Annotated in this window: 54 protein-coding genes (1 of these 54 running past the window's edge); 41 read left to right on the forward strand and 13 right to left on the reverse strand. The window is 39.2% G+C overall.

The features are described from left to right. The 4 genes in view from T391_RS08165 to T391_RS0105565 are tightly spaced (at most 43 nt apart) and all read left to right on the forward strand, a layout consistent with a single transcriptional unit that may run on beyond the window. Positions 1 to 1,076: the final stretch of an AAA domain-containing protein gene (locus tag T391_RS08165; protein WP_051420636.1), read on the forward strand. The gene continues 1,324 nt to the left of window position 1, outside the view; 1,076 of the gene's 2,400 nt are visible here — the last part of the coding sequence; the start codon falls outside the window, past its left edge; its stop codon occupies positions 1,074 to 1,076. Positions 1,077 to 1,119: 43 nt separating this feature from the next. Then, on the forward strand, positions 1,120 to 2,721 hold the full coding sequence (locus T391_RS0105555) for an ABC-F family ATP-binding cassette domain-containing protein (RefSeq protein WP_027327491.1): 1,602 nt from the start codon (positions 1,120 to 1,122) through the stop codon (positions 2,719 to 2,721). A gap of 11 nt (positions 2,722 to 2,732) precedes the next feature. Next, entirely contained in the window at positions 2,733 to 4,043 is a 1,311-nt protein-coding gene (locus tag T391_RS0105560; protein WP_420806129.1) for an aminotransferase class V-fold PLP-dependent enzyme, read from the forward strand. Further along, positions 4,036 to 5,178, forward strand: a complete 1,143-nt coding sequence (locus tag T391_RS0105565) for a type IX secretion system membrane protein PorP/SprF (protein WP_027327493.1) — start codon at positions 4,036 to 4,038, stop codon at positions 5,176 to 5,178. The genes T391_RS0105560 and T391_RS0105565 overlap by 8 nt, the downstream gene beginning before the upstream one ends. Here T391_RS0105565 and T391_RS0105570 read toward each other — a convergent pair. After that, positions 5,168 to 6,049 (reverse strand): aspartate carbamoyltransferase catalytic subunit, encoded by an 882-nt coding sequence (locus T391_RS0105570; protein ID WP_027327494.1) that lies wholly within the window; start codon positions 6,047 to 6,049, stop codon positions 5,168 to 5,170. The genes T391_RS0105565 and T391_RS0105570 overlap by 11 nt on opposite strands. Positions 6,050 to 6,242: 193 nt before the next feature. Between T391_RS0105570 and T391_RS0105575 the strand changes: the two genes are divergently transcribed. Genes T391_RS0105575 through T391_RS0105585 form a run of 3 tightly spaced genes read left to right on the forward strand, consistent with a single transcriptional unit; the run spans position 6,243 to position 8,153 of the window. Next, a complete protein-coding gene (locus T391_RS0105575) occupies positions 6,243 to 6,626 on the forward strand; it encodes a hypothetical protein (RefSeq protein WP_156923066.1) in 384 nt (127 codons plus the stop codon). After that, entirely contained in the window at positions 6,623 to 7,330 is a 708-nt protein-coding gene (gene tlyA / locus T391_RS0105580) for a 23S rRNA (cytidine-2'-O)-methyltransferase TlyA (protein ID WP_027327496.1), read from the forward strand. Before T391_RS0105575 ends, tlyA begins: the two co-directional genes overlap by 4 nt. Then, a complete protein-coding gene (locus T391_RS0105585) occupies positions 7,299 to 8,153 on the forward strand; it encodes a bifunctional riboflavin kinase/FAD synthetase (RefSeq protein ID WP_027327497.1) in 855 nt (284 codons plus the stop codon). Before tlyA ends, T391_RS0105585 begins: the two co-directional genes overlap by 32 nt. On the opposite strand, the gene T391_RS0105590 is transcribed toward T391_RS0105585, so the two are convergent. Together T391_RS0105590 and tsaD are read right to left on the reverse strand one after the other, a co-directional pair. Then, entirely contained in the window at positions 8,150 to 9,322 is a 1,173-nt protein-coding gene (locus T391_RS0105590; RefSeq protein WP_027327498.1) for a pyridoxal phosphate-dependent aminotransferase, read from the reverse strand. The genes T391_RS0105585 and T391_RS0105590 overlap by 4 nt on opposite strands. Before the next feature lie 137 nt (positions 9,323 to 9,459). Next, positions 9,460 to 10,476, reverse strand: coding sequence for a tRNA (adenosine(37)-N6)-threonylcarbamoyltransferase complex transferase subunit TsaD (gene tsaD, locus T391_RS0105595; RefSeq protein ID WP_027327499.1), 1,017 nt, complete (start codon positions 10,474 to 10,476; stop codon positions 9,460 to 9,462). An 81-nt stretch (positions 10,477 to 10,557) separates the two neighbouring features. Between tsaD and T391_RS0105600 the strand changes: the two genes are divergently transcribed. From T391_RS0105600 to T391_RS0105630, 7 genes are all read left to right on the forward strand, one after another. Next, positions 10,558 to 11,565, forward strand: coding sequence for an agmatine deiminase family protein (locus T391_RS0105600; RefSeq protein WP_027327500.1), 1,008 nt, complete (start codon positions 10,558 to 10,560; stop codon positions 11,563 to 11,565). Further along, positions 11,541 to 12,167 (forward strand): dephospho-CoA kinase, encoded by a 627-nt coding sequence (coaE, locus tag T391_RS0105605; protein ID WP_084340136.1) that lies wholly within the window; start codon positions 11,541 to 11,543, stop codon positions 12,165 to 12,167. Before T391_RS0105600 ends, coaE begins: the two co-directional genes overlap by 25 nt. A 100-nt stretch (positions 12,168 to 12,267) precedes the next feature. Next, positions 12,268 to 13,590, forward strand: coding sequence for an NCS2 family permease (locus tag T391_RS0105610; RefSeq protein ID WP_027327502.1), 1,323 nt, complete (start codon positions 12,268 to 12,270; stop codon positions 13,588 to 13,590). A gap of 4 nt (positions 13,591 to 13,594) precedes the next feature. Continuing rightward, positions 13,595 to 13,861 carry a flagellar biosynthesis protein FliQ gene (gene fliQ / locus T391_RS0105615; protein ID WP_027327503.1) on the forward strand — a complete coding sequence of 89 codons (267 nt, stop codon included), beginning with the start codon at positions 13,595 to 13,597 and terminating at the stop codon, positions 13,859 to 13,861. 6 nt (positions 13,862 to 13,867) lie between these two features. After that, positions 13,868 to 14,644 (forward strand): UDP-N-acetylmuramate dehydrogenase, encoded by a 777-nt coding sequence (locus T391_RS0105620; RefSeq protein ID WP_027327504.1) that lies wholly within the window; start codon positions 13,868 to 13,870, stop codon positions 14,642 to 14,644. 101 nt (positions 14,645 to 14,745) lie between these two features. After that, positions 14,746 to 16,170, forward strand: a complete 1,425-nt coding sequence (locus T391_RS0105625; RefSeq protein WP_027327505.1) for a catalase — start codon at positions 14,746 to 14,748, stop codon at positions 16,168 to 16,170. A gap of 1 nt (position 16,171) precedes the next feature. Further along, positions 16,172 to 16,681: an ankyrin repeat domain-containing protein gene (locus tag T391_RS0105630; protein WP_027327506.1), complete on the forward strand. Its 510-nt coding sequence runs from the start codon at positions 16,172 to 16,174 to the stop codon at positions 16,679 to 16,681. On the opposite strand, the gene T391_RS0105635 is transcribed toward T391_RS0105630, so the two are convergent. Genes T391_RS0105635 through ispG form a run of 3 tightly spaced genes read right to left on the reverse strand, consistent with a single transcriptional unit; the run spans position 16,653 to position 19,986 of the window. Beyond that, positions 16,653 to 17,669 carry a glycosyltransferase family 9 protein gene (locus T391_RS0105635; protein WP_034583980.1) on the reverse strand — a complete coding sequence of 339 codons (1,017 nt, stop codon included), beginning with the start codon at positions 17,667 to 17,669 and terminating at the stop codon, positions 16,653 to 16,655. The genes T391_RS0105630 and T391_RS0105635 overlap by 29 nt on opposite strands. A gap of 3 nt (positions 17,670 to 17,672) precedes the next feature. Then, the gene (locus T391_RS0105640; RefSeq protein WP_034583982.1) at positions 17,673 to 18,920 is read right to left on the reverse strand and encodes a glutamate-5-semialdehyde dehydrogenase; all 1,248 of its coding nucleotides are present in this window, start codon (positions 18,918 to 18,920) and stop codon (positions 17,673 to 17,675) included. Beyond that, positions 18,913 to 19,986 (reverse strand): flavodoxin-dependent (E)-4-hydroxy-3-methylbut-2-enyl-diphosphate synthase, encoded by a 1,074-nt coding sequence (ispG, locus tag T391_RS0105645; RefSeq protein ID WP_027327509.1) that lies wholly within the window; start codon positions 19,984 to 19,986, stop codon positions 18,913 to 18,915. Before ispG ends, T391_RS0105640 begins: the two co-directional genes overlap by 8 nt. Positions 19,987 to 20,099: 113 nt before the next feature. Between ispG and lpxB the strand changes: the two genes are divergently transcribed. From lpxB to T391_RS0105750, 21 genes are all read left to right on the forward strand, one after another. After that, on the forward strand, positions 20,100 to 21,137 hold the full coding sequence (lpxB, locus tag T391_RS0105650; RefSeq protein ID WP_027327510.1) for a lipid-A-disaccharide synthase: 1,038 nt from the start codon (positions 20,100 to 20,102) through the stop codon (positions 21,135 to 21,137). Positions 21,138 to 21,186: 49 nt separating this feature from the next. Further along, the gene (gene greA / locus T391_RS0105655; RefSeq protein WP_027327511.1) at positions 21,187 to 21,678 is read left to right on the forward strand and encodes a transcription elongation factor GreA; all 492 of its coding nucleotides are present in this window, start codon (positions 21,187 to 21,189) and stop codon (positions 21,676 to 21,678) included. Between the two features lies 1 nt (position 21,679). Continuing rightward, entirely contained in the window at positions 21,680 to 22,123 is a 444-nt protein-coding gene (gene dut, locus T391_RS0105660) for a dUTP diphosphatase (protein ID WP_027327512.1), read from the forward strand. 5 nt (positions 22,124 to 22,128) lie between these two features. Then, positions 22,129 to 22,710 (forward strand): hypothetical protein, encoded by a 582-nt coding sequence (locus T391_RS0105665; protein ID WP_027327513.1) that lies wholly within the window; start codon positions 22,129 to 22,131, stop codon positions 22,708 to 22,710. Continuing rightward, entirely contained in the window at positions 22,694 to 23,695 is a 1,002-nt protein-coding gene (locus T391_RS0105670; protein ID WP_027327514.1) for a hypothetical protein, read from the forward strand. Before T391_RS0105665 ends, T391_RS0105670 begins: the two co-directional genes overlap by 17 nt. Before the next feature lie 3 nt (positions 23,696 to 23,698). Further along, positions 23,699 to 24,334, forward strand: coding sequence for a type III pantothenate kinase (locus tag T391_RS0105675; RefSeq protein ID WP_027327515.1), 636 nt, complete (start codon positions 23,699 to 23,701; stop codon positions 24,332 to 24,334). After that, positions 24,331 to 24,642, forward strand: a complete 312-nt coding sequence (locus T391_RS0105680; RefSeq protein ID WP_027327516.1) for a hypothetical protein — start codon at positions 24,331 to 24,333, stop codon at positions 24,640 to 24,642. Before T391_RS0105675 ends, T391_RS0105680 begins: the two co-directional genes overlap by 4 nt. Next, a complete protein-coding gene (locus T391_RS0105685) occupies positions 24,642 to 25,289 on the forward strand; it encodes a sulfite exporter TauE/SafE family protein (RefSeq protein ID WP_027327517.1) in 648 nt (215 codons plus the stop codon). Before T391_RS0105680 ends, T391_RS0105685 begins: the two co-directional genes overlap by 1 nt. Positions 25,290 to 25,320: 31 nt before the next feature. After that, positions 25,321 to 25,851, forward strand: a complete 531-nt coding sequence (locus T391_RS0105690) for a D-glycero-alpha-D-manno-heptose-1,7-bisphosphate 7-phosphatase (protein WP_034584197.1) — start codon at positions 25,321 to 25,323, stop codon at positions 25,849 to 25,851. Next, positions 25,848 to 26,855, forward strand: coding sequence for an ADP-glyceromanno-heptose 6-epimerase (rfaD, locus tag T391_RS0105695; protein WP_027327519.1), 1,008 nt, complete (start codon positions 25,848 to 25,850; stop codon positions 26,853 to 26,855). Before T391_RS0105690 ends, rfaD begins: the two co-directional genes overlap by 4 nt. Positions 26,856 to 26,887: 32 nt before the next feature. Continuing rightward, the gene (rfaE1, locus tag T391_RS0105700) at positions 26,888 to 28,252 is read left to right on the forward strand and encodes a D-glycero-beta-D-manno-heptose-7-phosphate kinase (RefSeq protein ID WP_034584200.1); all 1,365 of its coding nucleotides are present in this window, start codon (positions 26,888 to 26,890) and stop codon (positions 28,250 to 28,252) included. Next, on the forward strand, positions 28,237 to 28,806 hold the full coding sequence (gene gmhA / locus T391_RS0105705; protein WP_027327521.1) for a D-sedoheptulose 7-phosphate isomerase: 570 nt from the start codon (positions 28,237 to 28,239) through the stop codon (positions 28,804 to 28,806). Before rfaE1 ends, gmhA begins: the two co-directional genes overlap by 16 nt. Beyond that, positions 28,803 to 29,999: an HD domain-containing protein gene (locus T391_RS0105710; protein ID WP_027327522.1), complete on the forward strand. Its 1,197-nt coding sequence runs from the start codon at positions 28,803 to 28,805 to the stop codon at positions 29,997 to 29,999. The genes gmhA and T391_RS0105710 overlap by 4 nt, the downstream gene beginning before the upstream one ends. Before the next feature lie 40 nt (positions 30,000 to 30,039). Continuing rightward, positions 30,040 to 31,032, forward strand: a complete 993-nt coding sequence (locus T391_RS0105715) for a lipid A deacylase LpxR family protein (protein WP_027327523.1) — start codon at positions 30,040 to 30,042, stop codon at positions 31,030 to 31,032. A 1-nt stretch (position 31,033) separates the two neighbouring features. Then, entirely contained in the window at positions 31,034 to 32,005 is a 972-nt protein-coding gene (locus T391_RS0105720; RefSeq protein WP_034583985.1) for a lipid A deacylase LpxR family protein, read from the forward strand. A gap of 33 nt (positions 32,006 to 32,038) precedes the next feature. Next, positions 32,039 to 32,251, forward strand: coding sequence for an alkylphosphonate utilization protein (locus tag T391_RS0105725; protein WP_027327525.1), 213 nt, complete (start codon positions 32,039 to 32,041; stop codon positions 32,249 to 32,251). Between the two features lie 36 nt (positions 32,252 to 32,287). Then, entirely contained in the window at positions 32,288 to 32,950 is a 663-nt protein-coding gene (locus T391_RS0105730; protein WP_027327526.1) for a uroporphyrinogen-III synthase, read from the forward strand. 95 nt (positions 32,951 to 33,045) lie between these two features. Further along, positions 33,046 to 33,888, forward strand: coding sequence for a peptidylprolyl isomerase (locus T391_RS0105735; RefSeq protein ID WP_034583987.1), 843 nt, complete (start codon positions 33,046 to 33,048; stop codon positions 33,886 to 33,888). 20 nt (positions 33,889 to 33,908) lie between these two features. Continuing rightward, positions 33,909 to 34,832, forward strand: a complete 924-nt coding sequence (locus tag T391_RS0105740) for a class II fructose-bisphosphate aldolase (RefSeq protein WP_027327528.1) — start codon at positions 33,909 to 33,911, stop codon at positions 34,830 to 34,832. A gap of 9 nt (positions 34,833 to 34,841) precedes the next feature. Continuing rightward, on the forward strand, positions 34,842 to 35,405 hold the full coding sequence (gene efp, locus T391_RS0105745; RefSeq protein ID WP_027327529.1) for an elongation factor P: 564 nt from the start codon (positions 34,842 to 34,844) through the stop codon (positions 35,403 to 35,405). 32 nt (positions 35,406 to 35,437) lie between these two features. Next, complete coding sequence (locus tag T391_RS0105750; protein ID WP_027327530.1) at positions 35,438 to 35,992, forward strand: DJ-1 family glyoxalase III; 555 nt, start codon at positions 35,438 to 35,440, stop codon at positions 35,990 to 35,992. A 1-nt stretch (position 35,993) separates the two neighbouring features. Here the strand turns inward: T391_RS0105750 and folE are convergent, their stop codons facing one another. Together folE and truD are read right to left on the reverse strand one after the other, a co-directional pair. Then, the gene (gene folE / locus T391_RS0105755) at positions 35,994 to 36,539 is read right to left on the reverse strand and encodes a GTP cyclohydrolase I FolE (protein ID WP_034583989.1); all 546 of its coding nucleotides are present in this window, start codon (positions 36,537 to 36,539) and stop codon (positions 35,994 to 35,996) included. After that, on the reverse strand, positions 36,532 to 37,653 hold the full coding sequence (gene truD, locus T391_RS0105760; protein WP_027327532.1) for a tRNA pseudouridine(13) synthase TruD: 1,122 nt from the start codon (positions 37,651 to 37,653) through the stop codon (positions 36,532 to 36,534). The genes folE and truD overlap by 8 nt, the downstream gene beginning before the upstream one ends. 98 nt (positions 37,654 to 37,751) lie before the next feature. Between truD and T391_RS0105765 the strand changes: the two genes are divergently transcribed. Then, a complete protein-coding gene (locus tag T391_RS0105765; protein WP_027327533.1) occupies positions 37,752 to 38,378 on the forward strand; it encodes a superoxide dismutase in 627 nt (208 codons plus the stop codon). 49 nt (positions 38,379 to 38,427) lie between these two features. Here T391_RS0105765 and T391_RS0105770 read toward each other — a convergent pair whose 3' ends face one another. The 5 genes from T391_RS0105770 to rplI are packed head-to-tail and all read right to left on the reverse strand — an operon-like array spanning position 38,428 to position 42,681. Beyond that, positions 38,428 to 39,441 (reverse strand): L,D-transpeptidase Cds6 family protein, encoded by a 1,014-nt coding sequence (locus tag T391_RS0105770; RefSeq protein ID WP_027327534.1) that lies wholly within the window; start codon positions 39,439 to 39,441, stop codon positions 38,428 to 38,430. Positions 39,442 to 39,465: 24 nt separating this feature from the next. Further along, positions 39,466 to 40,365, reverse strand: coding sequence for a GTPase Era (era, locus tag T391_RS0105775; RefSeq protein ID WP_027327535.1), 900 nt, complete (start codon positions 40,363 to 40,365; stop codon positions 39,466 to 39,468). Then, positions 40,362 to 41,690, reverse strand: a complete 1,329-nt coding sequence (hslU, locus tag T391_RS0105780) for an HslU--HslV peptidase ATPase subunit (RefSeq protein ID WP_027327536.1) — start codon at positions 41,688 to 41,690, stop codon at positions 40,362 to 40,364. The genes era and hslU overlap by 4 nt, the downstream gene beginning before the upstream one ends. Next, the gene (gene hslV, locus T391_RS0105785) at positions 41,690 to 42,235 is read right to left on the reverse strand and encodes an ATP-dependent protease subunit HslV (RefSeq protein WP_027327537.1); all 546 of its coding nucleotides are present in this window, start codon (positions 42,233 to 42,235) and stop codon (positions 41,690 to 41,692) included. Before hslV ends, hslU begins: the two co-directional genes overlap by 1 nt. Then, a complete protein-coding gene (gene rplI / locus T391_RS0105790) occupies positions 42,235 to 42,681 on the reverse strand; it encodes a 50S ribosomal protein L9 (RefSeq protein WP_027327538.1) in 447 nt (148 codons plus the stop codon). The genes hslV and rplI overlap by 1 nt, the downstream gene beginning before the upstream one ends. A 170-nt stretch (positions 42,682 to 42,851) precedes the next feature. On the opposite strand from rplI, the gene T391_RS0105795 reads away from it, so the two are divergent. The 5 genes from T391_RS0105795 to T391_RS08635 form a co-directional block, all read left to right on the forward strand. Beyond that, positions 42,852 to 46,595 (forward strand): DUF7149 domain-containing protein, encoded by a 3,744-nt coding sequence (locus T391_RS0105795; protein ID WP_027327539.1) that lies wholly within the window; start codon positions 42,852 to 42,854, stop codon positions 46,593 to 46,595. A 2-nt stretch (positions 46,596 to 46,597) separates the two neighbouring features. Beyond that, positions 46,598 to 48,370: an ATP-dependent nuclease gene (locus tag T391_RS0105800; protein WP_027327540.1), complete on the forward strand. Its 1,773-nt coding sequence runs from the start codon at positions 46,598 to 46,600 to the stop codon at positions 48,368 to 48,370. 34 nt (positions 48,371 to 48,404) lie between these two features. Next, the gene (locus T391_RS0105805; protein WP_027327541.1) at positions 48,405 to 49,046 is read left to right on the forward strand and encodes a hypothetical protein; all 642 of its coding nucleotides are present in this window, start codon (positions 48,405 to 48,407) and stop codon (positions 49,044 to 49,046) included. 150 nt (positions 49,047 to 49,196) lie between these two features. Beyond that, on the forward strand, positions 49,197 to 49,511 hold the full coding sequence (locus T391_RS0105815) for a hypothetical protein (RefSeq protein ID WP_034583992.1): 315 nt from the start codon (positions 49,197 to 49,199) through the stop codon (positions 49,509 to 49,511). 122 nt (positions 49,512 to 49,633) lie between these two features. Then, positions 49,634 to 50,096: hypothetical protein (locus tag T391_RS08635; protein ID WP_034583994.1), on the forward strand; the 463-nt coding region annotated here is incomplete at its 3' end.

Below are 50,096 nucleotides of genomic sequence, written 5' to 3' on the forward strand. Positions count from 1 at the left end.
ATCGTTATGAGACACATAGTTTTCTTTCTTGTATTGCTGAAGTATTTCCTCAGATTCCAAAAACTCTATTAAGAGAACATTATCGCTGTCATCCCAAGATTATTGAATTTTGTAATCAAAAATTTTATAATGGAAATCTTGTGATACTAACCGAAGAGAAAGAAGAAGATATACCTCTAGTTCTTTATAAAACAGTCAAAGGAAATCACCAAAGAGATTATATCAATCAAAGACAAATTGATGTGATTGAGCAAGAGATTATTAACCAATATAATTTAAATATAAAAAATAATTCAGTAGGAATTATTGCTCCATATCGAGCTCAGGTTGGTGAATTAAGAAAAGTATTTGGTACCCATGGTTTAAAAATTGATACAGTAGATAGTTTTCAGGGGCAAGAAAGCCAAATTATTATTCTCTCAACAGTCAACAACAAGAACTCAGAGTTTATTGATAACCCTAATCGATTAAATGTGGCAATTTCTCGTGCTGTTGAAAAACTTATCGTTGTGATTAATGATGATGAAAGCTTGATAAGAGATGGTAATATAGGGGATTTAGTGCGCTATATTCAATATCATAATTTTGAGATTCGGGAAAGTAAAATTTTTTCTATTTTTGATTTTTTGTATCAATGCTATACACAAGAAAGATTAGAATTTCTTGCTAGGTACAAGAAGGTTTCTAGATTTGATAGTGAGAATTTAATTTTTTATCTCTTAAAAAAGATTTTAAAGTTATTTCCTTCTTTTGACTTTGCGATGCATGTTCCCCTTAAAATGATCATAAAAGATACTAATTTGCTTAATAAAGATGAAAAAAAATTTATTTTTCACCCAAATACACATGTAGATTTTTTGATTTTTAGCAAAATTGATAAAATGCCCAAACTTATTATCGAAGTTGATGGAAGTGCTTTTCACAAAGAAGAAAGTAGGCAGTTTTTACGCGATAGGATAAAAGATGGAATTCTAAAAAAATATCATCTTGATTTTTTGCGACTAAAGACGGATGGGAGTCAAGAGGAAGCAAAGATTATAGAAGTTTTGAATTTTATCAATGGAAGTTTGAGATAATCTATAATTTTATTTTTTAAGTTATTTTTCCAAGGATTTAGCAATGTTACAAACCATCAATCTTACAATGCGTTATGCGACAAAGAAATTATTTGAAAATGTCAATATCAAACTAGATAGCGGGAAGCGTTATGGGCTTATTGGTGCAAATGGTGCAGGGAAATCCACTCTTCTTAAAATTCTAAGTGGAGAGTATGAGGCAAGTAGTGGGGAGATCGTGATCAATCCCAATGCACGCCTTGGAGTATTGGGACAGAATCAGTATGCCTTTGAAGAGCTTAGTCTCAAAGATGCTGTGCTCATTGGCAACAAACGCCTCTATGATGCGATCAAAGAAAAAGAAAAGCTCTATATGGAAGCTGATTTGAGTGATGAGAAAGTCAATGAGAGATTAGGAGAACTTGAAATTATTTGTGCTGAAGAAGATCCGATGTATGAATATGATGTGGTGATTGAAAAGATTTTGCAAGATCTTGGATTCCCTTCATCGCAGCATGATGAACTGATGAGCACAATCACTGGAGGAGATAAGTTTAAGATTTTGCTCGCCCAAGTGCTCTTCCCCAAGCCTGATATCCTCTTCCTTGATGAGCCGACAAACAACCTCGATCTCCACTCTATTTCTTGGCTAGAAGAAAATCTCAAGCGCCATGAAGGGACAATGGTGGTTATCTCTCACGATCGCCATTTTCTCAATGCAGTTTGTACGCATATCTTAGATGTAGATTTTGGGACTGTGAGGGAGTTTAGTGGGAATTATGATGATTGGTATATTGCCTCAACACTCATTGCAAAGCAACAAGAAGCTGAACGCAACAAAAAACTCAAAGAAAAAGAAGAACTTGAAAGCTTTATCGCTCGATTCTCTGCAAATGCAAGTAAGGCCAAGCAAGCCACATCTAGACAAAAACAACTTGAAAAACTCGATATCCAAGCCTTGGCTGTGAGCTCAAGACGCGATCCAAGCATCGTCTTTAAGCCCAAACGAACGATTGGAAATGAAGCACTAGAGTGTGAGGGGGTCAGTCATGCTTATGGAGATAAACAGGTGCTCAAAGATGTGAATCTCAAGATTCTCCCAGGAGATAAGATTGCTTTGATTGGAGCCAATGGCGTGGGCAAAAGCACGCTGTGTAAGATTCTGATAGAAGAGATGAGTCCAGATAGTGGGAGTGTGAAGTGGGGTGCGACAACTGAGAGGGGATATTTTCCTCAAAATGTAAGTGAGGAGATCAAAGGAGAAGAAACACTCTATGAGTGGCTAAGAAGTTTTGATAAAAAGGCAGATAGTAATGAGATTAGATCCAATCTTGGACGGATGCTTTTTAGTGGGGAGGAGCAAGAAAAGAGTATCAATGCCCTAAGTGGAGGAGAAAAACATCGTATGGTGCTAAGCAAACTTATGCTTGAGGGGGGGAATTTTTTGATTCTTGATGAGCCTACAAACCATCTTGATCTTGAGAGCATTATCGCATTAGGTGAGGCACTCTATCGCTTCAATGGCAATGTGATTTGTGTCAGTCACGATAGAGAACTCATTGATGCCTATGCCAATCGAATCATAGAGCTAAGGTTTGGAGAAAATGGGGCAGAAATCATTGATTTTAGGGGGAGTTATGAGGAATATTTGGAGAGAGGAAAATAAGAGGAGAGATTTTGAAAAAGCTTAATTTGTTTGCACCCCTTTTAGATGAAAGCAAGGATTCTATCTTGCAGTGCCAACAAGCTATGATCTTGGATAAAAAAGCTAAATATTTTGATTTTACTGCATCGGGTTTGGCGATGTCTTTGATCCAAAAGCGCTTGCAAAAATTTTTACCCTTCTATGCAAATACACATTCCAATAGCGCAGCACATTCTATTTTGACTACCAAAGTCTATGAGGAAGCCAAGCAAAAGATTAGAGAATGTTTGGGACTTGGAGAAGAATTTGCATTGATTGCTGTGGGGAGTGGCTCAACAGGAGCGATTAAAATGTTTCAAGAGATTATGGGGATCTATATTCCACCTAGGACAAAGATGCTTCTAGCTCCCTATCTCAAGCACCTCTCCCTTCCTTCTGTATTTGTTGGATCTTATGAGCATCATTCCAATGAAATTAGCTATCGCGAGGGATTGTGTCAGATTGAGAGAATCCCTCTCAATAATGAAGGATTGATTGATCTTGAGATCCTCAGACAAAAGATTCAAAATGCTCAAAATCCGATAATTGGATCTTTTAATATCGCATCCAATGTAACAGGAATCATCTCTCCCTACCAAGAAATCTCAAAGATCATTAGAGGTCGGGGAGGGATTGTGGCTTTTGATATGGCGGCAAGCTCTCCTTATATGAATATCTCAAGCTCTCTTTTTGATGCATGTTTTCTTTCATCACATAAGCTTTTGGGAGGCGTTGGGGGAAGCGGACTGCTTGGAATCAGAAAAAATCTTATTGATGTGAATTTGCCTCCAACTTTTGCTGGAGGAGGAACGATCAAAAATTCTAGTAAGCGCAAGCATGAGTTTTTGGATGATATTGAAGAGCGTCAAGAGTCGGGGACACCAGGGATTTTGCAACTTCTAACTTCAGCTCTTGCTTATCAGCTTCGCAATGAGGTGGGATTGGATTTGATTCATGCCCGTGAAAAAATTCTCACTCAAGCATTTATCTCAGAGCTCAAAAATATCCCAGCATCTATTATTTATGGCAATCTTGAAGCAGAGCGATTGGGGGTGGTGTCATTTAATATTGGCGGGATTTCCCCTTATGATTTGGCTTTGGAGTTAAGCAATCAATATGGGATTCAAACAAGAGCTGGATGCTCATGTGCTGGACCCTATGGTTGTGATTTGTTTGGATATGATGATGAACTCCAGCAAAAACCTCTTTGGTTGAGGGCCAGTATCCATTGGAGTCATAGTATTGATGATATTGAATATTTTATGGAATCTTTGATAAAGGCGATCAAAAAACTCCGTGGTTAAAAAACTTTTCTTTATTCATTTGGTTTGTATGAGTTTATTTGGGATGGGCTTTGCCCCTATGGGCAATGTATCGACTTCACTTGGTGGAGCGGGAGTGGCCCTTAGAAATTCAGCTTGGGGTTTGTATTACAATCCAGCTCTTCTCTCCAGTGATCCTAGAAGTAAGTTTTCTTTCAGTGTTGGGCTATGGATGTCTATGAGCGATCTCAATCCTTTGCTAGAAGGAGTCCAAAATGCAACACCTGAAAATATCTCTTCAATCTTTGCCTCACTCAAAAATCCAAGAGCTACTCTAGCAACACAAATGGGAGTAGTTGCACAAATTGGAGGATTCTCGCGCATCACAACCACTGCTATTGCAGATGAATATGGGAGATTGATTAGTCAAATGACAGAGAAGCAAATGAGTGCTTTTGCCATTGGTGCTTTTGCCATCTCTCAGACAAAAGTAGCTTTCAAAGATGTGGGATATTCCAACTATGATGCGATTAGTTTTGGTATCGCTTTGATGGAGGTTCCCATCGGTTATGCCTATAAGCTTGAGACTTCATTTGGAGATTTTAACTTTGGTGCTGCCTTGAAGTATATGCGTGCAGCATTTGATGATTCATCCTATAGGGGTCATGTTCAAAATGAGATTCAAATCAAGCTCCCCAATTTTCTCAAAGCACCGATTGCACAAAATTTTGGGATTGACTTGGGATTTTTGTATTCGATTGCTGATGTTCATATTGGTTTGAGTGCCAAAAACATCAATTTCCCCACATTTAGATCTTTGGGCAAGAGCATTAAACTTCCTATGAGTTTGCGAGCTGGGGTTTCATATGAGTTTTTGAAACATTATGCCATCACTATGGATATGGATTTGCTTCCCCAAAGTTTTTCAGATACGCTTCCTGAAAGTCAGATGATTGCTTTTGGGGTGATGGGGGATTATACTTTTGTTGATTTTCGCTTGGGTGTCGGGCTTGATCTTGCTGATTTTAATGAGACAAGAATCACAGCAGGATTCAATCTCTATGGCATTGTTGATATTGTGGGTGAGATGGGATTCAACTTTGCCAAAAGTGGGGCTTCCAAGATTGCCTTGCCGACCAATTTTGGCTTCAAAGTCGGGAGTACTTTTACTTTTTAGCCTGATTGATCAAAAAATCTATCACAGCCATACGCACAAAAACCCCATTTTGAACTTGTTCTAGCACCTTGCTTCTTGGATCATCCAAAACATAATCAGAGATATCAATATTGCGATGCACCGGTCCTGGATGCAAAATGATGAGATCTTTTTGGGCAATTCTCTCTTTTGTGATGCAGAAATCTTGCGCATAATCTTGAAGACTTCCATAAGTTTGGATGGAGTGTCGCTCTGTTTGAGTGCGTAAGCTCATCAAGGCATCACAGCTTTCTATGGCCTCCATGATAGAATGTGTGCTAGGCAATGATGTGGGGGGCAGGAAATGTGGAGGAGCGACTAGAAGAATCTGAGCTCCAAATCTTGGTAGCAAAGCGATATTGCTATTGGCAACTCTTGAGTTTTTGATATCACCAATGATGGCAATCCTCTTGCCTTCCAAAGATCCAAAATGCTCAAGAAGTGTCATCAAATCAAGGAGTGCTTGGGTGGGGTGAGAGTGTGCTCCATCCCCTCCATTGATGATGGGGCATGAAACTTTTGGCGTGAGAAAATATCCCGCACCAGCTTTACTGTGTCGAATAACGATTGCATGCGGATTCATTGCATTGAGATTGGCCGCTGTGTCTCTGAGTGTTTCACCTTTGGAAGTTGAGCTCTTGGCAACATCTAGGCGGATAACATCTCCTCCAAGATTTTTGATCGCCATCTCAAAGCTACTGAGCGTGCGCGTAGAGTTTTCAAAAAAAGTAGTGATGATTTTTTTGTCTTTGAGTGTTTTTGAGATATTGCCTTGTTTGTATTCATGAGCTTTTTTGAGGATATTGAGAATTTCTTCATCGCTTAAATCATTGACATGGATAAGGTGACGCATAGGATGATCTCCTTGATTTTTGTTTGTAGATTCTAACAAAGTTGAAGAATGTAGCTGTGTTAAAATATTGATTTTTTGAAGGTGTGAAGAGATGCGGATTTTTGGGGTTTTGTTGGTAATTTTTTTGATGGGATGTAGCAATCTAAATCACCCTAGATTCTCAAAAAATTTTTATGATGAGAAAAGGATGCAATTGACACGCAAGGCAGATTTGATAGAGAATCAAAAAACTGCCTTAGTTGCATTTTCGACATATTTGAGTGATTTAGAGAGTGATCGATACCCAAACAATGAAGTATTTTTGATCGAGATTGCATTTGAAAATGAAAAAATCAAGCCCAAAGATATCAGCTTCACTCTTCTTGATAAAGCCCCTATTAAAGTGCAAAAACTTTCCAAAAAAGATGAAAAAGCAATGCGTCTTTATCGTCATAGCCCTTGGAATGAATGCTTTATAGTTTATTTTGATTCTGTGTTGCCAATTGACATCACTAATGTTGCATTGAAGATGCATATCAAGGGATATGAGCAAGAATTGGTCTTTGATTATAGTTATGTTGTGGAAAATGTGCTGTGAGACTTGATCAATATCTCTTTGATTCTCACAAGGCTCAAAGTCGTCAGAAGGCTCAAGAATTGATCGCTTTGGGCTGTGTTTATGTCGATGGAAAGCAGATTTTCAAAAATTCTTTTAGGATAGATGAAGATTGTGTGGTGGAAATCACCACAGAGCGGAAACAGTGGGTGGCACGATCTGGTGAGAAGCTTTGGGGATTTTTATTGATGCAAGATATTAAAGTGGATGGGAAAGAAGTTTTAGACATCGGATCAAGCACTGGAGGATTTAGTGAGGTGCTTTTGGAGAGAGGTGCTCAAAAGATAGTTTGCGTGGATGTAGGGAGCGATCAGCTTCATCCCAAACTTAGGAATCATCCAAAAATCACTGTGTTTGAAAACCAAGACATTCGCACCTTTGATCATCATCCTTTTGAGTTGATTGTCTGTGATGTGAGTTTTATCTCTTTGGATTTGATTCTAAAAAAGATTTATGAACTAGCATTGGGAGAGTGTATTTTGCTCTTTAAGCCCCAGTTTGAGCTTGGACGACTGGCCAAGAGAAATAAAAAGGGTGTGATTTTGAATCAAAAAGAAGTATTGGAGCGAATAGAGGAGTTTGTAGGGTTTGCACAAAAACTTGGATTTGAACTTAAAGCGATTCAAAAAAGTCATTTGAGAGGAAAATGTGGCAATGAAGAATACTTCATCTATCTCTCCAAATAATTCCATCACAAGTTTGTGCATCGGAAAATTTGATGGGGTTCATATCGCACATCAAGCACTTTTATTGCAAAGTGATGTGAATGGAGGAGTGCTTATCGTGGGGATGGATCATACCCCTTCTCTTACGCCAAAGCAAGAGGATTTTATCAATTTGCCTGTGTTTAGGATTAGACTTGAGGAAGTCAGAGAGATGGGTGCTGGAGAGTTTGCTGCATTTCTCTGCTCAAGATTCCCAAAGCTTAAAAAAATCATCGTGGGGTATGACTTTAGGTTTGGCAAAAATCGCTCTTGTGTCCCACAAGATTTGGGAGAATTTTTTGAGGTTTGCGTGATGGATGAAATCTGTCTTGATGGGATTTCTGTCCATCGTCAAGCGATTTTATCTGATTTGGTACATGGAAATCTTGAGCGAGCCAATCAAATGCTTGGACGATGCTATGAAATTAAGGGGCATATCATCAAAGGACAGGGGAGAGGAAGAGAGGAATGTGTGCCCACACTCAATCTTGAAGTTGATCAATATGCCCTACCCAAAAGTGGTGTATATGCCACGATGAGCAAAAGGAGGGGGGTGTGGTATCAGAGTGTGAGTTTTTTGGGACATCGATTGAGTAGCGATAGGAGTTTTGCGATTGAAACACATGTGCTAGATGTGGATTTGGATGGAGATGAGGTAGGAGAGTGTGTGAGTGTGGCGTTTGTGGCTTTCATACGAAGCAATCAACGCTTTGAAAATCTTGCTTTGCTTCAAACCCAGATCGCCAAAGATATTCAAAAGGCCAGAGAGCTTTTGATCCCTAGCTCTATTTGTCTGCAATCCTAAGCATTGGATTGCAAAAACAAATCAATTTTTTCTAATCCTTTGATGAGCATCTCAATAGAAGTGGCAAAGCTCATTCTGACATACCCATCCATCCCGAAGGCTACCCCAGGGACAAGTGCGACACCTTGCTCTTCTAGTAAGGCTTGTGAAAACTTCATACTATCACCTCCAAAGCGTGCGGCTTGCTGGATATTGACAAACAGATAGAATGCACCCTTTGGGCAATTAAGCGATAGAGAGGGGATAGAGGAGCATAGCTTATGAGCTATATCTCTGCGTGCTCTAAATTCATCACGCATAGCCTTGATTTCAGCATCCAATTTAAAAGCTCGGATAGAGGCAAATTGTGTGAAAGAGTTGATATTGCTTGTGCTATTGCTTTGGAGATTATCGATACAGGAAAGAAGTGTGGAATCTTTGCTTGCAAGATAGCCCATTCTCCACCCTGTCATCGCACTTGATTTGCTTAGACCATTGATGGTGATTGTGCGCTCCAAAAGATCACTAGAGAGCGAAGCAAGAGAGACAAAACCATCTTCATAGACAAGTTTTTCATAGATCTCATCACTAATCACCCAGATATCACTTCCCTTGAGCACTTCTCCCAAAGCTTCTAGTTCTGCTTGTGTATAAAGTGAGCCTGTAGGATTGCTAGGAGAGTTGAGGATAAGAAGCTTAGTGCGAGGGGTGATGGAATCTCTTAGGCTTTGGGGGGTGATTTTGAAATCTTGTTCTTGAGTAGTGGGGATGAAAATAGGCGTAGCTTGGCAAAATTTAACAATCTCAGGATAGCTCACCCAGTATGGAGAAGGGATGAGCACTTCATCTTGAGGATTGAGAATCGCACACATAGCATTGAAAAGCGAATGCTTGGCACCATTGCTAATGATGATTTCATTGGGTGAATAATTGAGGGCATTTTCTCTCAATAATTTTTGAGCAATAGCCTCTCTAAGGGGCAAAATCCCGCTGACTGCTGTGTATTTGCTTTTGCCCTCTTGGATGGCTTTGATAGCATCTTCTTTGATGATTTGAGGTGTGTCAAAGTCAGGTTCTCCAGTGGAGAGATTGATGATTTCTCTGCCTTGTGCGGAGAGTTTCTGAGCTAGGGCACTGATAGCTAGGGTATTGGATGGAGATAGAGCGAGTGCTCGTTTGGAGTATTGCATGCAAATCCTTGTGGTGAATTTTTTGGAATTCTACTCCAAAGTTTGAGCTAGAAATGGAGGAATCCTTGAGGAGTCTAAGAGAGTTTGGCAAGAGGCTTGCTTGCTAGAATCTATAGAAGAAATAGAAGAGAAAATCTTTATGATTTAAATTGTGTATTGCGCGGTGAAACCTCAAGCGAGAATAGATCGCTAAAGTTTTGTTTCTTGTATTCTTCCACACCCACTCTCCCAATCATAGCAGCATTATCAGAGCAAAATTCAAGTGGAGCAAGCAAAAGATTACTATTGTATGTGGCACAAAGATCTTGAATTTTTTCTCTGAGATAGAGGTTGGCACTAGCTCCACCAACGATGGCAAAATGGGGGATTGCTTGTTGATTCTCTTTTTTGGTTTGAAAATAAAGCTTGCATTTTTGGACGATATGAGCGCATGCGCTTTGCTGAAAGGCTTTGGCTAGGGCATTTGGATTGAGATTTGAGCCTTGTCTTTCAATCTCCAATCTAAAAGCATTTTTGAGGCCAGAGAAGCTAAATGCGAGTTCTTTGCTGTGTTGGAGTGGGATTGGAAGTGTGTAGAGATCTTCTTGGCATTCTTGAGCAAGGGATTGGATGATGGGACCTCCTGGATAACCAAGTCCTAGCATTTTGGAAGCTTTATCAAAACTTTCTCCAAAGCTATCATCTTTACTTTGAGCGATGATTCTGACCTCATTTTCACTTGCTTCTAAAATCATTGTATGCCCACCAGAGACAAGCAAAACACTTAGAGGAAAAATGCACTGTTGTTGATTGATAAAGAGTGAATAGATATGACCTTTGAGGTGGTTGATGCTAATAAGAGGGATTTTGAGGCTAAGGGCGAGAGCTTTGGCCATCATCAAACCTTCAATGAGTGTCACACTTAAGCCAGGTTCTGTGGTAATGGCTATAGCTTTGATTTTGGAGAAATTACCATGAAGGAAGGTTTTGAGATTTTTAAGAATCAAGGGAAGTTTTTGGGCATGAAGCCTTGAGGCGAGCTCTGGGACAACTCCTCCATGAAGACTATGCTCTGCTTCTTGAGAAATCTTTTGGTGAAACAAAAGTTTGCACTCTTGAATTGAGGTTAGAGCAAGAGAGCTATCATCACAACTGCTTTCAATGCTTAAAATCATGGATGTCCTTATCAAAATAGAGGATGAAATTTGTAAAATTCTATCAAAGAGTTTTATCCAAAGGAGTGAATGGTGAGACGAATGAGGGCTGAGTGGGAGAAGCATAGAGCAATTTTGATGGCTTTTCCTCATGGAGAGAGTGATTGGGTGAGTTATTTGAGTGAAGCAAGGGAAAATTTCATCCAGATTATAAGGGGGGTTTTGGATTTTGAAGATGTTGTGCTTTGTATTGATCCAAGAGATCATGAAGGAAAAAAAATCATTGAAGAGATTTTTGCTCAAGAGATCTCATCACATCATCTAAGAATCTATTCCATCCACACAAATGATACTTGGGCTAGAGATTTTGGTGCGATCAATCTGGAGGAAGAGGGTCAGAATGTATTGCTTGATTTTATGTTTAATGGGTGGGGATTGAAGTTTGCAAGTCATTGGGATAATCAGGTCAATCATACACTCAAAACTCATGGAGAGTTTGCTCAAGATGAGCTGAGATGTGGAGGAATGATTTTGGAGGGAGGAAGTATTGAGAGTGATGGGAGAGGGGTGATTTTGACAAATACGCAATGCCTCCTTGAAGCCAATCGCAATCCATGGCTCTCTCAAGAAGAGATTGAAGAGAAGCTCAAAGAAATTCTAGGAGCCAAAAAAGTATTGTGGCTTCATCATGGGTATTTGGCTGGAGATGATACAGATAGCCATATTGATACCTTGGCTAGATTTATTTCTCCCACACAGATTGCTTATGTTGGATGTGATGATGAAGATGATGAACATTATTTAGAGCTTAAGAAAATGGAGCAAGAATTGTTGGATTTGAGGGATCTTAGCGGGAATGCTTATGAGCTTATCAAGCTTCCTTTTGTGCGTCCAATTTGGGATGATGGAGAGCGTTTGCCAGCAACTTATGCAAATTTTTTATTTGTCAATGGAGGGCTTTTAGTGCCTACTTATGGGGATATCAATGATGAGTATGCCCTAAAGATACTCCAAGATGCTTTGCCCCATCTAAAGGTTGTGGGGATTCCATGCTTGACTTTGATTAGACAGCATGGAAGCTTGCATTGTGTGAGTATGCAGCTTTATTGAGATCTGTGATGGATTTTTCTCAATTTCAATATGCCTGTGCGATCAGTGGTGGGATAGGGAGTGGCAAGAGTAGTGCATGTAGGATCTTAGAATCAATGGGTTATGAAATCATCGATGCAGATAAAATCGCACACAAAGCTTTGGAGGAGCAAACATCTCAAATTATTTCTATTTTTGGAGAAGAGGTCTTGGAAGGGGAGCGGATCTCAAGGGCAAAGCTAGGCAAAATTGTCTTCAAAGATTCCATCTTGCGTCAAAAGCTCAATGAACTATTGAGCGCAAGAATCCAAGAGAAATTATATGAAGAATGCCTTAGACTTGAGAAGAGGGAGAGATGGTTTTTTGTCGAGATTGCACTTTTGTTTGAACAAAGAGAGATTTACAATTTCCTTCATAGCATTCTGATTGCCTGCTCTATGGATGTGCAGATTGAGCGTATTTGTCAAAGAAATCATCTAGGATGCGAGGAAGCCAAAGAGAGAATCTTGGCTCAAATGCCTCTTGAGCAAAAGCTCAAAATGGCTGATAGAGTGATATGGAATGAGGGGGGATTGGATGCTTTGAGAGATCAACTTAAGCTTTTTCTGAGTGAGATAGTTTAGAAAGCTTGAGATGTATGGGATCTTTAGAGTAAAATTTGGCGCAATACTTCTTTTATCTTTGGTTTATTGTATATTTTCCTCATTATTTTAAGGAGTCTCCTTGAATCTCTTAGAACGTTATTTTGGAATTAGTCGTAGTGGCAGTAGTGTGAAAACAGAAGCTATCGCAGGATTTACTACCTTTGTCTCAATGCTTTATATTGTGCCTGTGAGCTCATCGATTCTTTCTGATGCTGGGATGCCAAAAGATGCCTTGATTACAGCGGTGACACTAGCGACGGTATTGGCCACGCTTCTGAGCGGACTTTGGGCTAGAGTTCCTGTTGCTATGAGTGTGGGTATGGGGCTTAATGCTTATTTTTCTTATGGAATGGTGAAGGGGATGGGACTTTCTTGGGAGCAGGCTCTTGGGGTTGTTTTCCTCTCAGGTGCAGTATTTTTGCTTGTGTCATTGACCAAGATTCGAACATGGCTTATCAATAGTATTCCAAATGGTTTGCGTTTTGCTCTAGCTGGGGGACTTGGTGCTTTTATTTGCACGATTGGACTTAAATCCCTTGGTGTGATCACAATCTCTCCTATTGGTTTGCCCGAGCTTGGGAATCTCTCCTCAGTTGAGGTATGGATCGGACTTTTTGGGGTCTTTGTGATTTTGTGGATGAGTGCTAAAAACATTCATGCTTCTTTTGTGCTTGGGATTTTGTTTTGCTCCTTGATTGCATGGGGTCTTGGGATCGCTTCGCTCCCACATGAGATTTTCTCCAAACCTGCCTCCATCGCACCGATTGCCTTTAAATTTGACATCATGGGAGTCTTGAGCTTGGCACTTGTCCCAACGATCATTTCCTTGCTTGTATTGGATCTGTTTGATTCTCTTGGCACACTTGCTGGAGTAGGAGCCAAGGCAGGACTTTTTCAAAATGCAAATGGTGATGGAGACAAGCTGTTGGAAAAAACTTTGGAGGCTGATGCAGCTGCTACTGTGATTGGGGCAAGTTTGGGAGTAAGCACGACAACGAGTTTTTTGGAGAGTGCAAGCGGGGTGAGTGAAGGTGGGCGAACAGGATTGACTTCTGTGTTTTGTGCTTTATTTTTTGCTTTGAGTTTATTTTTGTTTCCTATTTTTGCCTCCATTCCATCTTTTGCGATTTATCCGACCTTGATTGTTGTGGGTGCATTGATGTTTTTAGAAGTGAGAAATATTGATTTTTCAGATCTTCCTATTGGGCTTGCGGCATTTTTTTCTATTATTTTGATGCCTTTAACTTACTCGATTGCCAATGGATTGGCTGGGGGATTTTTGGTCTATATTTTGACTTCTTTAGCGCTAAAGCAGTATCATAGAATCAATCTTGGTGTGATTGTGCTAGGCGTTTTGAGTATTTTGCCCATTGTTGTGCATGGAGTCTTTTTGAAAGGATAGAGAAATGGAAGCGAAATTGATGGCATTAGCAATCGAGACTTATAAGATCACTTTGATGATTTCTTTGCCGATGCTTTTGGCTGGGCTTGTTGTAGGGCTTTTGGTGAGTATTTTTCAAGCTACGACGCAAATCAATGAAATGACACTTACCTTTGTGCCCAAGATTTTGGCTGTGATTGTGGTGCTGATCTTTACACTTCCTTGGATGCTGCATGTTGTGCTTGATTACACAAAAAGCATTTTTGATCTGATCCCAAGTTTCCCTTTTTAGTTTCAGATGATGTATAGATTGATTGATTTTTCCAAACACACTAGCCTCAAGATTGGAGGGGAGCATCGTGTGCGTATGATAGAGGAGTTTGGCAAGGATGCTGGTGAGAGGCTTATTGGTGGGGGGAACAATATCTTGCTTTCTCCTGATGCCACACATCTTTGTATGCTTGGAAAGAGCTTTGATTATATCTGTGAATTTGAAGGGATGATTGAAATTGGGGGGGCTGTGAGTAGTGGGAGAATCTATAGTTTTTTTAAGAAGCAAAATTTATTAGGACTTGAATTTTTGCGAGGATTGCCAGGCAGACTTGGTGGGCTTGTGAAAATGAATGCTGGGATGAAGAGCTATGAGATCAAAGAGGTTTTACACAGCGTGTGCGTGGATGGAGAGTGGCTAGAGAGAGATCATTTTGCCTTTGAATATCGCAATAGTGGGATTGAGGGAGTGATCTATGGGGCAAGATTTCATAAGATAGTGGGTTTTAGAGAAGAGCTTGTGGAAGTATTTGAACAAATGAGAGAAACACATCCTCATCTTCCAAGCTGTGGAAGTTGTTTTAAGAATCCAAGAGGGGATTTTGCTGGAAGATTGCTTGAATCTGTCAGACTTAAGGGGTATAGAATAGGAGATATGAGTTTTAGTCAAAAACATGCAAATTTTTTGATCAATCTTGGAAATGGGACCTTTGATGAAGCATTGCAGCTTATAACTCTTGCTCAAGATCGTATCAAACAAGAATATGGAATCACTTTGGAGTGCGAAGTGGTAATCATGCACTGAAATTTTAAGTTTTAAAAGCACAAAATAACTTTTCATTTAATTTTCTCCGACTTAATATAAGAATCATTATTAAATGATAATTTTTATCAAAAGGAGATCAAATGAAAAAATTGACCAATGATTTTGGAAATATAGTTGCTGATAATCAAAACTCACTAAGCGCTGGAGCTCAAGGGCCACTTTTGCTTCAAGACTACATTTTGCTTGAGAAATTAGCTCATCAAAATAGAGAGAGAATCCCTGAGCGGACAGTGCATGCAAAGGGAAGTGGAGCGTATGGAGAGCTTAAAATCACAGCAGATCTTTCAAAATATACAAAAGCTAAAGTTTTGCAAAAGGGTGAAATCACTCCACTTTTTTTGAGATTCTCAACAGTTGCAGGAGAAGCAGGAGCAGCAGATGCTGAGAGAGATGTCAGGGGGTTTGCAATCAAGTTTTATACCAAAGAGGGAAATTGGGATTTAGTCGGAAATAATACCCCGACATTTTTCATCAGAGATGCTTACAAATTTCCTGATTTTATCCATACGCAAAAACGAGATCCAAGAACGCATCTAAGAAATGCGAATGCTGCTTGGGATTTTTGGACACTTTGTCCTGAGAGCTTGCATCAAGTGACAATCTTGATGAGTGATCGTGGGATCCCAGCAAGCTATCGTCATATGCATGGATTTGGAAGCCATACCTATAGCTTGATCAATGAAAAAGGTGAGCGATTTTGGGTGAAATTTCATTTCAAGACCCAACAGGGGATCAAAAATCTCACAAACGCAGAAGCTGAGGCTATTATCGCAAAAGATCGCGAAAGTCATCAAAGAGATCTTTATGAAAGTATTGAGAGGGGAGATTTTCCAAAATGGACATTCCAAATCCAAGTCTTGCCAGAAAATGAAGCAGACAAGCTTGGATTTAATCCCTTTGATCTCACAAAAGTTTGGCCCCATAGCATTGTGCCCTTGATTGATGTGGGAGAATTGGTGCTCAATCAAAATGCACAGAATTATTTCAATGAAGTGGAGCAAGCAGCCTTTAGTCCAAGTAATATTGTGCCAGGGATTGGGTTTAGCCCAGATAAGATGCTCCAAGCCAGAATCTTTAGCTATCCAGATGCACAACGCTACAGAATCGGGACAAACTATCATCTTCTTCCCATCAATCGTGCCAAAAGTGAGGTCAATACCTACAATGTCGCTGGAAGTATGAACTCTGATACCTATAGAAATGATGCAGCTTATTATGAGCCCAATAGCTATGCAGATTCTCCAAAAGAGCACAAAGAATATTTAGAGCCAGATTTGGATATAGGTCAAAAAGCACAGAGATTTGCTCCATTGGATGAGGATTATTACACTCAGCCAAGGGCTTTGTTTGAGCTTATGTCGCAGGAGCAAAAAGATCAACTCTTTGGAAATATTGCAAGTTCTATGGATGGAGTGAGAGAGGAGATTATCCAAAAAGCACTCAATCATTTTGAAAAGATTTCTCTAGAATATGCCAATGGAGTGAGAAAAGCACTTGGAAAATAAAATGCAATCTAGTGAGACTACCCTCACGCCTCAAGAAGAGCAGAGATTTCATGAGCTCTGCTTGATGGCGTTTGGTTATGCAAGAGAAAATGATGTGAAAAATCTCAAGATCATGCTTGATGCAGGATTAAATATCAATCTTGAAACCCACAAGGGAGACACACTCTTGATGCTTGCAAGCTATCACAATGCTTTTGAAAGTGCAAAATTATTGCTTGAGAGGGGAGCTGAAGTCGATAGAGTGAATCATCGGGGACAGACTCCCCTTGCTGGGGTTTGTTTCAAAGGACATTTTGAGATGGCAAAACTCCTTGTGAGCTATGGGGCAGATATCGATAGAAATAATGGTATGGGGATGACTCCTTATGGGTTTGCTGTGATGTTTGGACATTATGATTTGGCAAAATTTTTGCATTCTCAATCTAAGCCTAGCTTTTTTAAAAGCAAGGCTTTGAAACTTTTGGGATGGATGAAGAGATGCCTTAGCTTGAGAGGTTTAAAAGTGTTTTAAGTGTTTGAATCGTTTGTGAGATGATTTGTTTCTCTTCTTTTGGCTTGATTTGATCTTTGGGACTTTGAATAAACACATAGCGTCTATCTCTTGTCTCCCACTGAGGGATATGCGAGAGGGGATAAAGTCCAATTGTAGGGATGAGTAGATTGGATGCAAGATGAATGATCCCTGTACTTGGAGAAATCACGCAAGTCGTGCGCAAGATAAGTTCAGCAAGATTTAAAATATCTTCATTATTTTCAAAAACAAGCAAAGAGAATTCTGTCTTTTTTTGAAAATCCTCCAAGGCTTCTTGAAATTCTTTGGAAACTTTTGCATAGGTGATGACAAGAGGGGTGCAAGAGGGAAGCATAGAGACTTGATACATAAGGTGCAAATATGCTTCTATAGAGAGATTGTGTGAAGAGGTGATCGCAAAGGGATTGATGAGAATGAGATGGTCTTTTTTTGTATTTTTTTGCAAAAAATGAGAGATTTGATCTTGATGTGTGATTGAAGTGCGAATCTTGGCTTGGGAGAGATCAATTTGCAAAATACACGAATCAAAAAGCTTTGGATTGATTAGACGCACAAGAAATAGAGGCTTCTCTCGCATAGAAGCATTGCGATATTTTAGAAAAGAAAAGATAGATGGGGTTTTGCATTTTTTGGAAAATAGGGCTTGAATTTTAGTGGGGGTGATAATGATTGGAACATTACTCTGAAGCAGTGGAGTGAGATAGGCTTTGGTGCATTTGGGCAATATGACATAATCAAGCTTACAATCATTGATCAGATCAAGATGAGATTGGATGTCATTTTGGATGTCATACACCTCATCGACAAACTCATAATAAGCTAAGAGATTTTTAAATAATGCATTGCCAAAGACAAATAACTCACAGTGATAAATCGCTTTGAGTGCATACAGAGATTCAAGAGTTAGGACATTGTCCCCAAGTCCATGAAAATAGATAAAGCCAATTTTGAGTGTTTTGTTTCTCAAGATTTATCCTCGAATCTGAAAATTTCCTAAGATTTTGTATTTGTAAGTTGTAAGCCCTTCAAGCCCTACAGGGCCTCTAGCATGGAGTTTGTTGGTGGAGATTCCAATCTCAGCTCCAAAGCCAAATTCTCCTCCATCACTAAAACGCGTGGAGGCATTGAGATAGACGCATGAGGCATCTACTTCATTGAGGAATTGTTCAGCAGCACTAATTTCTTGAGTGATGATTGATTCTGAGTGTCCAGAGCCGAAGGTATTGATGTGATTGATGGCATCTTCTAAGCTATCAACAATTGCAATATTTAAGGTATTGTCCCCATATTCTTTGGAAAAATCCTCTTTGTAAAGTGGCTCAAGAGGGAGGTTAAGGATCTCCTGTGTGCTTTGATCGGCTTTGAGTGTTGTGTCTTTTTGCACAAAGGCTTGATGGAGTGGGGGGAGAATGATTGGAGCGATATCACGGTGGATAAGAAGTGTTTCAATGGAGTTGCAAGTGGAGGGGCGTTGGGTTTTGGCATTGATAGCAATAGCGATGCTTTGATCGATGGGGGCATCATGATGGATATAAAGATGACATACGCCTTTGTCGTGTTTGAGGACTGGGATGGTGGCATTTTGAGAGACAAAGTGGATTAGTCCTTCACCTCCTCTTGGGATCAGTAAATCCACCCATTTATCTTGCTTGATAAACTCTAGCACCCCCTCATGCGAGGTATTTTCAAGCATACTGATGCACTCTTTTGGGAGCTGATGAGCTTTGAGAACTTCTTGCAAGATTTTTAAGATCGCCCAGTTGGAATGATGTGCTTCTTTGCCTCCCTTGAGGATACAGGCATTACCACTTTTGAAGCATAAAGCAGCACTATCGCTTGTAACATTGGGGCGAGATTCATAAATGATGCCAATCACACCGATAGGCACGCTGATCTTTTGAAAGTTTAGTCCATTATCCCCTCTCCATCCCTGCAAGATGCGATCCAAGGGGTTGGGAAGAGAGGCGATTTCTTCTATACTTTGAGCCATTGAGGCAATTTTTAAAGGATTGAGCTCCAATCTTTCAAGCATCGCATGACTTAGAGAATCTTTTGCATTTTGTAGATCCAATGCATTGGCTTGGAGAATGTGAGATTGGCTAGATTTGATTGCTTGTGCCATATCTTGCAAAATTTTAACCTTGAGAGAATGTGGCGTCTTTTGGAGGATTTGTTGAGATTTTTTAGCAGTCTCTAGGAATGAGTGCAAATTATGCATTTTGTTTTTCTCTTTCTTGAGCCAATGCTTCAACTTCTTTGACAAAAACATCTAAGATTTCATCTTCTTTAAGTTTGCAAAGAATCTTACCTCCCTTGATGATCAGTCCATCATGATTACCAAAGGCGATGGCAATATCAGCATGCTTAGCCTCGCCCAATGCATTGACTGCACATCCCATAACACTCACTTGAAGAGGGGTTTTGATGTGTGCAATGCGTTTTTGAACCTCTTTGACAGCACTCACCAAATCTGCCTCAATCCTTCCACAAGTAGGGCAAGAGATGAGGGTGATGCCTTCTTTAAGTCTTCCACTATAGCGTAAGATATTGCGTGCGACATTGACTTCCTCTTCCAATTCACCCGTGATAGATACCCTCATCGTATCTCCAATCCCCTCAAGGAGCAATCCACCAAGCGCCATCGCGCTTTTGATCATAGAATGCTCAAGAGTTCCTGCTTCAGTAACACCCAAATGAAAAGGATAGGGGATATTTTCCTTGGCAAGTAAGCGATAGGCTTCTAGTGTGCGAATCACATCACTTGCTTTGAGTGAGATTTTGATATCCTCAAATCCAAAATCTTCCAATAGCTTGATGTTATAAAGTGCTGATTCCACCATTCCTTTTGGAGTTGCTCCATATTTTTCTTCAAATTGCTTCTCTAAGCTTCCCGCATTGACACCAATTCTTATGGGGATTTTGCGCTCCTTGCATGCATCTACGACAGCCTTGATACGATCTTTACTCCCGATATTTCCAGGATTGATGCGAATGGCATCAACACTTTGAGCAGCAATAAGAGCAAGTTTGTAGCGAAAATGAATATCTGCAATGAGTGGAAGGGGTGAGAGAGTCTTGAGTTCTTTGAGTGCATGAGCATCTTTCTCATCGCTGACTGCCACTCGCACGATCTGGCATCCAGCAAGTGCGAGACGATCAATTTGTGCTTTGGTAGCTTGAAGATCGTGAGTTTTGCTAAAAGTCATGCTCTGGATGGCGATAGGATGATCCCCTCCAATAGGCACTCCTCCTACATAGATGACTTTTGTTTTGCGTCGTGTCATATGGAATCCTTGTGATGGTATGTCTGTGTGGCTATTTTAGAATGGATTTTAACATATCACACGATAAGATTTTCTAGCGGGAAATAATGCAAAATATCTAAAAAAGGGATGAGATGAAAATTTTGGTTAGTGCCTTAGAGGCAAGCTCAAATCTTCATTTGATGGAACTCAAAAAGCATTTAGAAAGTGTGGAATGGATGGGGATCTATGAATTTGAAGATATGAGAGGGACCTATACACCAAAAGATTTCTCTGTGATGGGATTTAGCGATGTGCTTAAGAAAATTTTTTTCTTCAAAAAAGTGATGAATGAAATGGTCGAGCTTGCAGGAGAGGTCGATCAGGTGCTTTTACTAGATAGCTCAAGTTTTCATATCCCTTTGGCAAAAAAAATCAAAAAATGCTTTCCAAACAAGAGAATCTCTTATTACATTCTGCCTCAAGTGTGGGCTTGGAAGCCTTGGAGAATCAAAACTTTGAAAAAATATTTTGACAACTTATATGGGATCTTGCCCTTTGAGATTCCACTTTATGAAGGGCGGGCAGTATATATCGGACATCCACTGTTAGATGAAATCACTGAGTGCAAAACATTTCTCTCATCTGGGGGGAGTGTGGTTTTTATGCCAGGGAGTCGACAAGGAGAGATTAGAAGAATCTTTCCAATATTTGTCGAAGTGGCCAAAAAATTGGAGAGTGAGCAATGCGTGCTTGTTGTGCCATCTTTTTATCAAGGGATGGATTTGAAGCAAATTTATGGGGAGGGTTTGGAGTTATTTAGGGTGAGCTTTGATGCAGAGGGGGCCTTGTATGAAGCTAAATTTGCTTTTATTTGCAGTGGGACAGCAACCCTGCAGGCGACACTAGTTGGGACTCCATTCATCCTCTGCTATAAGGCCAAAAAACTTGATGAGTGGATTGTGAGATCGCTCATCAAGCTCACTCACATCGGTCTTGCCAATATTCTCTCATCTCATAATGGAGGGGGTGAGATCCATCCCGAACTTATTCAGAAAGATTGCAATGTGGCAAGACTCTTGGAAGTTTATGAGCTAATGGATAGAGAAAGATTTTTTGCTCAGGCTCAAGAGATCAGAGAGTATCTGAAATTTGGAAGCAGTCAAAATCTTGCACAAGCGTTAATAAAATAGTTTTTTGATATGATTAGAGTTTTTATCCTTTCAGTTTTAAGGCAGTTAGATGAATAAAGAACCTATGACAAATTATGGTTATGAGCTTTTATGCGAAGAGCTAAAAAATCTCAAAGAAGTTGAGCGTCCAAATATTGTCAAAGAGATTGATATCGCACGATCTTATGGAGATCTCAAAGAAAATGCAGAATATCATGCAGCAAAAGATAAACAGCTTTTTATTGAAGCGCGTATTGCGGAGCTTGGAGAGATGCTTGCCAATGCTCAGGTGATCGATCCTAGCACCCTTAATCACACAAAGGTGAGCTTTGGTAGCACTGTTAAAATTATCAATCTTGATAATGATCAAGAGATGGTTTATACGATTGTTGGAGGAATTGAAAGTAATCCAAGTAGGGGATTGATTTCTTTTGGTTCTCCAATCGCTAAAAGTCTGCTTGGCAAAGAGGAAGGGGAAGAGATTACGATTGCATTGCCAAGTGGTGAGAGTGATTTTGAGATTTTAGAGGTGGGATATCAGCCGATTGATTTTGGAAAGTAAAATGAAGGTTAGAATCAAAAAATTACATCAAGATGCAGTGGTGCCAGAGTATCAAAGCATCGGTGCTTCTGGATTTGATCTTTGCAGTCTTGAAGAGCTTGTGCTCAAATCTGGGCAGTGGAGCTTGATCAAGACAGGATTGGCTTTTGAGATTCCTATAGGATTTGAGTTGCAAGTGCGTCCAAGAAGTGGATTGGCACTTAAATATGGAATCACAGTTTTGAACTCCCCTGGGACAATTGATAGTGATTATCGAGGTGAGGTTGGCGTCGTCTTGATCAATCATTCTCAAAAAGAGTTTAAAATTTTTGCAGGAGATAGGATTGCACAGGGAGTGATTGCTCAGATCTCTCAAGTTGAATTTGAAACAGTGGGTGAATTATCTCAGACTTGCAGAGGAGATCGTGGGTTTGGAAGCAGTGGAATCTCAAAAAATAAAGGATAAAGTGAATGAATGTAAAGAATAATTTCAATCAGGTGAAACAGGAATTCAATAATGATGAAAAAGTTCTTGAAAGTGCCTTTAGACTTGAGGCTTTCTTTAAACGCAACAGAAAATGGCTATTTGGAGCCTTGGCTATCGGAGTAGTGCTGATTGTTAGCTATCAGATCAAAGATTATCTAGCAGAAAAAAGAGCACTGAGAATCACACAAATCTTTGATCAGATCCATCAAGATGGAGTGAGCGACGATTTGATGAATCAACTCAAAAAAGAGGGGGGAGAGCTTTATGAGTTTGTTTTGCTCTCTGAAGCACTGAAACACAATCAACAAAAAGATCTTGAGGTTTTACAAAAATCATCCAACTCTTTTATCGCAAGTTATGCTAGCTATGAGTTAGGTTCGCTTTCACAAAACTTTGATCATAAAAATTATGGAGAATTTAAGGATTTGGTTGTGCTTCAAGAAGGATATTTACTGAATTCGCGCAAAGAATTCAAAGAAGCTTCCAAAAAGCTTGATGCAATTGAACCGACTTCAGAATTGAGGGATTGGGCATTGAGGATTGGGCACTATGGAATCACTGATTAGATTTATCTGCATCATCTCTTTGGGATTCTTTGTTTTTTGGGGTTGTGCTTCAAGGGAGTATTTCAAACCCTTAGAGATTGATGGCAAGAAAAAAATGAGTGGGGATTTACCCTCTAAAATGATTGATGCATCCAAATATGGTGCAACACTTAAAAATGGAAGTGTTCTCACTGAATCTTCAGGGTTTTTTAAACTCAATCAAGGGGAGACTTTTATCGGTTATGGTCAAGGATTTTATTTGACAAGCAAAGAATGTAATACTTTGCTGATCTATGCTAGTGATCAGTCTCTTAAGGCAAGCCTTGAGATTCCATCCTGTCCTGTCACAGCAACAATCAGCGGAGATAAAGTAGCTATCGTGGGAAGCGATAATGCAAGCTATGTGTATGAAATCTCAAGCGAAAAAGAAATCTTTGCCAAAAAAGCAAATGCGGCATTGGCTGTCAATTCTTCTTTGCAAGCTCCAGTTTTTTATGCTGATTATGTATTTTTTCCCACTTTGGATGGAAGTATCATAGTTGTCAATCTCAAAACTCAAGAAGTGGAGCGAAGTTTGATCATCGATTCTGCTCCATTTTTCAATAATGTCATTTTCTTGCAAGTAGAAAAAGATCTCGTCTTGGCAGCGACTGCTAAGAGGATTTTGAGCGTTTATAAAGGAAATACATACACCCAAGAAGAAGAAGTGCGAAACATACAGCTTCATCATGGAAAAATCTACCTTTCTACTCTGGATGGACAGATCAAGGAAATGGATCTCACGCTCAAAACATTGCGTAGTTTGAAGTTTGAGTTTGCTTCACTCCCTGTATTTAATATTGTGCAAGATAGGCTCTATGCGCTAGAAGATGGATCTGGATTTTTAATCGAAGTGGATCTAAACCATTTCACCCCAAAGATCTACAAGATGGGAATCTCACGAGGGAAAAATGTGTTTTTGCAAAACAATAAGATTTATTATGATGATGAGTATTTGGAGTTTTGATTTATGATTTTGTGTGATGTTGGGAACACATATTTTCATTTTTATCAGAATGGAAAAATTTGGAAAGAAAATCTCAAAAATCTATCATCAAAAAAAGAGAAAGTTTTTTATATCAGTGTCAATCCAGAATTTGAATCTGCTCTTCTCAAACATCATCATTCATGCATCAATCTAGCTCCTTTTTTTGCTTTAGACACAGGATATGTCGGACTTGGGATTGATCGAATCGCAGCTTGTGAAGTGATAGAGGAAGGAGTGGTTGTGGATGCGGGCAGTGCAATCACGATTGATGTGATGCAGGGGGGGATGCATCTTGGCGGTTATATCTTGCCAGGGATTGGAAGCTTTGTAGATATGTATGCCAAGATTTCTCCTGCTTTGAAAGTGATGCCTGATTTGTCTGTGGGATTTGATTTGCTTCCTCAAAATACACGAGAGGCTTTGGGATATGGGATCTTAAAAAGCATCGTGGGTGTCATTGATGATGCCTCTAAAGGAAAGAAAATCTATTTTTGTGGAGGAGATGGGAAGTTTTTGGCAAGATTTTTCGATCAATCCATTTATGATGATACGCTTGTATTTCAAGGGATGCAAAAGGCACTAGAGAGATATATGCAAAAGCTTGGAAGTGCAGAATGAAAAAGATTGTTTATATGCTTCTGTTTGCCTCATCATTGCTCTGGGCTGAGTGGGTGATGTTTGCAGATTCCAAAGACACCTATTTATACAATACCCAAACAGGAGAGATCTATATCCGCTACAAGAAAAAGGGCAAAAACTATCAAGATGTTTTTGTCAAAATGCCGCGTGGAATGAGTCCACAAGAGATTGAAAATCATTCACCTACCAAACAAGAAACCAAAGAGGATCCTCTATTGGATCAAAAACTCAAGAGTCTTAAACAATCTCAAGATATGATGAATAAGGCGATAGAAAGTAGTTTTTGATGGAATATTTAGCGATTTTTAATATCGCATTTTTTGCTTCTCTCTCGCATTGTATAGGGATGTGTGGAGGGATCGTGCTTATGCTTAATGCCAAAGCCATGCAATCTCACAAAAATATTGTTTTCTCCAATTTTCTTTATAATCTTGGTCGCCTAAGCACTTATTGTTTGATTGGTGCTGTGTGTGGAGGGATGGGAGTTGCATTTGAAATCTCTAGGAAATTTCAAGGAATCTCAACTTTGGGCATAGGTATATTGATCACAATCATGGCACTTTTGATGCTTTTTGTACCCAAAGTCCTAAATACACTTGAGCCCTCACTCCACAAAAACTCTTTTTTGAAACGATTATTTGGAATCCTCTATAAAGATTTAAGTTACAAAAACTTATATTTCATTGGATTGCTCAATGGCTTCCTTCCTTGCGGGATCGTGTATTATTTTGCTTTGATCGCTCTATCAAGTGGTGGAGTGTTGCAGGGCATAGGTGTGATGTTTGTCTTTGGGATTTGCACATGGATTCCGATGTTTTTCTCTGGTATGCTCTCAGGATTTTTGATGTATCGTCTATGGATCTATCGCTTAAGTCTTGTTTTGATGATTGGCTTTGGTTTATACACGATTTATAAGGGGTTAAACGGGTTATAATTTTTGGATTAGATTGCGTGGGAGAAATGGGATGAAGAAAAGAGCAGTTTTTTTTGATCGTGATGGGATTGTTAATGTCGATCATGGTTATGTGTATGCGGCAAAAGATTTTGAATTTGTTTCTGGGATTTTTGAATTGCTTTCTCTTTTTAAGTCAAGAGATTATTTGCTTCTTGTGGTCACCAATCAATCTGGGATCGCGCGTGGTTATTATTCGCTAGAAGATTTTTTGAAATTGACAGAGTTTATGCAAGAAAGCATCAGATCTAAGCTTGGATTTGCCTTTGATAAGGTGTATTTTTGTCCTCATTTAGAAGGATGTAAATGCCGAAAACCCGAGATTGGGATGTTTAATCAGGCTTGTATGGATTTTGATATTGATTTGGAGCACAGCATTATGATTGGAGACAAAGAAAGTGATATGCAGGCTGCGCAAAATGCAGGTGTAGGGAAAAAATACTTTGTCACACTCAAAAACCCCTCTCAACTTATGCAAATTGAAAATCTCAAATGGGCTGTGAGTCTTGCCCAAATTGCAATTTTTGAACAAGGAGAGCAATGATGTTTATTGCAGATCAATTAGAAAACAAAAAAATTTTGATTACTGGTGGTGCGGGATTTATCGGGAGTTCTTTGGCGTTTTATTTTCAGACATATCATCCTCAAGCAGAGGTGGTTGTGCTTGATAAATTTCGCTCTGGAGAAACTTTTCCTAGTGGCAATTTGATTTCCCTTGGACATTTTAAGAATCTGATTGGATTTCGTGGGCGCGTGATTTGTGCAGATATCAATGATGCAAAGAAAATGAATAAGATCTTTGAAGAGAAGTTTGATTATGTCTTTCATCAAGCTGCCATTTCTGATACAACAGTGATGAATCAAGAGATTGTGATGCAAACCAATCATGATGCTTTCTTGCATCTATTACACTTGACACTGAATGGGGGAGGGAAGATGATCTATGCTTCAAGTGCTGGAACTTATGGGAATTCTCCAGCGCCCAATTGTATCGGGGTTGGTGAAATTCCTGAAAATGTTTATGGATTTTCCAAGCTTTGTATGGATGAGAGTGTGAGGGGGATTCTAGCTCAGAATCAAGATGCACATATTGTGGGATTGAGATATTTCAATGTCTATGGAGAGCGAGAATTTTACAAGGGAAAAACAGCTTCAATGATTTTGCAACTTGGACTCCAAGCCATGCATCACAAGAAAGTGCGCCTATTTAAACATGGAGAACAAAAAAGAGATTTTGTCTATATTCAGGATGTGATCCAAGCAAATGTAAAAGCGATGGAAGCACAAAAAAGTGGGGTTTATAATGTAGGGAGTGGAGAGGCTAGATGCTTCAATGACATTCTCAAGTGCCTCAAAACCCATTTGGGAGAATTTGATGTGGAATACATAGACAATCCCTATGCTTTTTATCAAAATCATACAGAGGCAGACATTTCACTTTCACAAAAATTTCTAAACTATCAGCCTAAATTTTCTTTGGAAGAAGGAATCAGCGCTTATATCCAAGAGATTAAAGAAATCTATGCAAGGGAGAAAAAGTGTCTATAAAGATCCCGCATATTTTGGTGGTTGGGGATTTGATGATCGATCACTATGTGAAGGGTGAGTGCTCAAGAATCTCTCCAGAAGCACCTGTGCAGGTTGTAGATGTCAAATATGAAGAAAATCGCTTAGGTGGGGCTTGCAATGTCGCACATAATCTTTCTGCTCTTGGTGCAAAAGTGCAATTATGTGGGGTCGTGGGAGAAGATGAGCAGGCGATCAAATTGTGCTCTTTGATCCAAGAAAAAGGGATTGGCTCAGAGCTTATTTTCACATCACCCCAAAGAATGACGACACAAAAAAGCCGCATTCTTGTTTCCAATCAGCAGATTTTAAGGATTGATCGTGAGAAAAAACAAGCCATCGAACAAGAGCTATTGGATGCAATGTTTAAAGCTATACAGTCAAAAATCAAAGAATTTGATGCACTGATACTCTCTGATTATGGAAAGGGGGTTTTGACTTTTGAGATGACTCAGAGATTGATTTTGTTGGCTCAAATGCATCACAAGATCATTTTGTGTGATCCCAAGGGAAGCGATTATTCCAAATATAGAGGTGCAACTCTTCTGACACCCAATAAAAAAGAAGCATTTGAAGCCACAGGGATTGAGATTGTAGATAAAGATTCGCTTCTTAAGGCTTTAGAAAAACTCAAAAAAGAATGTGAGCTAGCTTACTCGATGATCACGCTCAGTGAAGATGGGATTGGAATCCTAGATCAAGAGATGGAGATCATTCCCACACAAGCTCAAGAGGTCTATGATGTCACAGGTGCTGGAGATACTGTCATCTCAGCTCTTGCTTTTGCTCTTGCAAGTGGAAAGACGATACACCAAGCATGTAGATTTGCCAATACAGCCGCAGCGGTCGTGGTGGCAAAAGTTGGAAGTGCTGTTGCAAACCAAGAGGAGATTCTCTCCTTTCAAAAATCAGCAAACAATATAATTGATTTCAAAATCATCACATTAGATCAGCTCCCCCGCACCAAGAATCTAGTTTTTACAAATGGATGTTTTGATATTTTACACAGAGGGCATGTGCAGTATTTGCAAAAAGCTAAGGCCTTGGGTGATATGCTTGTGGTGGGACTCAATTCTGATGCATCAGTCAGGAAAATCAAAGGAGAAGATCGTCCGATCAATCCCCAAGAGGATCGAGCATATCTATTGGCTTCTTTGGAATGTGTGGATTATGTCATCATCTTTGATGAGCTCACACCTTATGAATTGATTCGAGAAATCTCTCCCCAAATCTTGGTCAAAGGCGCTGATTATGAGGGGAAAGAGGTAGTAGGAAGCGAGTTTGCACAAGAGGTGAGACTGATTGATTTTGTGGAGGGGAAAAGCACGACAAATGTGATTGAAAAAATCAAAGGAGGAAATCGATGGACAGTTCAGTAATCACTCAAGAATTTCAAGCCCATATCCAAGTGGCACAGCAGACACTTCAAGGATTGCAATCTCAAATCATTGAAGTCTCAAGCCATCTTGTTGAGACTCTCAAAAAGGGCAGGAAGATCTTAATTTGTGGCAATGGAGGAAGTGCGGCGGATGCTCAGCATTTTAGTGCAGAACTCACAGGACGATACAAGGTGGAGAGACGAGGGTTGCCAGCTATTGCCCTTAGCACCGATACTTCCGCCCTCACTGCGATTGGAAATGATTATGGATTTGATTTTGTATTTTCTCGTCAAGTTGAAGCCTTGGCAGAAGAGGGAGATGTGATCTTTGGAATCTCTACAAGCGGAAATTCTATCAATGTGATCCACGCACTCACAGAAGGAAAGAAAAAAGGATGCAAGAGTATTGGACTGAGTGGAAAGGGTGGAGGCAAGATGAATGAAGTGTGTGATTTGCATCTTGTGATTCCATCAAACGATACTCCACGCATCCAAGAGATGCATATCTTGATCATTCATCTTTTATGTCAGAGCATTGATGAGGCATTTGTGTGAAAAATCCAAGATTGACTTCCAAATTTTTACGAAAAATCTTTGTTGCTGCCTCCATTCGTCGATGGAATGATCAGGCTTGTCCGGTGGAGTTTGTCGAGCTTGACAAACAGGCTCATAAGATGTTTATTGCATATTTTTTGGCTTCTTATGAAGAAGAGAGGAGAGGAGAGAGAATTGATTGGGATAAGCTGATCTTGTTTTTTTGTTTTGAATTTTTTGAGCGAATGGTGCTTACAGATATCAAGCCCCCAGTGTTTCATAAACTCCAAAAACATCATCGCAACGAATTAGCAGAATTTGTCACCCAAGAACTTGCTAGCGATTTGGAACCCTATGGTTTGCTAGAGAATTTGGATTCTTATCTCAAATCTCCTCCCAAGTGTATCGAGACTGAGATTTTGCGAGCTTCACATTTTTATGCTTCCAAATGGGAATTTGACATAATTTATCACTTCAATCCCTTGATGTATGATGTGGAAAATATCAAAAAGATCATTGATTTGGAAGTGGAGCAGTTTTATCACCTGAAGGGAATCTCACAAATTATCCTTTATAAGAAATCTCAAGAAATCATTACAATGTTTGGACAATTAAGATTTCAAAAACGCTGGAGTCAGACTCCAAGAGTGCCAGAGACAAGTGTGCTAGGACATACATTGGTGGTGGCGATCTTGGGATATTTTTTGAGTCTTGATTTGGGATTGTGTGAGAGGATGCGTGTCAATCATTTTTTGTGCGGATTGTTTCATGATTTGCCTGAAATCTTGACAAGAGATATCATCTCACCAATCAAAAGAAGCGTCAAGGGACTTGATGAGCAGATCAAAAAAATTGAAGAAGAATCTGTGAGAGAGAAGATACTTGCTTTTGTCCCTCAAAATATTGTCGAAGATATCTTGTATTTCACACAAAATGAATTTAGCAATCGCTATAAGATTGAACATATGACTCACTATGCTGAGAGTGCCAAAGATCTCTTAGAACTTTATGATGAAGATAGATATGATGCTGTGTGTGGGGAGCTGATGAAGTTTTGTGATCGCTTAAGTGCATTTTTGGAAGCACGCATTTCGATTGCTCATGGGATTTCAAGCAAAGATTTGGAAGAAGGATCAAAAGGGATTTTGGAAGTGAGCAAAGATCAAGAACTGAGAGGGCTTGATCTTGGTGCATTATTGAGAGATTTTAGATGAAGGGGAGAATAGTCAAACTCATATTCTCAGCGCAGACTTGATGAGTAAGTTTGGCTTAAAATTATTATCTATTAGTTTTTTGCAAATCTTTCTTTGGGCTTTGGATGAAACTCAAGTGAAAACCAAGGTCAAACCCTATGAGAAGCATTTTTTCTCCATTATCACCCAGAATGATTCTTATTTCAATGCCTATATTGATCGCTACTATACAGCTGGACATGGCTTACTTTATAGCTCCAAAGAAGGAGATTATGGATTTCTAAACAAAATTGGCTTCATTGATGGAGTGACTTCATGGAGCCTTGTTTTAAATCAGAGTATTTATGCTCCCAAAGATCGTATGAATCCCAATCCCAGAAGAGACTCTCATCCTTATGCTGGATACCTAAATCTTGGTTTTTTGTGGCATCACCGAGGAGAAAATGTCTTAGAAAACTTAGGGATTCGCTTAGGAATGACTGGAAAGGCTTCCCTTGCTCAAGAAGTGCAGGATTTTGTCCATGGGGCTTTAGGGACGGTGATACTCCCTGGATGGGGAACTCAGCTCAAAAATGAGTTTATCTTCAATTTGCATTATGATGTGACTTATCGCTTTCCTCTTGTGGATTTTGGGGCATTTTCACTGGATGCTTTGCCTTATATTGAGGCAGCTTTAGGGAATGCTAATATTTATTTGCGAGGAGGAGCTGTGTTGCGAATCGGTCATCATCTCAAAAGTACATTTCTCCTTCAAGGAATTGCTGGAGAAAATGGAGGATCTAATAGCGGGCGAGTATTTGAAGATGGGATTGGCTATTATCTGTTTGTGGGAGGATATGGGGGCTATGTGGGGCGCAATATGTTTATCGAGGGAAATTCTTTTGGAGAGCGGCGAGCAGTTTTGAAGAAGTGGATGGGAGGCATAGTCGCTGGCATAGCGATTGTTTCCGGGGTGATGTCCTTTTCTTATGAGGCTCTCTATATCAGCAAAGAATTTAGAGGGCAAGATCGTGCTCATGGAATTGGGAGCTTTGTGTTTTCATGGAGTTTTTGAGATGAAAAAATGGCTTTTGTGTTTATGTATTTTAGAAGTGGCATCTGCAGTAGAATTGCAACCTTATGATCGCCACTATTTGGCTTTGATTTCTCAAAATGATGCTTATTTTAATCCAATGATTGATGAATACTATACGGCTGGACATAGTGTGTTTTATGCTTCTAGCGAAGGAGAATATGGAGGGCTCAATCATTTTGGATTTTTGGATGGCTTGACTTCTTTTAGTCTTGGTCTATCTCAAATTATTTATGCCCCAAAAAATAAGTTTGATCTCCTTCCTCCATCCGATGACCATCCCTATGCTGGATTTTTGAATCTTTCTTTTTTCATCCATCATCGCACGCAAGATATGCTTGAGAGTTTGGGTATCGCAGTGGGTGTGAGTGGAGCACTTGCTTTTGGAAGAGAGGTGCAAAATGGTGTGCATCATGCACTCAATGTGGGATTGGCTCAAGGGTGGGATACACAAATTGGCAATGAAATAACGATCAATATCTACTATGAATGGGCATTGAAGCAATGGCTTTACAAAAAAGAAAAATGGGGGGTAGATATCGTGCCAAGAGTAGAGCTTGCTTTTGGGAATGCTAATATTTATTCCAAATTTGATATGACATTGCGTTTTGGTTACAACCTTGAGAGTAGCTTTTTGTCTCAAGGAATCCTTGGAGAAAATGGTGCTTTGAATGGAGGAAGAGTTTATCAAGATGGGATTGGAGTATTTGGCTTTGTGGGGATAGGTGCGGGCTATGTGGTGCGCAAAATGGCACTTGAAGGGAATTTGTTTGGAATCGATAGATATGCGCGAAATATAAATCTTGAACCATTGATAGGAAATTTGATCATGGGTACAAGTATCGTATCTGGAGATTTTTCATGGACTTATAAAATGATCTATACAAGCAAAGAATTTGCAGAACAAGCAGGTGGGCATATGATCGGTAGTGTTTCTCTTGCATATAGTTTTTGATACCATTTTTAAACCAAAAATAAAGGAGCAAATATGAATGTAAAAGATTCCAATGGAAATCCCCTCAATGCTGGAGACAGCGTTCAAATCATCAAAGATCTTAAAGTCAAGGGCTCTTCTCTAAATCTCAAAAGAGGAACGATTGTCAAAAACATTCGCTTGACCTCCAAAGAAGATGAGATCGAGGGAAAAGTAGATAAAAATGGAGTCATTGTCCTTAAAACTTGCTTTTTGAAAAAAGTATAAAACTTTCACAAAAGCTAACTATCCCAATATTTCAAGATGAAAACTAGAGCAGAGATTATCGTTGTTGGATATCAATCCTATGAGTTTGCTCAGAGTTTGATTGTCGGAGAGATCGAGTTTTTGGAGTATAGATTGGATCTATCTCTTTTTGATGCTCTGATTTTCACATCCAAAAATGCGCTCAGATCGTTGGTCTGGAATGCCAATAAATATGAAGAGATGCAAAGCTGGCAGGAGATTCCAAGTTTTGTGATAGGAGAGGGAAGTGCGCAAGCTGTGAGAGATTTTGGGGGGATTGTATGTTATGTCTCCAAAAAATCTCATGGTGCATCTTTTGCTAGAGAGATCATTCCCTTGCTTGATCAAAAAAAAGTACTCTATCTAAGAGCTTGGAATATCGTGTCTCATTTGGATTTGATTTTGCAACAAGCTGGGATAAATCTTGTCAGTCAAATCACCTACAAAAGTAAATGTAAAACCCACTTGGTTTGTCAAGCTCCCAAAAAGGACAGTGTGCTGCTTTTTACATCTCCTAGTGCATATCGATATTTCAAAGAGTCCTTTGGATGGGATGAAAGCTATCTTGCAGTCGCACTTGGAAAAACGACTTATGCAAGCTTTGAGGATCAAATCCAACGCCTTCTTTCACCCTTTCAAGACATTAAACGAAGTATTGAATTTTTGAGAAAATCAATCTAGAACAAATCAAACCCCCCATTATTTCATAGTAAAATGCTAGCAACAATGCATGTCATCAGGGTGTGTGTTTGTATTTTTTAAAAAAGGATAGATGTATGAAGAAGTTCGTTATAAGTTCAATTGTAGCTGGTTTGCTTTGTGCGACGATGGCAAATGCTGAGGTTTATGCAACTGTTGATGGACAAAAAGTGACAGATAAGGATATGGAGTTTTTCAAGCAAGTGATTCCTGGATTTGATTTTGACAAACTCTCCAAGCAAGACAAAGAAGCCGCGATCAATCAATTGATCGAAAGAAAACTAGCCCTGTTGGCTGCCAAAAAAGACAAAATCGATAATAGCAAGGAGTATAAAGAGGCTCTAGCAATGATCCGAAACAATTTGGCAATTGATTTGTGGGTCAAAAAGCAACAACAAAAATATGCATCAGAAGTAACAATCGGAAAAGATGATGCAAAGAAATTCTATGATGCCAACAAAAATCTTTTTATCGAGCAACAAGCTCAGGCGAGAATGATCGTTGTCAAAACAGAAAAAGAAGCAAAAGACATCATCAATGATCTCAGAAAGAAAAAGGGAGAGGCACTTTTGAAAGCCTTTATCGAAACTGCCAATAAAAAGTCAATCGATCCTGGCGTGCAAAAAAGTCAAAATGGAGGAGATCTAGGAACTGTGAATAGAAATCAAATGCTTCCTCAATTTACAGAAGCTGTATTTAGCCTTAAGCCTGGAAGCATCACAACTGAGCCAATCCAAACAGAGGCTGGATATCATATCATTTATCTCCAAGACAAAACAGAGGCTAAAACTGTGAGCTTTGATCAAGCCAAAAACATCATCGAGAGCAATCTTAAGAATCAAAAAATTAGTGAAAAACTCCAAGAACAAATGGCAAAGATGAGAGAAAAAGCAAAAATCAAAATTGAGCCAATCAAATAATCAAGCCAAGGGGATCTTGAATGCTAGTTTCTGGAAATGAAATCTTAAGCAAGGCCAATCAAGAGGGGTATGGGGTAGGGGCTTTTAATTTTGTCAATTTTGAGATGCTTAAAAGTATTTTTGAAACTGCTCACGAAGTGTCTTCACCATTGATTATCCAAGCGAGTGAGGGGGCGATCAAATACATGGGTCTTGAAAGCGTTGTGGGGATGGTGCGTATATTTGCCTCACAATATCCTCACATCCCTGTAGCATTACACCTTGATCATGGGACAAGTTTTGAGAGTTGCAAACGCGCTATCGAGGCAGGATTTACCTCAGTTATGATTGATGCTTCACATCATTGCTTTGATGAAAATCTAGCGATGAGCAAGCAAGTTGTCAAATACGCTCATTCTTTTGGAGTGAGTGTGGAAGCTGAGCTAGGCAGACTTCAGGGGATCGAAGACAATATTTCTGTGGATGAGAAAGATGCGACTCTTGTCAATCCTCAGGAGGCTGAAATTTTTGTCCGAGAGACTCAGGTGGATTTCTTGGCTCCAGCGATTGGGACAAGTCATGGGGCTTTTAAATTCAAAGGTGAACCAAAGCTTGATTTTGAGCGTCTTCAAGAAGTGAAGCGTTTGACAAATATTCCTCTTGTTTTGCATGGAGCAAGTGCGATTCCTCAAAATGTAGCTCAGAGCTTTTTGGAAAGTGGAGGAGATTTGAAAGGAAGCAAAGGTGTGCCTTTTGAGTTTTTGCAAGAGGCAATTAGAGGGGGGATCAATAAAATCAATACAGACACGGATTTGCGCATTGCTTTTATTGCTGAAGTGAGAAAAGTGGCAAATGCCAACAACAGTGAATTTGACTTGCGCAAATTTTTCACTCCGGCAATGGATGCTGTCAAAGCTGTGATCAAGGAGCGTATGCAGCTTCTTGGAAGTGCAAATAAAATTTAAGGAAAATATATGGCAATAGGAATGAGTGAACTCAAAAAGGGCTTAAAAATCGAGATTGATGGGATTCCATACAGAATCACAGAATATCAACATGTCAAACCTGGAAAAGGTGCAGCTTTTGTAAGAGCGAAAATCAAATCTTTCTTGGATGGCAAAGTGATTGAGAAGACTTTTCATGCGGGAGATAAGTGCGAAGAGCCAAACTTGCAAGAAAAAAGTATGCAGTTTCTCTATCATGATGGAGAAAATTTTCAGTTCATGGATACTGATACCTATGAGCAAATCGCCCTTACTGAAGATCAAGTCGGTGATGTAGAAAAATGGATGATCGATGGAATGACTGTGCAGATCCTCTTCCATAATGACAAAGCAATCTCTGTGGATGTTCCTCAGGTTGTCGAACTCAAGATTATCGAAACTGCTCCCAATTTCAAGGGAGATACTTCAAGTGGAGGCAAGAAACCAGCCACTTTGGAGAGTGGAGCTGTCGTACAGATCCCATTTCATGTCTTAGAAGGCGAGGTTATCCGCGTCAATACAGAAACTGGTGAGTATGTCGAAAAAGTCAAATAAAAAATAAAGTATTTAATAAAAGAGGATCAAATATGTCAAGAGCTTTGCTTCCTGTCGCTCAAGGTTTTGAAGAAATCGAACTAGTCACTCTTGCTGATGTTTTAAGGCGAGCCAAAATAGAGGTTGTACTAGCCTCTTTGACTTCTTCTCTTGAAGTGAGTGGGGCTCATGGCATTGTGCTGAAGGCTGATTGCACTTTGGAAGATATCGATACCTTGGAATATAGAGCTATCGCACTCCATGGAGGGATGGATGGGGTGCGCAATATGCTAAACACTCCTTTGCTTCTAGAGCTAGTCAAAGACTTTTTGGCAAATGCTAAATTCATCGGTGCAATTTGCGCAGCTCCACTTGTGCTAGATAAACTTGGCTTACTCAATCAAGATTTTTGTTGCTATCCTGGCTGTGAAAATATGATGAAAAACACCCAAAATAAGCGCCTTGATTTGCCTTTTAAAACCTCAGGAAATATCATCACAGGCACAGGTCCTGCATTTGCGATGCCTTTTGCTATCGAGATTGTAAGAAATCTTATGGGTGAAGATATCGCGAGCAAACTTAAAAAAGAGCTTCTTTTGAGCAAATAATCTACTTTTTAATATGCTCCAAAAATTCGCTTCGAGTTTTTGAGCTTTCTTTGAAGATTCCTCGCACTGCGCTTGTAAGGAGGCTAGAAGATTTTTTCTCTACTCCCCTCATTGCCATACATAGATGAGTTGCCTCACATACAAGCATTGCTCCCTTGGGATTGAGTTCTTCCATCAAAGATTCGATGATTTGATAGGTTAGATTTTCTTGTGTTTGCATGCGTCGTGCAAAAATCTCTACCAATTTAGCAAAATCTCCAATACCTGCGATTCTCTCCCTAGGAATGTAGCCGATGCTAATGTGTCCAAAAAATGGCAAAAGATGATGCTCACACATCGAATAAAAATCAATATGTTTGACGACAATCATTTCATCATATGGAATATCACAAAAGGTTGAAAGAAAGACATCTTTTGGAGTTTTTTGATAACCACTTAGAAGCTCAAAATAAGAGCTTTCAAGACGCTTGGGAGTGTTTTGAAGTCCTTCTCGCTGTGGATTTTCACCTATGATCTGGCAAAGATTCTCAAAAAAATCTTCAAACATCATCTCCTCCTTTTATCTCGTGATTACATAGTGCTTCAAGTAAAATCGTGGCATAAGAGCCCTTAGGCAACTCAAAGGAAAGTTCAAGATGTGCTTTTTGAGGGATATAGTGATATTTGAGTTTTTGTGGAAAAACCCATGCGAAGCGATAACTACCTATTGCTCCAATTTTTGGATCGATAAAAGGCATCTGCAAATGCAAAGCAAGATCTGTGGGAAGTGTTGTCTTTTTGCCATACAAAAGACCACATGGTGAGATATCTTTCTGTATGAAACGCTGAGCATCTTGCATATTTGCATCTTGAGCAAAAAATAGTTTTCCATAAGGATAATGGTGTAATGCATCACCTTGAAAGATTTTAAAAAAATGAGGTTGCTGTGCAAGAAGCTTGATTTCTTGCGCACTTATAGTGAGATGAAATTGATCACCAAGAGCCATATGAGCATCTTTGGGAGAAAATGCCTGAAGGATTTTGCATAGCTTGATGCGATGAGCTAGCCATTGATTGAAGAGGTGGCTTTGATAGCTTGAGATCAGAAATTCTGAGAGTTGTCTATCTCTGATCTTTTTTGATCCATCGATGATTTGTTTTCCTTCAAGAAAGTTATCACCAAATTTTCCAAAGCGCTGAAATCCAAAATAATTAGGAATCCCCTCTATAGATATTTTTTGCATAATACTTTCAAGTTTGCAAAGATCATGGGGCATAACTTTTTTTAATCGGATAAAAAACGCATTGCCTTTGAGATGACCGATCCTAATCTTGTTGTGATGTCGCGCAAAAGAGAGGATTTTGATATTTTTAGATGCGAGAGTGTCTTGAGAGGCTATGACTTTGGCATAGAGCGAGTAGGGTAGAGAGATGTATTGCGTTGTCAAGGCATTTTTATCCTTGAGACCAGCATATCCCACTTCTTTGGTTTTGCATCCAATCACTTGGCAAAGAATCTTGATCATCTCTTGTGTGCTAAGCCCCTTTTTTCTGATTTGCAAGATCAGATGTTCGCCTTGATCACTCCATTCATAAAGTGGAATTTCTTGGACAATAAAATCTCTTGGAGATTGAGCGAAATGAAATGAAATAGGCGAAAAAGAATGAGGATAAAGTCGCATAAAGAAACCTTGAAAACATTTGGGAAATTATAACAAAAAGCAGTTTTTGTCATTTATAATACGCCCGCTGTAGGCAATTATTAAGAAAAGGAGAATGAATGTTTCAGTTAAGAAAACTACCATTTGGACAAGAGGAAATCGCTGATTTTTTGAGTGCAAAGACATTTGAATATCACTATGGGAAGCATCACCAAACCTATATCAATAATCTCAATAATCTTCTTCCCTCAAGTGATTTTCAAAATACTGATTTGCTAGAAATTATTTTGAAATCCAATGGAGGGATTTTCAATAATGCAGCTCAAGTCTTCAATCATGACTTTTTCTGGGATTGTATCTCTCCAAACGGAGGCGAGTTGAGTGCAGAACTAAAAGTTGCAATTGAGCAAGCTTTTGGCAGCGTGGAGAAATTCAAAGAAGAGTTTGTTGCCAAAGCAACGACTTTGTTTGGTTCTGGTTGGTGCTGGCTTGTGCTCAATGAGGATAAGCTTGAAATCATCCAAACTAGTAATGCGCAAGTGCCGATGACTGAGGGTAAGATCCCATTACTAGTTGTGGATGTTTGGGAGCATGCGTATTATATTGATTACAAAAATGCTAGACCAAACTATCTCAATCAATTTTTGAATTTTGCTAATTGGGATTTCGCATCCAAAATGTTTGCCAATGCCAAGAGCAAAGGAATGGAATCTATTAGAGATTATATTTCTTCTCTTTATTCCTAAAATATTCAACATCAAGGGGGAGAAAAAAAAGGGGGGGGGGGGGGTGAGATCACTCTTCCAAAAGGATGGACATACTCCCATCTTCCAAAAGATTGACATAGAGCTCTTTTCGTCCATTGGAGCGATAAGAGGGTTTGTTTTTCTTATCAAATGCCGTATATTCTTGGTTGAATGTAATCCTAAAAAGTTTCTTGCCCTCTTCATTGGGATATGGGACAATATCAATTTGTGAAAACTTGATCTTTTTCTTTTCATTTTTGTCAAAAATACGCTGTTTGTAGCGCTTATACTGCTTGTAATTAGTCTTATTGGGCTTCTTGAAATCTGGACTATAGAAAGCGATATAGTTGTCAAAATCTCCTTTCTCCCAAGTATCTTTCCACAGATAAAGCTGAGCCAAGAGATTAGCGATATCATCCTTGGTAGGTTGGATGTAGTTATCTTCATAAGTGATCAAAATCGTATTGTCAAAGCGTATTCTTTTGTCATATTGTGTGATGATCTCATTTTCGATTGCGATGCATCCTTTGGTATTTTTCTCATCTCGATTTCCATTGAGAGGCATACCATGGATCCAGATCCCATATCCTGTTTTTTGGAGTGATTTGTCATAAGCATTTGGATAAGAAGTCACAAATGCCATAGCGCCGTAGTATTGATCTAGTTTGGTAAGCTTATTTTTCAAATCATACACACCAATAGGCGTTGTGAGATCTCCACTGACTTTTTTGTTGCCCTTACCAGAGCCTACGAGTGCATTGCTTGAGCCAATTTGAGACACTACACCATCATTGAACTGATACAAAGAGAGATCAGGGATACTTTTGTTGGAGACGAAGATAAACTCCATATTTTCATAATAACCATATTGCACATCTTGATCTCTTAAAACACTAAGCCAATAATCCTTATTGACAAGGAGAGTCTGGATCTTGCTCTCTACTTCTTTGAGCTCTGTTTTGCGATAGCTATCAATGATGTCAATAAGGGCTTGATGGGAGATATCTTGAGCTTGAAGACCAAGAAAGGCGATAGATGATGTGATAAAGGCTAGCTTCTTCAATGTATGGCTCCGTTTATGTATGGATTAAAAGTCAAAATCGTATCCTATTTTTTTAAGTCCATCTTTGGTTTTGCTCCAATTTTTTTGTGTCACAACATTGAGCTGTAAAAAAATCTTTTTCCCCTCAAGAGCCTCTAGTTTTTCACGCGCGCTCCTACCGATCCTCTTGATGGTTGTGGCTTGTTTCCCGATAATGATGGCTTTTTGACTATCTTTTTCGACGATAATTCTTCCAAAAACTTTGTTAATCGTTGGTTTCTCAATGAATTTTTCAATCACCACATCACTCTCATAGGGAATCTCATCGCTTAGATTCTCAAACAAACTCTCTCTGATGATTTCTTTGTAGATTTCTCTCATATTGCTTGTTGTGAGGATCTCTTCATCATAAAGAAGAGGGGATTGGGGTAGGTGAGCAGAGATTGTCTCAAGCAATGGGGAAAAATCAAAAGAATCTTTGCACTCTATTGGTATGAGTGCCAGAAATTTCTCTCTAAACTCATCATATTCGGCAATCTTTTGCAAAACCTCAGTCTTTGAAACTTTATCACATTGAGTCAGGAGCAAAAGATGGGGTCGATCTTCATTTAAGAGCAAAAACTCTTGATAATAGCTTGTCGGATCATATGCTGGTGCCAAAAAAAGATTGAGATCACAATCCCCCATCGCCTTGATCGCTTCTTGAAGCATAAATTGATTGAGTAATTTCTCTTGCTTATGGATCCCTGGAGTATCTACAAAAATGATTTGCGTTCGCTCCATATTCTGACGCGTATGCATAATAATGAAGTTCATTCGCTTGCGCGTGGCATTGGCTTTGTGTGAGACTAGAGCTAGATTCTGACCACAGATAAAATTGAGAAATGTCGATTTGCCTGCATTGGGCCTACCCAAAACAGAGACAAATCCAGCACGCGTGCTCATAAAATATACCTAGCCAAATCAACATTTTCGACAAGATGGGACAATTTCTTGCGCACAAGATCAGCTGTGATCGTGATGGTCTGCCCCTTGTATGTATGTGCCTCAAAGCTAAGATCTTCCAATACTTTTTCAATAGTTGTATGAAGTCGTCTTGCTCCGATATCTTCTGTTTTTTGGTTTGCACTGATCGAAAGCCTTGCTAGCTCCACGATCGCCTCATCCTCAAAAACCAGATCAACTTCCTCAGTCTTAAGTAATGCTTGATATTGCTTAAGAATTGAATTTTTGGTTTGTGTGAGGATTTGCACCATCGCTTCTTCGGTGAGATTGGAGAGTTCGACTCTTAGAGGGAAACGCCCCTGAAGCTCAGGAATCAAATCACTAGGCTTGCTAAAATGAAAAGCTCCAGCTGCAATAAAGAGGATATGATCTGTTTTGATCTGTCCAAACTTAGTCTGCACATTACTCCCCTCAACAATAGGGAGAAGATCTCTTTGGACTCCCTCTTTGCTTGGATCACTTCTAGAGCTATCCTTGCTACCCACAGCGATTTTGTCAATCTCATCGATAAAAACGATCCCCCCATTTTCTGCGCGCTTAAGTGCTTCATTTTTGATGATCTCTTGATCAAGTGTATGCTCAAGTGCCTCACTATGCAAAAGATCTTTGGCCTCTTTGATCGTGACTTCTTTTTTGATGCTTTGATTGGGAGCAATGATTTTGACAATAGATTCTTGAGCCTTAGAGATTTCTGGCGGAAGCCCAAAATCAGAAAAATCACTTTTTTTGCTAATCTCAATTTCAATCTTTAGATGATCCACTTCCCCATTTCTGACCTTTTGAAGCATAGTAGCAAAGCTCTTCTCATAATCCTCTTGTTTTTCTTGAGTCACACCGCTAGGCAATGGGGGGAGGAGTTTTTGAGCGATTTTGGTTTCGATATAGCTTTGAATCTGATCTGCATTTTTTTCTTGATGCTCTTTTTGGACAAGGCTATAGGATGCATTGAGCAGATCCCTGATCATTGATTCTACATCTCGCCCCACGAAGCCCACTTCTGTGTATTTACTTGCCTCAACCTTTATAAATGGAAGATTGAGCATCTTTGCCATACGCCTTGCGATCTCTGTTTTTCCAACTCCTGTTGATCCAATCATTAGGATATTTTTGGGAGTGATTTCCTCTTGCAATTCCTTAGGAAGCAAAAAGCGTCGATAACGATTGCGCAAAGCAATAGCAATTGTTTTTTTGGCTTCGGTTTGACCGATGATGTATTCATCAAGATATTCCACGATTTGTGGGGGTGTCAGTGCTTGAACTTCCATTAGTGTAGCTCCAAAATTTTGATATTTGTATTTGTATAGATGCAAAGTTCGCCAGCGATTTGAAGAGATTGCTGGACCAATTCCTTGGGATGAAGATGAGCAAATCGATCAAGAGCGCGTGCTGCGCTAAGTGCATAATTCCCTCCACTTCCAATCGCTGCGATCTTGCCATCTTCGGGCTCGACCACATCGCCAGTCCCACTTAAAATATAGATTTTTTCTTGATTGAGAACGATCATCATCGCCTCTAAGCGCCTCAAATACTTGTCTTTGCGCCATTCTTTGCTAAACTCGATAATGCTTTTGAGTAAATCACCCTTTTTGCCCTCCAAAATCCTCTCAAACATATCAAAAAGCTGAAATGCATCCGCAGTGCTTCCAGCAAAACCACTAAGAATCTCTCCATTATAAAGGGTGCGGATTTTTGTAGCATTGCCCTTAAGGACACAATTCCCAAAAGTCACCTGACCATCTCCTCCGATAATGGCATATCTTTTGCCCTCATACTCACCGCAGTATCCTAGTATCGTTGTAGCCTCAAACATTACTCGCCTTTGACAATCAGTGTAAATGATGAGTGGATTCCATGTCCCAAGTTGGCTGATACTTTGTATTCACCAGTGTGCTTGATAGGTGAGGGGATTTCGATGTGTTTTTTGTCAATCTCTAGACGATGCTCTGTGTGCAAAGCCAGTGAAATCTCTTCCTTGGTGATCGCACCAAAGAGCGCTCCACTTTCTCCGCATTTTTTATGCATTGTAAGCGTTGTGTGCTCTAAGCTTTTGGCCAATGCCTCTCTCTGAGCTTTTTCAAGTGCTAGTTTTTCTTCCTGATTGCGCTGCTCTGCCTTGTAGCGATTGATGACTTCATTTGTCGCATGCTTTGCCTTGCCTTTGGCGATCAAAAAGTTTTGCCCATAGCCATCTTTGACTTCTACGACATCGCCTTTGCGACCCAAAGCTTTGATATCTTCAAGTAATAAAACCTTCATTGCTCTATCCTTTTCATTGATTCATCCTTCTGGGGAGATAAAATGCGTGGATTTTAGCAAAAGAAGTCAAAGTCTTAGATAGTTGTATAGCTTTCATTTACCTTGAATGTCGCAACCCCTTTGTTTATAATTGACATATTCTGTTTTATTAGACTTTCAAAGGCATTTTGATGATTACTTTTAAGCACATCCCCCTCAAAGATTTTGTGAAAAAATGCTCTCCCATCAACCCTACCAAAGAAATGATCGAAAGATTTTCCAAAGAGGTTGAGCTCTTTTTACAAAAAGCATCGATACAAGATGATGAAGAATTTCAAAAAAATGAAATCAATAGATTCCTAGGCAGAGCCTTTGGCTATGACTGCAATACCAGGGGCAAAGTAGATAGCGCGATCTACATCGAGGGAGAGGCTCAAGTACTGATTGAAGTCAAAGCCCTCAAAAACAAGGCTGAATTTCCCAAAGACACTCCACTCTCCAAAGCCCTCTGTGAATCTATCCTCTATTTTCTTAGAGAAACACAAAAGAAGCAAAACAACTCCATCAAGCACATCATCCTCTGCAATCCTTATGAGTTCTATATCTTTGATGCCAAAAGCTTCAAGATTTTTGAAAATGACAAAAAGATCAAAAAGCTCTACACCAACTGCGATGACAAAGAGGGCACAAACACAAGCACAGAGAAGTTTTATAAAGACTTGGGAGATTATCTCAAAGATAAGTTTGAAGGAGAGCTACCCTATACACATTTCACACTCTCTCAATCCCTCACACCCCAAGATCTCACTCCCATCTTCCAGCTCCTCTCCCCTCAAGTGCTTCTAAAAAGCAAAAGAACTCTTGATGCCAACACACTCAACAAAGGATTCTATGAAGAGCTCCTCTATATCTTGGGCTTAGAAGAGGTGAGTGAGAATGGCAAAGGCGGAGGCAAGATCCTCATCCAGCCAAGCCATATCCCCCACACCCTCTCTCACTCGATCTCTCAAGCTTATCCACACATCGATCAAGAGGGCATCTTCACCCTCATCACCACTTGGAATAATCGCATCCTTTTCTTAAGACTTCTAGAATCCATGCTTTTAGGATTCCGACATCTCTCTAAGCCCTTTTTGGATATCTCCATCATCAAAGATTTCAAGACTTTACAGACGCTGTTTTTTGAGGTTTTAGCCAAGAAGCAAGACTCTCGCTCTGCCTCACTCCCTCAAGAATTTCTCTCCATCCCTTATCTCAACTCTAGCCTGTTTGATCGCATCACTTTAGAGAGTGAGGGGAGAGAGATCGGACTGCTGGATTCTCATCCATTGCCACTTTTTGCTCGATCTATCCTCAAAAAGGAGCTTAAAGACACCCATTCCCTCCCGCTCCTAGAGTATCTCTTCAGATTTTTGCATGCCTATGACTTCACCACCACGCCCAAAGACATAGAGGAGGGCGTGAAGAAAAATCACGATCGCCTCATCAACTCTGCCGTGCTTGGGCTTGTCTTCGAAAAACTCAATGGCTACAAAGAAGGGAGCTTCTACACCCCAAGCTTCATCACGAGCTATATGTGCAAAGAGAGCATCACGCAAGCCACACTAGAGAAGTTCAATTCCACTTATACTTGGCAGTGCCAAAGTCTAGAATCACTCAAAGCCCAGATCGAGAAAAACACACAAATCAGCGATGAAGAGCTCCGATCCACACTCCTCTCCATCCGCATCTGTGATCCAAGTGTGGGGAGCGGACACTTCCTAGTCTCAGCTCTAAATGAAATGATCCACATCGCCTATACACTTAGGATCTTCACTCTCCCTAGAGGATGCTCACTGGAGGTGGAAAATGATGAGATCCTTATCCATACGCGAGAAGGAGTGTTTGCCTACACACGCCCAAGTCATCAAGATGAAGATGAGCACATCATCCAAACAAGACTGTTCAATCTCAAAAAATCCATCATCGAAAACTGCCTCTTTGGCGTGGATATTAACCCAAACTCTTGTGAGATCACTAAGCTTAGACTTTGGATCGAGCTTCTTAAATATAGCTTCTATCTCTTTGATGAGCAAGGCAAGCCCACTGATGCCCTAGAAACCCTGCCCAATATCGATATCAATATCAAGTGTGGTAATAGTCTTATCTCTAATTTCCCTCTTGATTCCAATCTCAGCATCGGGCAGACTAGAAGCTTTGCCCAAAACCTCAAAACCTCCATCCAAAACTACAAAGACTCAGTCAAGCTCTACAAAGAAGGTATGGGAGAAAAAGCCAAGATCCTCCAAGACATCCAAAGTGTCAAATCCCTCATCACCTCCTATCTCGCAGAGCAAAACCCGCTCAATGCCAAGCTCAGAGAATCCCTCAAGGAATTCATCCAAATCTATGGAGATGAGAGCTTTGATATCAGATCAGAGTTTGGGATGGCGATGCTTAGGCTTGCTAGAGAGAAGCGATATCGATTTACCCCCACACTCACAAGCCTAGAGCCAATGGCGATGGATGCAAGGGGAGAGAAACTCCTAGAAGTGATCCAAGAGAGCTATGAAGCCATCGAATCACTTAGATCAAGTGAAAGCTTTGAGTGGAGGTTTGAGTTCCCTGAAGTGCTGGATGAGGAGGGGAACTTCATGGGGTTTGATTGCGTGATTGGCAATCCACCTTATATCCGCCAAGAACTCATCAAAGATCTCAAACCCACTCTTGCCAAAAGCTATGAGATCTTCAAAGGCACAAGCGATATCTATACTTATTTCTTTGAGCGGGGCTATCATCTCCTAAGAGAGGGTGGAATCCTCTCTTACATCACAAGCAATAAATGGACTAGAGCTGGATATGGAGAGGCTCTAAGGAGATTTATCCTAGAGAAAAGCACTTTTAAAAGCTATATTGATTTCAATGGTGAAAAAGTCTTTGAGAGCGCCACGGTGGATACCTCTATCACAAGCTTCCTCAAACTCTCTCCACAAGAAGGACATCAAGTGGGATATCTCTCTTGCAATGATGGCTCAAAGCTTTTGGATTCTAAGCTTGACTTTCTCCCTCAAAACTCCCTATCTAGTGAGTCTCTGACATTTTCCTCTAGCTCTGTGATGGCTCTCAAAAAGAAAATCGAATCTATTGGCACACCACTCAAAGAATGGGACATCACCATCAACTATGGGATCAAAACAGGCTACAACGAAGCCTTTATCATCACAACTGAGAAAAGAGAGGAGATCCTAAACAACTGCAAAACCCAAGAGGAGAGAGAAGCCACAGAGAAAATCATTAGAAAAATGTTAAGAGGAAGGGATATCAAACGCTACTCTTATGAATGGGCAGATTTGTGGATCATCGGAACCTTCCCAAGTCTAAAGCTCAATATCGAGGATTATCCCTCTCTCAAATCTTATCTCTCTCAATTTCGCCCAAGAATTGATCAAAGTGGAGAAAAAGGATGCAGAAAGAAAACAAGTAATCAATGGTTTGAAACACAGGATAGCATTGCTTATTATGGGGAGTTTGAGAGGGAGAAGATTGTATATAGTGAAATTGTTAGAGAGCCACAATTTCATTTAGATACAGAACATTTTTTCGCTGAAGCTACAAGTTTTGTTTTGACGGGAAAAAATCTAAAGTATCTCATAGCCTTGCTTAATAATTCTTTTGTGGCTTTTGCATTTAAAACATTTTATGCAGGAGGGGGACTAGGGGAAAGTGGCTATCGTTACAAAAAAGCATTTTTAGAAAGATTGCCTATCCCAAAAATCACAGAATCAAACAAACCCACAGCAGACAAAATCATCGCTTTAGTAGAGGAGATTCTAACAGCAAAAGAGCAAAACCCCAGCTCCCCCACCCAAGAGCTAGAATCCCAAATCGATTCTCTAGTCTATAAGCTCTACAACCTCACAGATGAGGAAATCACAATTATTGAAAGCAAGGAGTAAAAATGAATATAAAAATTAAAGCAATCCATATAAAAAATTTTAGATCAATTCTAGATTTAAAGATCAATGTGGAAGAACAAAATGGACTAATTGTTTTCTGTGGTGCAAACAATGTGGGAAAAACAAATGTATTAAAAGCTTTGGCTTTATTTTTTGCCAAAAACACATTCTTTCCTTTAACAGATTCTCCATCCTATAAATATGAAGGTTCTAGGGGTTCTAGTTATAGACCCAGAATTGAGGTTATGTTTGATAATGGCGGTGATACATATCATATTATAAAAGATTGGAATCTTAAACATGGGGATGAAAATCGAATAGATATTTTTGAGGATGATGGAGAGCATGGCTATAAAATATTTGGAACAAAAAATAGAAACAAACTTAATAAAAAGGAAATTAAAAATTTTCTTAAAAATATAAATTTCTTTTTCTTAGAAGCAATCAATATTTCTTTTCCGGAAACCATACAAATACTTGTTGATGATGTTTTTGGACTTGAAACAGCAAAGAAAAGAATAGGAAGCAGAAAGCAAGCATTAAAAAACAAGGTTATAGATATATTGCAAGGACTAAAAGAAATTCTTGATGATCTAGCTTCAAATATTTCTCCAATTTTTGAAAGATATAAGGAGGAGTGGGGGCTTGGCTTTGATGTCCCGCAAAAAGTAGAAAATTTTCGTGATCTATTGATAGCGAGAACAGATTTTTACATCCAAGATAAATCAAATGGTAAAAAACTAGATTCAAAGGGTTCGGGACTGCAAAGACTATCTCATATCTTAATGCATTTCAGAATCTTGGAAAAATTTATCGACAGCAATAAAAATTGGATTATCGCTATTGATGAGCCAGATGTTTATCTTCATACAGGGCTGCAGAAAAAACTATTGTCTGATATGAAGAAATACGGAAAACATGGACAATTTTTTATAACCACACATTCGCCAATATTTATTGATTGCAATACTTTTGAGAATGTATTTTTATTAGAACAAAATATTAGTGAAAAAATATTTACAAGAACGGGCAACAAAAAACACAATCGTATTTCTACGGATTTAGTTGATGTTGGCGAAAATATTGGTATCCAAAAGATTAAAGAATACCTTGGAATTGAAGACGAAGATTTTTTGATTTTTGATGGCTTTAATATTCTTGTTGAAGGCGATTGTGACAAAGTTTATTTGGAAAAGCTTTGCGATATTTTTGGATATGAAAAGCCCCAAATTAGATCATGTGATGGGGCAGATAATATTGCACAATTTTTAAATTATTGCGATGCCTTAGCCCAAGAAAATACATTTTTTAGGGTCATTTTAGATAACGATCAAAAAGGAAGAGAGCAATACAAAAAGCTCGAGGACAAAAAATTTTCAAAAATAAAATATGAGGTTTTGCTAATTGATGGAAGTACTATATTGGAAAATGATAAAAATATTGAGATCGAAGACATGCTTCCTGTCGAAGTAACATGTGAGCTTCTCAATATAATTCTTAAAAAAGCCAAATTGCAAAGTTTTTCAAAAAATGAGATTTCTAAATTCAAAATAAACTTAACACAATCGGCTTTTAAAAACAAAGGGGTTTTAAATTTCTTAGAGAATAAAAAAAATGATAAAAATCCAGATGGTGGAGAAAAGATAAAAATTGATAGTTCTAGTGTTAAAAAAAATTTAGCTCAATTTTTTAAGAAATCACTCAACAAAAATCAGATCGAATTGTTACTTAGCGATAAAAAAGTTCAAGATTTGATAAAAATGACAAAACGGTAAAAAAATTCCACCATCCCCAAGCTAAGGAGCAAAAATGTCTTTTCAATTTGAAATCACACTAGGCGAAGACACAGAGTTTGGAGGAGTGTGGGACGAGCAAGATGTTTTAGATTTTTTGGATAGTGAGGTTTGCTTCAAAAATCGATTCTATAAAAAGCGAAAAATCTTTAGCTTCAAGATCGACTCAATCCTAGATAATCTCAAAGAATGCAAAGCTACGCATTACCTTAGATATTTGCAAGAGAAATATTTCAGAGTGATAGATATGCAAGATCTTATAATGGTATATACACATTATGAGTTTGATAATGGATTTTTATCGATTAGTCTTGCACAAGATGGGGATCAAGTGATCCTCTCTTATCGGAATCACAGGGGAAAATATCAAGAACTCAAAGTGATACAAGCTTATTTTTATGCAGGGAGTATAGATGACACACGAGCGATTCTATGTGTAGATCTTGTGGAGTATGACTCTACTTATAGATATGCTATTTTGGACAAATCAACCAAAAGAGCAATCAAGTATGAAGAATTGTGTGAATTTTTGAACAGGCATAATCCACGAGATAAAACCCCACCAAAGTTTGTAGAAAAACCCAAACCCTCACCACAGCTAAGTTTTGAATTTAAAGTGATTGATGGGATTGTGAATCTCGTGGAAAAAAGAGAATAAGGATGAAGATAGATGGAGGGGTATTATCCATAGAAACTCCATCTCAAATCAAAGGAATGACAATATGAATGCCGAAGATATCAGGCTGCAAATCAGTCGAGCATTTGGACTGCTAAATAGTGAAGACATTATCAAAATAGAAGCCATATCATGGCTTCTATTGAGGAGCATACTTCAGACTATTTACTAGGAAATTTTGTTTTGGCTTTGGTTTTTATAGGCTTATTTTTGGGTGTGGTATGGGAGCACTCAAGAACACTGCTTATTATTTTGGGATACGGAGTTGTTTCAATGTTTTTTATCATCTCTCCCAAATATCTAGTCCCAGCGATGAGCTTTTTTGATTCCAAAAAAGCTTTGCTTGATCCCATTTGCACCCTTGGGGGACTCTATACACTCCTCTTTGGATTTTTGGCTTACTCTTTTATCAAAACCATTCGCAAAAACTCCATCATCCCAAGCTAAGGAGAAGCAATGCAAGAAAAAATCACGATTTTTATCCAAGACTTAGAATCCCAAATCGATTCTCTAGTCTATAAGCTCTACAACCTCACAGATGAGGAGATTAGAATCATTGAGGAGAGAAAATGACAAAAGAAAAACTTGTAGAGCTTTTGGGGATTGATGAAGACAATATTCAACAAGTAGGATTAAATTTTCAAGTATCGGATATTGAAATTGGAAAGATTGATGCATCACTATGGCTCAAAGCGATAGAGATCGAGTTTCGGCGTTGTAGTTTTGAACATGCTATTGTTTTTCCACAAAGAAAAAACAAGTTCGACAAAGAATCAACAATCAAAACAAAGATATTTTTTCATGATTGCTCTTTTAGAGATTTTTTCAATGCAAGAAGTTGTCTTTTTGAAAAAGATTTTGAGTGTATAGCTTGTGATTTTGAGGAGAAAACTGATTTTAGCAATGCAATATTTCAAGACAGAGTGAATCTTAAAGCTTCACGATTTAAAAATGAAGCAAGGTTTATAGGGACCAAATTCCAAGCACAAGCCACTGATGGTGAAACTGTCGAAAATAATTTTAGAGAAGTCC

The sequence above is a fragment of the Helicobacter pametensis ATCC 51478 genome, from assembly GCF_000518225.1.
In the GTDB taxonomy this organism is placed as follows: Bacteria; Campylobacterota; Campylobacteria; order Campylobacterales; family Helicobacteraceae; genus Helicobacter_G; species Helicobacter_G pametensis.

What these genes read in the sequence shown, in the direction of transcription:
- T391_RS0105555 (WP_027327491.1), top strand. Translation starts at nt 1,120, where the DNA reads ATGTTACAAACCATCAATCTTACAATGCGTTATGCGACAAAGAAATTA.
- T391_RS0105570 (WP_027327494.1), bottom strand. Translation starts at nt 6,049, where the DNA reads ATGCGTCACCTTATCCATGTCAATGATTTAAGCGATGAAGAAATTCTC.
- T391_RS0105585 (WP_027327497.1), top strand. Translation starts at nt 7,299, where the DNA reads ATGAAGAATACTTCATCTATCTCTCCAAATAATTCCATCACAAGTTTG.
- T391_RS0105590 (WP_027327498.1), bottom strand. Translation starts at nt 9,322, where the DNA reads ATGCAATACTCCAAACGAGCACTCGCTCTATCTCCATCCAATACCCTA.
- tsaD (WP_027327499.1), bottom strand. Translation starts at nt 10,476, where the DNA reads ATGATTTTAAGCATTGAAAGCAGTTGTGATGATAGCTCTCTTGCTCTA.
- T391_RS0105600 (WP_027327500.1), top strand. Translation starts at nt 10,558, where the DNA reads ATGAGGGCTGAGTGGGAGAAGCATAGAGCAATTTTGATGGCTTTTCCT.
- fliQ (WP_027327503.1), top strand. Translation starts at nt 13,595, where the DNA reads ATGGAAGCGAAATTGATGGCATTAGCAATCGAGACTTATAAGATCACT.
- T391_RS0105620 (WP_027327504.1), top strand. Translation starts at nt 13,868, where the DNA reads ATGATGTATAGATTGATTGATTTTTCCAAACACACTAGCCTCAAGATT.
- T391_RS0105625 (WP_027327505.1), top strand. Translation starts at nt 14,746, where the DNA reads ATGAAAAAATTGACCAATGATTTTGGAAATATAGTTGCTGATAATCAA.
- T391_RS0105630 (WP_027327506.1), top strand. Translation starts at nt 16,172, where the DNA reads ATGCAATCTAGTGAGACTACCCTCACGCCTCAAGAAGAGCAGAGATTT.
- T391_RS0105640 (WP_034583982.1), bottom strand. Translation starts at nt 18,920, where the DNA reads ATGCATAATTTGCACTCATTCCTAGAGACTGCTAAAAAATCTCAACAA.
- ispG (WP_027327509.1), bottom strand. Translation starts at nt 19,986, where the DNA reads ATGACACGACGCAAAACAAAAGTCATCTATGTAGGAGGAGTGCCTATT.
- lpxB (WP_027327510.1), top strand. Translation starts at nt 20,100, where the DNA reads ATGAAAATTTTGGTTAGTGCCTTAGAGGCAAGCTCAAATCTTCATTTG.
- greA (WP_027327511.1), top strand. Translation starts at nt 21,187, where the DNA reads ATGAATAAAGAACCTATGACAAATTATGGTTATGAGCTTTTATGCGAA.
- dut (WP_027327512.1), top strand. Translation starts at nt 21,680, where the DNA reads ATGAAGGTTAGAATCAAAAAATTACATCAAGATGCAGTGGTGCCAGAG.
- T391_RS0105665 (WP_027327513.1), top strand. Translation starts at nt 22,129, where the DNA reads ATGAATGTAAAGAATAATTTCAATCAGGTGAAACAGGAATTCAATAAT.
- T391_RS0105670 (WP_027327514.1), top strand. Translation starts at nt 22,694, where the DNA reads ATGGAATCACTGATTAGATTTATCTGCATCATCTCTTTGGGATTCTTT.
- T391_RS0105675 (WP_027327515.1), top strand. Translation starts at nt 23,699, where the DNA reads ATGATTTTGTGTGATGTTGGGAACACATATTTTCATTTTTATCAGAAT.
- T391_RS0105680 (WP_027327516.1), top strand. Translation starts at nt 24,331, where the DNA reads ATGAAAAAGATTGTTTATATGCTTCTGTTTGCCTCATCATTGCTCTGG.
- T391_RS0105685 (WP_027327517.1), top strand. Translation starts at nt 24,642, where the DNA reads ATGGAATATTTAGCGATTTTTAATATCGCATTTTTTGCTTCTCTCTCG.
- T391_RS0105690 (WP_034584197.1), top strand. Translation starts at nt 25,321, where the DNA reads ATGAAGAAAAGAGCAGTTTTTTTTGATCGTGATGGGATTGTTAATGTC.
- rfaD (WP_027327519.1), top strand. Translation starts at nt 25,848, where the DNA reads ATGATGTTTATTGCAGATCAATTAGAAAACAAAAAAATTTTGATTACT.
- rfaE1 (WP_034584200.1), top strand. Translation starts at nt 26,888, where the DNA reads ATGATCGATCACTATGTGAAGGGTGAGTGCTCAAGAATCTCTCCAGAA.
- gmhA (WP_027327521.1), top strand. Translation starts at nt 28,237, where the DNA reads ATGGACAGTTCAGTAATCACTCAAGAATTTCAAGCCCATATCCAAGTG.
- T391_RS0105715 (WP_027327523.1), top strand. Translation starts at nt 30,040, where the DNA reads ATGAGTAAGTTTGGCTTAAAATTATTATCTATTAGTTTTTTGCAAATC.
- T391_RS0105720 (WP_034583985.1), top strand. Translation starts at nt 31,034, where the DNA reads ATGAAAAAATGGCTTTTGTGTTTATGTATTTTAGAAGTGGCATCTGCA.
- T391_RS0105725 (WP_027327525.1), top strand. Translation starts at nt 32,039, where the DNA reads ATGAATGTAAAAGATTCCAATGGAAATCCCCTCAATGCTGGAGACAGC.
- T391_RS0105730 (WP_027327526.1), top strand. Translation starts at nt 32,288, where the DNA reads ATGAAAACTAGAGCAGAGATTATCGTTGTTGGATATCAATCCTATGAG.
- T391_RS0105735 (WP_034583987.1), top strand. Translation starts at nt 33,046, where the DNA reads ATGAAGAAGTTCGTTATAAGTTCAATTGTAGCTGGTTTGCTTTGTGCG.
- T391_RS0105740 (WP_027327528.1), top strand. Translation starts at nt 33,909, where the DNA reads ATGCTAGTTTCTGGAAATGAAATCTTAAGCAAGGCCAATCAAGAGGGG.
- efp (WP_027327529.1), top strand. Translation starts at nt 34,842, where the DNA reads ATGGCAATAGGAATGAGTGAACTCAAAAAGGGCTTAAAAATCGAGATT.
- T391_RS0105750 (WP_027327530.1), top strand. Translation starts at nt 35,438, where the DNA reads ATGTCAAGAGCTTTGCTTCCTGTCGCTCAAGGTTTTGAAGAAATCGAA.
- folE (WP_034583989.1), bottom strand. Translation starts at nt 36,539, where the DNA reads ATGTTTGAAGATTTTTTTGAGAATCTTTGCCAGATCATAGGTGAAAAT.
- truD (WP_027327532.1), bottom strand. Translation starts at nt 37,653, where the DNA reads ATGCGACTTTATCCTCATTCTTTTTCGCCTATTTCATTTCATTTCGCT.
- T391_RS0105765 (WP_027327533.1), top strand. Translation starts at nt 37,752, where the DNA reads ATGTTTCAGTTAAGAAAACTACCATTTGGACAAGAGGAAATCGCTGAT.
- era (WP_027327535.1), bottom strand. Translation starts at nt 40,365, where the DNA reads ATGAGCACGCGTGCTGGATTTGTCTCTGTTTTGGGTAGGCCCAATGCA.
- hslU (WP_027327536.1), bottom strand. Translation starts at nt 41,690, where the DNA reads ATGGAAGTTCAAGCACTGACACCCCCACAAATCGTGGAATATCTTGAT.
- hslV (WP_027327537.1), bottom strand. Translation starts at nt 42,235, where the DNA reads ATGTTTGAGGCTACAACGATACTAGGATACTGCGGTGAGTATGAGGGC.
- rplI (WP_027327538.1), bottom strand. Translation starts at nt 42,681, where the DNA reads ATGAAGGTTTTATTACTTGAAGATATCAAAGCTTTGGGTCGCAAAGGC.
- T391_RS0105795 (WP_027327539.1), top strand. Translation starts at nt 42,852, where the DNA reads ATGATTACTTTTAAGCACATCCCCCTCAAAGATTTTGTGAAAAAATGC.
- T391_RS0105800 (WP_027327540.1), top strand. Translation starts at nt 46,598, where the DNA reads ATGAATATAAAAATTAAAGCAATCCATATAAAAAATTTTAGATCAATT.
- T391_RS0105805 (WP_027327541.1), top strand. Translation starts at nt 48,405, where the DNA reads ATGTCTTTTCAATTTGAAATCACACTAGGCGAAGACACAGAGTTTGGA.
- T391_RS0105815 (WP_034583992.1), top strand. Translation starts at nt 49,197, where the DNA reads ATGGCTTCTATTGAGGAGCATACTTCAGACTATTTACTAGGAAATTTT.